This window comes from Stenotrophomonas sp. 107298_Sma, assembly GCF_056480345.1.
Genome location: NZ_CM151094.1, coordinates 1,113,462 through 1,167,404, shown reverse-complemented (window position 1 = coordinate 1,167,404; position 53,943 = coordinate 1,113,462). Strand labels below are relative to the sequence as shown.

62 protein-coding genes (2 of these 62 running past the window's edge) are annotated in these 53,943 nt (G+C 67.0%); 42 read left to right on the top strand and 20 right to left on the bottom strand.

Translation table 11 applies throughout. From position 1 onward, the window contains the following. From ACZK2G_RS05590 to ACZK2G_RS05535, 12 genes are all read left to right on the top strand, one after another. On the top strand, positions 1-263 hold the 3' portion of the coding sequence (locus ACZK2G_RS05590; RefSeq protein ID WP_010483575.1) for a non-heme iron oxygenase ferredoxin subunit. 70 nt of this gene lie to the left of the window's left edge; the window shows 263 of its 333 coding nt (coding positions 71-333); the start codon falls outside the window, past its left edge; its stop codon occupies positions 261-263. A gap of 201 nt (positions 264-464) precedes the next feature. Then, a complete protein-coding gene (locus tag ACZK2G_RS05585) occupies positions 465-869 on the top strand; it encodes a hypothetical protein (RefSeq protein WP_046987136.1) in 405 nt (134 codons plus the stop codon). Between the two features lie 165 nt (positions 870-1,034). Continuing rightward, a complete protein-coding gene (locus tag ACZK2G_RS05580; RefSeq protein ID WP_478474879.1) occupies positions 1,035-3,338 on the top strand; it encodes a TonB-dependent receptor in 2,304 nt (767 codons plus the stop codon). A 69-nt stretch (positions 3,339-3,407) separates the two neighbouring features. Further along, entirely contained in the window at positions 3,408-4,127 is a 720-nt protein-coding gene (locus ACZK2G_RS05575) for a tetratricopeptide repeat protein (protein ID WP_046987135.1), read from the top strand. Positions 4,128-4,137: 10 nt separating this feature from the next. Continuing rightward, positions 4,138-4,815, top strand: a complete 678-nt coding sequence (locus ACZK2G_RS05570; protein WP_046987134.1) for a Fe2+-dependent dioxygenase — start codon at positions 4,138-4,140, stop codon at positions 4,813-4,815. Positions 4,816-4,979: 164 nt separating this feature from the next. Then, on the top strand, positions 4,980-5,381 hold the full coding sequence (locus ACZK2G_RS05565) for a hypothetical protein (RefSeq protein WP_046987133.1): 402 nt from the start codon (positions 4,980-4,982) through the stop codon (positions 5,379-5,381). A 145-nt stretch (positions 5,382-5,526) separates the two neighbouring features. After that, positions 5,527-7,953, top strand: coding sequence for a TonB-dependent receptor domain-containing protein (locus tag ACZK2G_RS05560; protein WP_478474877.1), 2,427 nt, complete (start codon positions 5,527-5,529; stop codon positions 7,951-7,953). 173 nt (positions 7,954-8,126) lie between these two features. Further along, positions 8,127-8,765 (top strand): PepSY-associated TM helix domain-containing protein, encoded by a 639-nt coding sequence (locus ACZK2G_RS05555; RefSeq protein WP_478474875.1) that lies wholly within the window; start codon positions 8,127-8,129, stop codon positions 8,763-8,765. A gap of 41 nt (positions 8,766-8,806) precedes the next feature. After that, positions 8,807-9,325: a DUF2271 domain-containing protein gene (locus ACZK2G_RS05550; RefSeq protein ID WP_005408420.1), complete on the top strand. Its 519-nt coding sequence runs from the start codon at positions 8,807-8,809 to the stop codon at positions 9,323-9,325. Positions 9,326-9,450: 125 nt separating this feature from the next. Continuing rightward, positions 9,451-10,254: a DUF4198 domain-containing protein gene (locus tag ACZK2G_RS05545; protein WP_046987130.1), complete on the top strand. Its 804-nt coding sequence runs from the start codon at positions 9,451-9,453 to the stop codon at positions 10,252-10,254. A 54-nt stretch (positions 10,255-10,308) separates the two neighbouring features. After that, positions 10,309-11,280 (top strand): FAD:protein FMN transferase, encoded by a 972-nt coding sequence (locus ACZK2G_RS05540; protein ID WP_046987129.1) that lies wholly within the window; start codon positions 10,309-10,311, stop codon positions 11,278-11,280. Further along, complete coding sequence (locus tag ACZK2G_RS05535; protein ID WP_478474873.1) at positions 11,277-12,881, top strand: sulfite reductase subunit alpha; 1,605 nt, start codon at positions 11,277-11,279, stop codon at positions 12,879-12,881. Before ACZK2G_RS05540 ends, ACZK2G_RS05535 begins: the two co-directional genes overlap by 4 nt. An 89-nt stretch (positions 12,882-12,970) precedes the next feature. On the opposite strand, the gene ACZK2G_RS05530 is transcribed toward ACZK2G_RS05535, so the two are convergent. The 4 genes from ACZK2G_RS05530 to ACZK2G_RS05515 all read right to left on the bottom strand — a co-directional run bounded on the left by ACZK2G_RS05530 (position 12,971) and on the right by ACZK2G_RS05515 (position 16,125). Continuing rightward, the gene (locus ACZK2G_RS05530) at positions 12,971-13,582 is read right to left on the bottom strand and encodes a HutD/Ves family protein (RefSeq protein ID WP_046987127.1); all 612 of its coding nucleotides are present in this window, start codon (positions 13,580-13,582) and stop codon (positions 12,971-12,973) included. 34 nt (positions 13,583-13,616) lie between these two features. Continuing rightward, a complete protein-coding gene (locus ACZK2G_RS05525; protein WP_012510304.1) occupies positions 13,617-14,342 on the bottom strand; it encodes a murein L,D-transpeptidase catalytic domain family protein in 726 nt (241 codons plus the stop codon). An 18-nt stretch (positions 14,343-14,360) separates the two neighbouring features. Further along, positions 14,361-15,446, bottom strand: a complete 1,086-nt coding sequence (locus ACZK2G_RS05520; protein WP_136638370.1) for a L,D-transpeptidase — start codon at positions 15,444-15,446, stop codon at positions 14,361-14,363. Between the two features lie 352 nt (positions 15,447-15,798). Beyond that, positions 15,799-16,125, bottom strand: coding sequence for a ComEA family DNA-binding protein (locus tag ACZK2G_RS05515; RefSeq protein WP_253079414.1), 327 nt, complete (start codon positions 16,123-16,125; stop codon positions 15,799-15,801). A gap of 199 nt (positions 16,126-16,324) precedes the next feature. On the opposite strand from ACZK2G_RS05515, the gene ACZK2G_RS05510 reads away from it, so the two are divergent. The 4 genes from ACZK2G_RS05510 (at position 16,325) to murU (ending at position 19,955) form a co-directional block, all read left to right on the top strand. Beyond that, complete coding sequence (locus tag ACZK2G_RS05510) at positions 16,325-17,818, top strand: M20 family metallopeptidase (protein WP_136638432.1); 1,494 nt, start codon at positions 16,325-16,327, stop codon at positions 17,816-17,818. A gap of 70 nt (positions 17,819-17,888) precedes the next feature. Further along, a complete protein-coding gene (locus ACZK2G_RS05505) occupies positions 17,889-18,158 on the top strand; it encodes a GlsB/YeaQ/YmgE family stress response membrane protein (protein ID WP_088024918.1) in 270 nt (89 codons plus the stop codon). A gap of 64 nt (positions 18,159-18,222) precedes the next feature. Next, entirely contained in the window at positions 18,223-19,248 is a 1,026-nt protein-coding gene (locus ACZK2G_RS05500) for an aminoglycoside phosphotransferase family protein (protein WP_253079415.1), read from the top strand. Beyond that, on the top strand, positions 19,245-19,955 hold the full coding sequence (gene murU / locus ACZK2G_RS05495; RefSeq protein ID WP_136638368.1) for an N-acetylmuramate alpha-1-phosphate uridylyltransferase MurU: 711 nt from the start codon (positions 19,245-19,247) through the stop codon (positions 19,953-19,955). The genes ACZK2G_RS05500 and murU overlap by 4 nt, the downstream gene beginning before the upstream one ends. Before the next feature lie 522 nt (positions 19,956-20,477). Here murU and hda read toward each other — a convergent pair. From hda to ACZK2G_RS05480, 3 genes are read right to left on the bottom strand one after another with little or no spacing between them, the layout of a single operon-like run. Beyond that, a complete protein-coding gene (hda, locus tag ACZK2G_RS05490) occupies positions 20,478-21,185 on the bottom strand; it encodes a DnaA regulatory inactivator Hda (RefSeq protein WP_046982523.1) in 708 nt (235 codons plus the stop codon). Next, complete coding sequence (locus ACZK2G_RS05485) at positions 21,185-22,354, bottom strand: AI-2E family transporter (protein ID WP_046982522.1); 1,170 nt, start codon at positions 22,352-22,354, stop codon at positions 21,185-21,187. Before ACZK2G_RS05485 ends, hda begins: the two co-directional genes overlap by 1 nt. Beyond that, positions 22,351-23,490: a DUF2066 domain-containing protein gene (locus ACZK2G_RS05480; protein WP_046982521.1), complete on the bottom strand. Its 1,140-nt coding sequence runs from the start codon at positions 23,488-23,490 to the stop codon at positions 22,351-22,353. Before ACZK2G_RS05480 ends, ACZK2G_RS05485 begins: the two co-directional genes overlap by 4 nt. 99 nt (positions 23,491-23,589) lie before the next feature. Here ACZK2G_RS05480 and purM point away from each other — a divergent pair, with 99 nt between their 5' ends. The 7 genes from purM to ACZK2G_RS05445 all read left to right on the top strand — a co-directional run bounded on the left by purM (position 23,590) and on the right by ACZK2G_RS05445 (position 28,513). Further along, positions 23,590-24,648, top strand: coding sequence for a phosphoribosylformylglycinamidine cyclo-ligase (gene purM, locus ACZK2G_RS05475; protein WP_136640043.1), 1,059 nt, complete (start codon positions 23,590-23,592; stop codon positions 24,646-24,648). Positions 24,649-24,670: 22 nt separating this feature from the next. After that, positions 24,671-25,159, top strand: a complete 489-nt coding sequence (locus ACZK2G_RS05470) for a hypothetical protein (RefSeq protein WP_046982519.1) — start codon at positions 24,671-24,673, stop codon at positions 25,157-25,159. Continuing rightward, the gene (locus tag ACZK2G_RS05465; protein ID WP_337302100.1) at positions 25,156-25,578 is read left to right on the top strand and encodes a hypothetical protein; all 423 of its coding nucleotides are present in this window, start codon (positions 25,156-25,158) and stop codon (positions 25,576-25,578) included. The genes ACZK2G_RS05470 and ACZK2G_RS05465 overlap by 4 nt, the downstream gene beginning before the upstream one ends. 41 nt (positions 25,579-25,619) lie before the next feature. After that, positions 25,620-26,282, top strand: coding sequence for a DUF2238 domain-containing protein (locus tag ACZK2G_RS05460; protein WP_136640040.1), 663 nt, complete (start codon positions 25,620-25,622; stop codon positions 26,280-26,282). Beyond that, positions 26,279-26,938, top strand: coding sequence for a phosphoribosylglycinamide formyltransferase (gene purN, locus ACZK2G_RS05455; protein WP_136640039.1), 660 nt, complete (start codon positions 26,279-26,281; stop codon positions 26,936-26,938). Before ACZK2G_RS05460 ends, purN begins: the two co-directional genes overlap by 4 nt. 67 nt (positions 26,939-27,005) lie before the next feature. Next, entirely contained in the window at positions 27,006-27,827 is an 822-nt protein-coding gene (locus ACZK2G_RS05450; RefSeq protein ID WP_253079417.1) for a DUF3108 domain-containing protein, read from the top strand. Positions 27,828-27,829: 2 nt separating this feature from the next. Then, the gene (locus tag ACZK2G_RS05445) at positions 27,830-28,513 is read left to right on the top strand and encodes a DUF3108 domain-containing protein (protein WP_046982514.1); all 684 of its coding nucleotides are present in this window, start codon (positions 27,830-27,832) and stop codon (positions 28,511-28,513) included. Positions 28,514-28,634: 121 nt separating this feature from the next. Here the strand turns inward: ACZK2G_RS05445 and ACZK2G_RS05440 are convergent, their stop codons facing one another. The 3 genes from ACZK2G_RS05440 to ACZK2G_RS05430 are packed head-to-tail and all read right to left on the bottom strand — an operon-like array spanning position 28,635 to position 30,484. Further along, a complete protein-coding gene (locus ACZK2G_RS05440) occupies positions 28,635-28,964 on the bottom strand; it encodes a hypothetical protein (RefSeq protein WP_046982513.1) in 330 nt (109 codons plus the stop codon). Beyond that, positions 28,961-30,232 (bottom strand): UDP-N-acetylglucosamine 1-carboxyvinyltransferase, encoded by a 1,272-nt coding sequence (gene murA, locus ACZK2G_RS05435; RefSeq protein ID WP_253079798.1) that lies wholly within the window; start codon positions 30,230-30,232, stop codon positions 28,961-28,963. The genes ACZK2G_RS05440 and murA overlap by 4 nt, the downstream gene beginning before the upstream one ends. A 21-nt stretch (positions 30,233-30,253) precedes the next feature. Further along, the gene (locus tag ACZK2G_RS05430; RefSeq protein ID WP_012510288.1) at positions 30,254-30,484 is read right to left on the bottom strand and encodes a BolA family protein; all 231 of its coding nucleotides are present in this window, start codon (positions 30,482-30,484) and stop codon (positions 30,254-30,256) included. A gap of 54 nt (positions 30,485-30,538) precedes the next feature. Between ACZK2G_RS05430 and ACZK2G_RS05425 the strand changes: the two genes are divergently transcribed. From ACZK2G_RS05425 to ACZK2G_RS05350, 16 genes are all read left to right on the top strand, one after another. Beyond that, entirely contained in the window at positions 30,539-31,540 is a 1,002-nt protein-coding gene (locus ACZK2G_RS05425; RefSeq protein ID WP_136640036.1) for a KpsF/GutQ family sugar-phosphate isomerase, read from the top strand. Between the two features lie 66 nt (positions 31,541-31,606). Beyond that, entirely contained in the window at positions 31,607-32,155 is a 549-nt protein-coding gene (locus tag ACZK2G_RS05420) for a KdsC family phosphatase (protein ID WP_136640035.1), read from the top strand. Beyond that, the gene (gene lptC, locus ACZK2G_RS05415) at positions 32,152-32,727 is read left to right on the top strand and encodes an LPS export ABC transporter periplasmic protein LptC (protein ID WP_004147322.1); all 576 of its coding nucleotides are present in this window, start codon (positions 32,152-32,154) and stop codon (positions 32,725-32,727) included. Before ACZK2G_RS05420 ends, lptC begins: the two co-directional genes overlap by 4 nt. Before the next feature lie 104 nt (positions 32,728-32,831). After that, a complete protein-coding gene (gene lptA / locus ACZK2G_RS05410) occupies positions 32,832-33,383 on the top strand; it encodes a lipopolysaccharide transport periplasmic protein LptA (protein ID WP_004147320.1) in 552 nt (183 codons plus the stop codon). Further along, the gene (gene lptB, locus ACZK2G_RS05405; RefSeq protein ID WP_004147318.1) at positions 33,383-34,102 is read left to right on the top strand and encodes an LPS export ABC transporter ATP-binding protein; all 720 of its coding nucleotides are present in this window, start codon (positions 33,383-33,385) and stop codon (positions 34,100-34,102) included. The genes lptA and lptB overlap by 1 nt, the downstream gene beginning before the upstream one ends. Before the next feature lie 40 nt (positions 34,103-34,142). Then, entirely contained in the window at positions 34,143-35,567 is a 1,425-nt protein-coding gene (locus ACZK2G_RS05400; protein ID WP_478474870.1) for an RNA polymerase factor sigma-54, read from the top strand. Between the two features lie 58 nt (positions 35,568-35,625). Further along, positions 35,626-35,943: a ribosome hibernation-promoting factor, HPF/YfiA family gene (hpf, locus tag ACZK2G_RS05395; protein ID WP_004147311.1), complete on the top strand. Its 318-nt coding sequence runs from the start codon at positions 35,626-35,628 to the stop codon at positions 35,941-35,943. 21 nt (positions 35,944-35,964) lie between these two features. Next, a complete protein-coding gene (locus ACZK2G_RS05390) occupies positions 35,965-36,417 on the top strand; it encodes a PTS sugar transporter subunit IIA (RefSeq protein ID WP_136638886.1) in 453 nt (150 codons plus the stop codon). Further along, positions 36,414-37,364, top strand: coding sequence for an HPr(Ser) kinase/phosphatase (gene hprK / locus ACZK2G_RS05385; protein ID WP_004147299.1), 951 nt, complete (start codon positions 36,414-36,416; stop codon positions 37,362-37,364). Before ACZK2G_RS05390 ends, hprK begins: the two co-directional genes overlap by 4 nt. 27 nt (positions 37,365-37,391) lie before the next feature. Beyond that, a complete protein-coding gene (gene rapZ, locus ACZK2G_RS05380; RefSeq protein ID WP_136638887.1) occupies positions 37,392-38,276 on the top strand; it encodes an RNase adapter RapZ in 885 nt (294 codons plus the stop codon). A 408-nt stretch (positions 38,277-38,684) separates the two neighbouring features. Then, complete coding sequence (locus tag ACZK2G_RS05375) at positions 38,685-39,077, top strand: PTS sugar transporter subunit IIA (RefSeq protein ID WP_012510282.1); 393 nt, start codon at positions 38,685-38,687, stop codon at positions 39,075-39,077. Further along, entirely contained in the window at positions 39,070-39,339 is a 270-nt protein-coding gene (locus ACZK2G_RS05370; RefSeq protein ID WP_046983647.1) for an HPr family phosphocarrier protein, read from the top strand. The genes ACZK2G_RS05375 and ACZK2G_RS05370 overlap by 8 nt, the downstream gene beginning before the upstream one ends. Before the next feature lie 2 nt (positions 39,340-39,341). Beyond that, positions 39,342-41,111 carry a phosphoenolpyruvate--protein phosphotransferase gene (gene ptsP, locus ACZK2G_RS05365; RefSeq protein WP_478474869.1) on the top strand — a complete coding sequence of 590 codons (1,770 nt, stop codon included), beginning with the start codon at positions 39,342-39,344 and terminating at the stop codon, positions 41,109-41,111. A 187-nt stretch (positions 41,112-41,298) separates the two neighbouring features. Next, complete coding sequence (mgtE, locus tag ACZK2G_RS05360; protein WP_046983645.1) at positions 41,299-42,660, top strand: magnesium transporter; 1,362 nt, start codon at positions 41,299-41,301, stop codon at positions 42,658-42,660. 61 nt (positions 42,661-42,721) lie between these two features. Further along, a complete protein-coding gene (locus tag ACZK2G_RS05355; protein ID WP_046983644.1) occupies positions 42,722-42,988 on the top strand; it encodes a hypothetical protein in 267 nt (88 codons plus the stop codon). A gap of 70 nt (positions 42,989-43,058) precedes the next feature. Beyond that, positions 43,059-43,856, top strand: coding sequence for a carboxylesterase family protein (locus ACZK2G_RS05350; protein WP_046983643.1), 798 nt, complete (start codon positions 43,059-43,061; stop codon positions 43,854-43,856). A 102-nt stretch (positions 43,857-43,958) separates the two neighbouring features. Here the strand turns inward: ACZK2G_RS05350 and ACZK2G_RS05345 are convergent, their stop codons facing one another. The 4 genes from ACZK2G_RS05345 to ACZK2G_RS05330 all read right to left on the bottom strand — a co-directional run bounded on the left by ACZK2G_RS05345 (position 43,959) and on the right by ACZK2G_RS05330 (position 46,605). Continuing rightward, positions 43,959-44,450 carry an REP-associated tyrosine transposase gene (locus ACZK2G_RS05345; RefSeq protein WP_136638890.1) on the bottom strand — a complete coding sequence of 164 codons (492 nt, stop codon included), beginning with the start codon at positions 44,448-44,450 and terminating at the stop codon, positions 43,959-43,961. Between the two features lie 135 nt (positions 44,451-44,585). Beyond that, positions 44,586-45,536, bottom strand: coding sequence for an aspartate carbamoyltransferase catalytic subunit (locus ACZK2G_RS05340; RefSeq protein ID WP_478474866.1), 951 nt, complete (start codon positions 45,534-45,536; stop codon positions 44,586-44,588). Positions 45,537-45,551: 15 nt separating this feature from the next. Beyond that, a complete protein-coding gene (gene ruvX / locus ACZK2G_RS05335) occupies positions 45,552-46,046 on the bottom strand; it encodes a Holliday junction resolvase RuvX (RefSeq protein WP_478474865.1) in 495 nt (164 codons plus the stop codon). Then, a complete protein-coding gene (locus ACZK2G_RS05330) occupies positions 46,039-46,605 on the bottom strand; it encodes a YqgE/AlgH family protein (protein WP_046983640.1) in 567 nt (188 codons plus the stop codon). Before ACZK2G_RS05330 ends, ruvX begins: the two co-directional genes overlap by 8 nt. Before the next feature lie 91 nt (positions 46,606-46,696). Between ACZK2G_RS05330 and ACZK2G_RS05325 the strand changes: the two genes are divergently transcribed. After that, positions 46,697-48,484, top strand: a complete 1,788-nt coding sequence (locus ACZK2G_RS05325; RefSeq protein WP_478474864.1) for a DUF4153 domain-containing protein — start codon at positions 46,697-46,699, stop codon at positions 48,482-48,484. Further along, a complete protein-coding gene (locus ACZK2G_RS05320; RefSeq protein ID WP_046983638.1) occupies positions 48,481-49,023 on the top strand; it encodes a DNA-3-methyladenine glycosylase I in 543 nt (180 codons plus the stop codon). Before ACZK2G_RS05325 ends, ACZK2G_RS05320 begins: the two co-directional genes overlap by 4 nt. 74 nt (positions 49,024-49,097) lie before the next feature. Here ACZK2G_RS05320 and ACZK2G_RS05315 read toward each other — a convergent pair whose 3' ends face one another. The 3 genes from ACZK2G_RS05315 to ACZK2G_RS05305 form a co-directional block, all read right to left on the bottom strand. Next, positions 49,098-49,805 (bottom strand): YitT family protein, encoded by a 708-nt coding sequence (locus tag ACZK2G_RS05315; protein ID WP_012510275.1) that lies wholly within the window; start codon positions 49,803-49,805, stop codon positions 49,098-49,100. 93 nt (positions 49,806-49,898) lie between these two features. Next, the gene (locus ACZK2G_RS05310; protein WP_046987979.1) at positions 49,899-50,348 is read right to left on the bottom strand and encodes a GNAT family N-acetyltransferase; all 450 of its coding nucleotides are present in this window, start codon (positions 50,346-50,348) and stop codon (positions 49,899-49,901) included. 96 nt (positions 50,349-50,444) lie between these two features. Next, positions 50,445-50,654 carry a DUF4287 domain-containing protein gene (locus ACZK2G_RS05305; RefSeq protein WP_088481050.1) on the bottom strand — a complete coding sequence of 70 codons (210 nt, stop codon included), beginning with the start codon at positions 50,652-50,654 and terminating at the stop codon, positions 50,445-50,447. Between the two features lie 93 nt (positions 50,655-50,747). On the opposite strand from ACZK2G_RS05305, the gene ACZK2G_RS05300 reads away from it, so the two are divergent. Further along, positions 50,748-51,647, top strand: coding sequence for a LysR family transcriptional regulator (locus tag ACZK2G_RS05300; RefSeq protein ID WP_046987978.1), 900 nt, complete (start codon positions 50,748-50,750; stop codon positions 51,645-51,647). A 71-nt stretch (positions 51,648-51,718) separates the two neighbouring features. Here ACZK2G_RS05300 and ACZK2G_RS05295 read toward each other — a convergent pair whose 3' ends face one another. From ACZK2G_RS05295 to ACZK2G_RS05285, 3 genes are all read right to left on the bottom strand, one after another. Beyond that, positions 51,719-52,702 carry an aldo/keto reductase gene (locus ACZK2G_RS05295; RefSeq protein ID WP_478474862.1) on the bottom strand — a complete coding sequence of 328 codons (984 nt, stop codon included), beginning with the start codon at positions 52,700-52,702 and terminating at the stop codon, positions 51,719-51,721. A 110-nt stretch (positions 52,703-52,812) separates the two neighbouring features. Beyond that, on the bottom strand, positions 52,813-53,490 hold the full coding sequence (locus tag ACZK2G_RS05290; protein ID WP_169050812.1) for a hypothetical protein: 678 nt from the start codon (positions 53,488-53,490) through the stop codon (positions 52,813-52,815). A gap of 86 nt (positions 53,491-53,576) precedes the next feature. Then, positions 53,577-53,943, bottom strand: partial view of a PilT/PilU family type 4a pilus ATPase gene (locus tag ACZK2G_RS05285; protein ID WP_005408369.1) — the 3' portion only. 776 nt of this gene lie beyond the right edge of the window; the window shows 367 of its 1,143 coding nt (coding positions 777-1,143); the start codon falls outside the window, past its right edge; it ends in the stop codon at positions 53,577-53,579.

Sequence of the window (53,943 nt, the reverse complement as noted above, 5' to 3'; positions counted from 1 at the left end):
ACGAGGTGACCGGAACGCCGATCGTGGTGTTCAACCTCGACGGCGAGCTGTACGCCCTGGAAGACCAGTGCACGCATGAAGAGTTCGAGCTCTCCTCGGGCGAGTTCAACACCACCGAGGGCAGCGTGGAGTGCGTGCTGCACGGCGCGCGCTTCGACGTGCGCGATGGCCGTGCCCTGTGCGCCCCGGCCTACAGCCCGGTGCCGAAGTTCCCGGTAAAGCGCGAGCACGACGCGATCTGGACCCGCGACGACCGCGATTGAGGCGGTGCCGCCCGGCAGGGACCCGCCCATGCGCGCGCCTGCCGGGGAGCACACCCATGAGGTGGATCTACCGGATCGCCCTGAGCGGCCTTCCAGGGCCTTTCGGGGGCATCGAGATCGCACGCCCGATTGCGCACATGCGAATCATTATCGTTGATGTTATTCTACGTAACATCTTCGTAACGACTCCGCCTCCGCGCCATGGCTTCGCCCGCGCCCACCGCCACGCTGCGCCAGCTCGCCCGTCAAGGGTGGCCGCTGCTCGTGGCCGCGCTGCTGACGCTGTTGCTGGGCTGGTCGGCACTGCACGAAGGACGCGGCAACGGCCCTGCTGCCCACGGCTGGCAGGCACACGCTGACGATCTGCAGCAGGTCATGCCGATGCCGGCCCCGCCGGCGGACGAATGCCCGCACCATGCCGCGCCAGCACCGGAGCCGCCGCTGGATGGCGAGGGCACCACGCCCTGTACCGGACTGGCTCCCCCGCGCGCCGCCCTGGTCGCGCATGTTCCGCTGTGGCGTTCCGACGCCCTGCGCTGGCAGCTGCATGATCCCGCGCTGCGGTTGAACCCCGGCCACGCACCGCCCGCACCGCACGCCAGCTGAGGCGCCCTGCGGCCGTTGGCGTGTGCCTGAGGTCGTTCACCGCGTAGCCGAGCATCGGCTCAGCTCTATCGGCTCAGCTCTACAGAAACCGCTTTCTACGTGCCGTCGCGCTGTCTGCGCTTCGGCCCTCGCCCTTTCCTGATCCAAGCCACCGCCACCCAGACCATGACCCACATCACGTCCCGCAAGCACGCCCCGCGCGTTTCCCTGCTCGCTACCGCCACCCTGGCCGCCGGCTTCGCACCGCTGGTCGCACAGGCCGCCGACAACGCCGATGCCAGCTCCCGCAAGGCCACCGACCTGGACAAGGTGCAGGTGCGCGGCAGCTGGTTCAATCCGTCCTCGCCGAAGTTCACCGCTGAACTGCTGAACACTCCGAAGTCGGTGTCGATCGTGTCGGAGAAGCTGATTGCCGAAACCGGCGCGACCAACCTGCAGGATGCGCTGCGCATGGTCCCAGGCATCACCTTCGGTGCCGGCGAAGGCGGCAACCCGACCGGCGACCGCCCCTTCATCCGTGGCTTCGATTCGCAGAGCAACATGTTTGTCGATGGCTTGCGCGACGTCGGCTCGCAGACCCGCGAAATCTTCGACCTGGAGCAGGTGGAAGTGGTCAAGGGCCCGAGCTCGGCCTACGGCGGCCGTGACTCCGGTGGTGGCAGCCTGAACCTGGTGAGCAAGACGCCGAAGCTGAAGAACGAGACCAGCGCAAGCATGGGCATCGGCACCGACAGCTACGCGCGCGGCACCGTGGACGCCAACTACGTGCTGGGCGATGGCATCGCCGCCCGCCTGAACCTGATGAAGCACGAGTCGGACATTGCCGGCCGTGACGCTGCCAATGTCAGCCGTTGGGGTATCGCACCGTCGATCGCGTTTGGCCTGAACGGTCCGGCGCAGCTGATCGCCAGCCACTACCACATGCAGAGCGATGACCTGCCGGATGCAGGCGGTTTCCCGTACAACAATCCGTTCGCCAGCGGCCCGAACGTGGCCAAGAACGGCGATGGCCGCCCGATGGTGCCGGACCGCAACAACTACTACGGCCTGGTCGACCGCGACTTCCAGCGCACCCGCGCCGACATCAGCACCCTGGACGCCAGCTACGACTTCGGCGGCCACAAGCTGCGCAACATCGCGCGCCTGGGCAACACCAGCAACGACTACCTGTGGACCCAGCCGGACGACAGCAAGGGCAACCCGAACAATTACGGCACCTTGTGGCGCCGCACCAACAGCCGCGCCGTCGACGTCAAGAGCTTCGCCGACCAGCTCGGTCTGACCGGCGCCTTCCAGACCGGCGCGCTCAAGCACAGCTACAGCGCCGGCGTGGAATACAGCGACGAGAAGATGACTCGCGGCAGCTACCTGATGACGCCGGGCACCGCCAACCCGCTGGAAACCGCCGCCAACAGCTCCGTGTGCCGGGTGTCCGGCGCCGCCACCAACTACAACTGCACCGACTTCAACAACCCGAATCCGAACGATCTGTGGGCTGCCGGTCAGATCGTCTATCGCAGCAACAAGGCGCTGGACGTTGAACAGCGCACCAAGACCAAGTCCGCCTATCTGTTCGACACCATCGAGCTCAATGCACAGTGGAGCTTCAACGTCGGCCTGCGCTATGACGATTACAGCACCACGCTGACCACGCCGGTGCTCAACGCAGCGCCGACCCGCCTGCGCAACGACAACGACTTCGTGAACTACCAGGCCGGCGTAGTGTTCAAGCCGGCGGCCAACGGCAGCATTTACCTGTCGTGGGGCACCTCCTCGACCCCGCCGGGCATGGACGGTGGCGATGGCTCCGACGGCCTGACCGGGCTGGTGGCCGACCTCAAGCCGCAGGACACCAAGAACCTCGAATTGGGTACCAAGTGGGACCTGCTGGACAACCGCCTGAACCTGACCGCGGCGATCTTCCACACCGTGATGAACAATGCACGTGTGACCATCGACAACGGCACCAGTCAGAACGCCGGCAAGAAGGAGATCAACGGCTTCGAGCTGGGCTTCAACGGCCAGCTGACCGACGCCTGGAGCCTGTATGGCGGTTACACCTACCTGGACTCGGAACTGAAGGACAACGGCTTCGTCTGTGCCGTGTCCGGCCGCACCTGCCCGTCCAACGTCTACGTGCCGTCGCCGAACAACGGCAACGAGTTCCCGAACACCGCCAAGCACAGCGCCAACCTGTGGACCACCTACCGCTTCCCGATCGGCCTGACCGTCGGTGCCGGTGCGTTCTACTCGGACAAGCAGTACGGTGATGTGGCCAACACCAAGTGGATCGCCAGCTACACCCGCTTCGACGCGATGGCCAGCTACGCGATCCAGGACAACATCAGCCTGCAGCTCAACGTGCAGAACCTGACCGACAAGACCTACTTCACCAAGGCCTATGCCTCGCACTACGCGAGCATCGCCCCGGGTCGCTCGGCCACCCTGGCACTGAACGTGAAGTTCTGATGTAACTTGGCTCCACCACGGCGGCAGGCTCTCCTGCCGCCGTTTTTGTTTCCGGCGATACTCACCCCCATGGCAACCCTTACCCCCATCGACAGCGATGCTCTGGCCGAGCTGCTGCAGCACGACCCGCAGGCTGCCTTCGCGCGCGTGCGCGACGCCGCGCAGGCCGGACAGGTCGAGGCACAACTGCTGCTCGCGCAGATGCACATGGAAGGCAAAGGCACCGCACAGGACGCCCCGGCGGCACTGCTCTGGTACGAAACCGCCGCCAACAACGGCGCGCCGATGGCGATGAACATGCTTGGCCGCTGCCACGAACTGGGCCAGGGCACCGCCCCCGACCCGACACTCGCCGCAGTGTGGTACCGGCGCGCGGCCGACACCGGCCTGGACTGGGGCCTGTACAACCTGGCCAACCTGCTGGCCACCGGCCGCGGCGTGACCCAGGACCGCGCGCAGGCACTGGCCCTGTACACCCGTGCCGCACACCTGGGCCATGCCAAATCGATGAACCTGCTGGCCCGCCACCTCGAAGACGGACTGGATACCGCGCCCGATCCACAGGCAGCGCTGGCCTGGTACCAGCGCGCGGCCGAGGCCGGTGATTTCCGCGGCCAGGCCAACTACGCCTCGATCCTGCTGCAGGCCGGCCAGATCGAGCAGGCCGTGCACTGGCTGCGGCTTGCACTGGCCCACGGCAGCCCGGCGTTCATGGCGCACATCGTGCCGGAACTGGCCGCGTCGCCGCATCCGCAGGTGCGCGCACTGGTCGCACCGCCGTCCCTCTGAGGAGTCCCGCATGCTGCTGCACATCCCCGACATTCTCAGCGCCGACCAGGTCGCCGACTTCCGGCGCCGCCTCGACGCCGCCGACTGGACCGATGGCCGCGAAACCGTGGGGCATCTGGGCGCACAGGCCAAGCACAACCAGCAGCTGCCCGAGGCCTCGCCGCTGCGCCGCGAACTGGGCGAGATCATCCTCGTCGCGTTGGCCCGGCACCCGCTGTTCTTCAGCGCCGCGCTGCCGCTGAAGTACCTGCCGCCGCGCTTCAACCGCTACAGCGGGGGCGGCACCTATGGCTTCCACGTCGATGGTGCGGTGATGAACCTGGCCAACGGTGAGCAACTGCGCTCGGACATCTCCTGCACCCTGTTCCTGTCCGCGCCCGAGGAGTACGAGGGCGGCGAGCTGATCATCAGCGATACCTACGGCGAACACGAGGTAAAGCTGCCGGCCGGCGACCTGATCGTGTATCCGTCCAGCAGCCTGCACCAGGTGCGGCCGGTCACCGGCGGCGCGCGCATGGCCTCGTTCTTCTGGGTGCAGAGCATGATCCGCGACGACGTGCAGCGGCGCCTGCTGTGGGAAATGGATGGCTCGATCGAACGCCTGCGGCAGACCGGCGGCGACGCCGAGGCGGTGCTGCAGCTGACCGGCGTGTACCACAACCTGCTGCGGCGCTGGAGCGAAGTCTGAGCCCCGTCGGGGCGGCCTGCGACATTTTGGCAATCATTCTCATTTGCAACGGCTAACAGCTCTCATTACAATCACGCCCCGTTGATGCCGGCCGCTGCCGGCAGACCCTTGGGGACCCCCGCTTGCTGCGCCCGCTTCGCCCTCGTCCACTCATCCATCGCAAGATGGGCACCGCCATGCGCGGCCAGCGTCCCGCGCTGGCCAGCCTGCTGGCGTGGGTGGCGATGCTGGCCTTGCTGCTGGGCACCCTGCCGCTGCTGCCACACGACCAGGCCGGAATGGCCGTGCAGATGCCGCTGGAAGAGCGCGGTGGCGAAGCGCCGCTGCAGGAAGAGGCACCGGCCAAGCTGCGCCGCTGTGCTGCAGCTCCGGTGAAATCAGCCGAGAAGGCACGCCCGCCGTTGCTGCTGGCCAGCCACTGGCTGCGCACTGAGCTGGAACTCGTACCCGCCACGCCGGCCATGCCCGGCGTGCGCCTGGACTGGCCACTGGCCGCTCCGGACACGCCCTGGGCCGATGCGCCCGGGCGTCGCCAGCAACGCGGCCAGGCGCCGCCGCTCGCCTGATCCACGGCCCGACGTGACCGCCCGCGCGGTCGCACCTGCACGCCGCTGCCTGCTTCATCCCTGCCGCCCCTGACCGGGCCTTCCGTGCCTGCCGCGCCCTTCGCGCACGGCGTCGCACCACCCTGCATCCTTCGAGGTTACTGCCATGGCCCAGCGCCATCGTGTCCGTTCGTCCCTGTCCCGTACCCTGCTGACCAGCGCCGTGCTGGCGGCCATGGCCACCCCTGCCCTCGCCCACGGTGACGCTTCCGGCGCGCCACAGACGCTGGACAAGGTGGTGGTCACCGCCTCCGGCTTTGAGCAAAAAATTACTGACGCGCCGGCCAGCATTTCAGTCATCACCCAGGAAGAGCTGACCAAGCGCCCATACATGACCCTGTTGGATGCAGTCCGCGATCTGGAAGGCGTGGACGTTGGCGAGACCCGCGACAAGACGGGCCAAGGCACCATTTCCATGCGCGGCATGGGCTCGGACTACACGCTGATCCTGATCAATGGCCGCCGCCAGAACAATCACGGCGACATCTACCCGAACAACTTCGGCGGCAACCAGTTCAACCACATCCCACCGCTGGACGCGATCGAGCGCATCGAAGTCATCCGCGGCCCGGCTTCCACACTGTACGGCGCCGACGCCATGGGTGGCGTCATCAACATCATTACCAAGCGATCGCTGGACCGCTGGAGTGGCTCGGCCACCCTTGCAGGCACCTTCGAGACCGATGACGATTTCGGTGACGACCGCACTGCAGACCTGTATGTGACCGGCCCAATCGTTCCCGGTGTACTGAACCTCAGCGCACGCGCCAGTTGGTATGACCGCGATGCTTCCAATCCCGTCTACTCGCCGGCGATCGACCCCAACGGCACCCCCCATGCGCGCACGCTGGGCTTTGGCGGCGGTGGTAAAACAGTCGACAACACGAATAAAGCAGGTGGTCTGAGCCTTGAATGGAACATCAACGAAGATCAACGCCTGACGCTTGACTACGACACCTCGCGCCAGGAATACGACAACTCGATCAAGATCAATGATGCCGGTGTCGAGGAGTACCCGGTTGGTACGGTAGACAACATCAACAGCATCTGGCGCACGGCCAATTTCTGCCGCAACGGCAGCGGTGCCAATGCCAACGCGTGCCGGACCAGTGGCGGTACGTGGGCACGCCGGGCCGACCCGCGCGTGGGCTATGGACCGACCCAGGAATTCACCCGCGATGCATGGGCGTTGACCCACGAGGGCAAGTGGGGCTTTGGTAACAGCCTGGTGTCCCTCTCGCACGTATCAACCAACAACGATGGCCGGACGATGCCATTCACTGTCGCGGAACGCGAGTTGCTGCTGCAGATGATCGACGGCACCGGTGCCTATAGTGGCCGCTCAACGGCTGAACGCCGCGCGCTGGCTGAATCGACCTTCCTGCCACGGCCTCGACGCACGCTCGAAAGCGCCCAGTACACCTTCGATGCAAAGTTGGACATTCCCTTCCAGGCCGCAGGCCAGCATGTCGCTGTTGTCGGTGCGCAGGTCATCCGTGGTGAACTGACCGACGGCGTGTTCGGCACCGAGCGCGGAATGCCCGGCCAGAAGCAGGAGCACAACATGTACTCGCTGTTCGCTGAGGACACCTGGACCGTCATCGCGCCGCTGGGAATCACCTATGGCCTGCGCTACGACGACCACGAGGTATTCGGCGACCACTTGAGCCCGCGCCTGTACGGTGTGTACACCGTCAATGAACAGTGGACGGTGAAGGGTGGTGTCAGCACGGGCTTCAAGACACCCAAGACCACTCAGCTGTACGACGGCGTCACCGGCTTCGGCGCGCAAGGCACGCTACCGATGTTCGGCAATCCGAACCTGAAGCCCGAAACCAGCACCAGCACCGAACTGGCGGTCTACTGGCAGCATCCAGACGGGCACAACTTCAATGCCACGGTGTTCCACAACCGCTTCGACGACAAGATCGCCTCACAACCCTGCGGCGGCCGCTTCGCTCTGGCCTGCACCTCAACGGGCGACTACGCCGAGCTGGGCTACGCCAACAGCAGCAAAACGGTGAACATCGATGAAGTGATCATTCAGGGCGCCGAAGTAGCTGGTCGATGGAACATCGGCGAGCGTTTCGGCCTGCGTGCGAACTACACCTACACGGACAGTGAGCAGAAGAGCGGCGCGGAGAGGGGCCTCCCGCTGGGCAACAGCGCGCGGCACATGGCCAATGCGACCTTCGACTGGCAGGTCAGCGAGCGCTTCAATATGTTTCTGACTGCAGAGGCGCGCTCCAAGCGCTTCCGTGGGCTCAACGCCACTACGCGCGAGAAGCTCTACTACAAGGACTACACCACTCTGCATCTGGGTGCTTCGTTCGAAGCGACGCAGTGGCTGACGGTCAATGCACGTATCAACAACCTGCTGGACCGCGATTTCACCACTTACCAAGCCAGCTTCACCGACCTGGACGGCAGTGGGGTATATGGCGATTCGAGCAATGAAGTGCTGTTCGAAGACGACTACAACAACAAGGACAAGGCCCGCAGCGTCTGGGTGAGCCTGAACTTCAAGTTCTGATCGTTAGCGCTCCATCCACGCATGGCGTGGATCTACTGATCTGCGGGATTGCCGGCCAGTCGGTAGTGCCGGCCGCTGGCCGGCAATCCCCCAGGGATACAGAACGATACGCAATTGCGAGCTATTCTCATCAATGATGTAATGGGCAGTCCCCGTCAGCCCCGAACCGTGCCGTGAGCCGTCCTGCCTTCTCCTCCGTGCAGCAGCAACAGAACCGTGGCTTCTGGCTGCGGACGCTGCACCAGTGGCACTGGATCAGTTCGGCGGTGTGCCTGATCGGCATGCTGCTGTTCGCGGTGACCGGCCTGACCCTCAACCATGCGGCGAAGATCGAGGCCAAGCCCCAGGTGCAGAACCAGCATCTGGAACTGCCCGCCGAACTGCTGGGCCAACTGGGCACGCGCGAAGACGGCAACGCGCCGATTCCGCGCCCGGCACGGCAATGGCTGGACACGCAGCTGGGCATCGCCATCGGCGGGCGCCCGGCCGAGTGGTCGGCCGAAGAGATCTACCTGTCGCTGCCGCGCCCCGGCGGCGACGCCTGGCTGAGCATCGATCGCGAGACCGGCGCGGTGGAGTACGAATCAACCTCGCGCGGCGCGGTGTCCTACCTCAACGACCTGCACAAGGGCCGCAACGCAGGCCCGGCGTGGGGCTGGTTCCTGGACCTGTTCGCCGTGGCCTGCCTGGTGTTCTGCATCACCGGCCTGTTCCTGCTGCACCTGCATGCACGGCAGCGCCGCATGACCTGGCCGCTGGTCGGCCTCGGCCTGATGATCCCGCTGCTGATCGCCCTGCTGCTGATCCACTGACTTCCCCCCATGAATTCCATCCGTTTCCCCGGAGCCGCCCCATGCGCGTCACCCTGACCATCGCCCTCAGCGGCCTGCTGGCCACCTCGCCGGCCTACGCCACCACCCTCGACATCAACGTCGAAGTGCCCAAGCTCAACGTGGCCGAGTACCACCGCCCGTACGTGGCGGTGTGGCTGGAAGGCGCCGACCAGAAGGTCGCGGCCAACCTGTCGGTCTGGTACCAGCAGACCAGCAACAGCGAAGGCCACGGCACCAAGTGGCTGCCCGACCTGCGCCAGTGGTGGCGCAAGAGCGGCCGCACCCTGCAGGTGCCGGTGGACGGCGTGACCGGCCCGACCCGCCCGGCCGGCAAGCACGCGCTCTCGTTCAACGACAGGCAGCCGGCGCTGAAGCAGCTGGCCCCCGGCAACTACACCCTGGTGGTGGAAGCGGTGCGCGAAGTCGGCGGCCGTGAACTGCTGAAGATCCCCTTCACCTGGCCGGCCACCGCCGCACAGAACGGCAAGGCGCAGGGCGCCACCGAACTGGGCCAGGTCACCCTCGCCGTCAAACCGTAATTGCCTGAGCCGGGGTCAGAGCCCTTTCCGCTGGAAAGGGATCCGACCCCATCGCAGCACCCTTGGGGTCGGATCCCTTCCGCAGGAAGGGCTCTGACCCCACCACCACCCCTGGAGTCTTCCGCATGAAGCGCACGCTCGTCCTCGCCGCCGCTCTGGCCGCTGCCCTTCCGTTCTCGGCCCTGGCCCACAAGGCATGGCTGCTGCCCTCGCAGACCGTGATCGCCGGCAACGCGCCGTGGATCACCGTCGACGGTGCGGTCTCCAATGACCTGTTCTATTTCAATCACGTGCCGCTGCGCCTGGAGTCGGTGGTGATCACCGCGCCGGATGGCAGCACCGTGCAGGCGCAGAACGCCGCCACCGGCAAGTACCGCAGCGTGTTCGATGTCGAGCTGAAGCAGCAGGGCACTTACCGCATCGCGTCGGTCAATGACGGCCTGTTTGCCACCTACGAGCAGAACGGCGAGCGCAAGCGCTGGCGTGGTACCGCCGCCACCTTCGGCGAACTTCCCAAGGATGCGAAGAAGCTGGAAGTGAGCCAGTCGGTGGGCCGCGTGGAAACCTTCGTCACCAACGGCGCGCCGAACGACACCGCGCTGAAGCCGACCAATCGTGGCATCGAGCTGGTCGCCGTCGGCCACCCGAATGATCTGTTCGCCGGCGAGGAAGCCACCTTCCGGGTACTGGTCGACGGCAAGCCGGCCGCCGGCCTGGAGTTCGAGATCGTGCGTGGTGCCACCCGCTACCGCAACGCGCAGGACGAGCTGAAGGTCACCAGCGATGCCAAGGGCGAGATCAAGGTGACCTGGCCGGAAGCCGGCATGTACTGGCTGGAAACCGGCACCGAGGACAACAAGACGTCGGTGAAGCAGGCCGCCAAGCGCCGCCTCAGCTACGTCGCCACGCTGGAAGTGCTGCCGCAGTAATGACGTGGACCGCGATGCCGGGCAGACCCGGCATCGCATCTACAGCACACCACCATGACCGATCTCCTGCTCGACATCGCCCGCCTCGGTGGCACCACCATGGGCACCACCTGGAGCGTGTCGCTGGTCGCGCCGCCCCAGCGCGACCTGCATCCGCTGCATGCCGGCATCCAAGCGCGGCTGGATGAGGTGGTCGCGCAGATGAGCACCTGGGAACACGGTTCGGATCTGAGCCGCTACAACCGCGCCGACGCTGGCCAATGGTGCGTGCTGCCGGCCGAGACCCGCCACGTTCTGGCCTGCGCACAGGCTATCGCTTCCGCCAGTGGCGGCGCCTTCGATCCCACCATCGGCCCGCTGGTGGCGCTGTGGGGTTTCGGCGCACACGCCGGTGAACGCACTCAGCCCGATCCCGCACGCCTGCAGGCCACGCGCGATCGCTGCGGTTGGCAGCGCTTGCAGTGGCAGGACGATGCGCTGCTGCAACCGGGCGGGCTGGAACTGGATCTCTCTGCTATCGCCAAGGGCTTCGGCGTCGATCACGTCGCTGCCTGGCTGCGTGGACAGGGTATCTCTGCTGCGCTGATCGAAGTCGGCGGCGAACTGGCCGGCTACGGCCGCAAGCCGGACGGCCAGCCGTGGCGGGTGCTGGTGGAGTCCGCACCCGAAGAAGACGCGCACACTGATACCCCGCCACGGGTGCTGGCGCTGGACGGCAAGGCGGTGGCCACCTCCGGCGATCGCTGGCATCAGTACCAGGCCGATGGCGAGGCCTACAGCCACAGTCTCGACCCACGTACCGGCATACCGGTGCGCCAGGTTGCGGCTGCGGTAACCGTGGTGGCCGACGATGCGATGCACGCCGATGCCTGGGCCACGGCACTGACCGTGCTCGGCCGTGACGCGGGCATGGCACTGGCCGAGCGCGAAGGACTGGCTGCGCGCTACCTGCAACGCGCAGCGGATGGTCCACGCGAATTCCTCAGCAGCGCCTTCCAGCACCTGCTCGACGAGCAGGGCGCATGAGCACCCGTCCGTCGCGCGCGTGGCTCGGCAACGCTCTGGTGCTGTTCCTGCTGGCAGTGATCGGCTGGGTGCTGTTGCGCCTGCACCTGGGCGAGGCCTGGTGGCAGGGCGCGCCGCCGGCGCGGCAATCGCAGATCGCAGTGCTCGCCACGGCGCTGTATGCGCTGGCCTGCGCGGCCCTGTGGTGGCGCGGGCGCGCGCGCGACGATGCCGCAACCGGAGACACCCCACCGATCTTGCTGGTCTGGTCCAGCCAGACCGGCTTCGCGCGTGAGCTGGCCGAGCGAAGCGCCGAGGCCCTGCGCGCTGCCGGCCTGCCGGTACGCGTGCGCGGCCTGCACGAAGTGGACACGGCGCTGCTGGCCAGCAGCCAGCGCGCGCTGTTCATCGCCAGTACCACCGGCGAAGGGGACCCGCCCGACCATGCCCTGCCCTTCCTGCGCGGGGTGATGACCATACCGCCGCCGCTGCAGCACCTGCACTACGGCGTGCTGGCTCTGGGTGATCGCAGCTATGGCCACTTCTGCGGATTCGGCCACCAGCTCGACCAGTGGCTGCGCCAGCACGGTGCGCATCCGCTGTTCGATGCGATCGAAGTCGACAACGCCGATCCGGCGGCGCTGCGTCATTGGCAGCAGTTGCTGGGTCAACTCGGCGGTGGCGCCAGTGAACTACCCGACTGGAGTCCGGCCGAATATCAGCCGTGGTCGCTGCTGCAGCGCCAGCATCTGAACCCGGGCAGCCCTGGCGGCCCGGTGTACTGGTTGCGTCTGCAGCCACCCGTTGGTGTTGATGTGCAATGGCAGGCCGGCGACATCGCCGAGATTGGTCCGCAGCATGCATCGCACACCGTGCGTGCCTGGCTGGACGCACAACGATTCGATGCGGACACCATGCTGGATGACGGGCAGACACTGCTGGCCCGTGTCGCACGCTCGCACCTGCCTTCGCTGGTTCCACCGGGCGACCTGCCTGCGTTGCTGGCGACCCTGCAGCCATTGCCGCATCGCGAGTACTCGATCGCCTCGGTGATGACCGACGGTGCGGTCGAGCTGCTGCTGCGCCGTCAGCTGCGCGCCGATGGCACGCCCGGCATCGGCAGCGGCTGGCTGTGCGACTACGCAGCCATCGGAGAAGCGGTGCAGCTGCGCCTGCGCCGCAACGACAATTTCCACGGCGTGGCCGCCGACGTGCCGCTGCTGCTGATCGGCAATGGCACCGGCATCGCCGGCCTGCGCGCGCACCTGCACGAACGCACGCGCAATGGTGCACGGCGCACCTGGCTGCTGTTCGGTGAGCGCACCGCCGCGCACGACTTCCACTTCGGTGAAGAACTGCAGGCGATGCTGGCCGACGGCAGGCTGGCGCGGCTGGATGCGGTGTTCAGCCGCGATGGCGACGCGCACCGCTATGTACAGGACCGGCTGCTGGCCGAAGCGGCAACGCTTCGCCAGTGGGTCGATGAAGGCGCGACGATCCTGGTCTGCGGCAGCCTGCAGGGCATGGCCCCGGCGGTGGATGCAGTGATCGAGCAGGTGCTGGGTGCCCCGGGCAAGGAAGCGCTGCTGCTGGCCAGTCGTTACCGGCGCGATGTGTATTGAGGTCGCCGCCTTCTGGTGGGTGCGAACCTTGGTTCGCACCGTGACGCGGTGTCGGTGGCCGCATTCACGCACGGCTCGGCTCTACACGGTCATGCCGCCATTGCCGCGCTGACCCGTATCGCCAACAACTCGCCGCCTCCCTGCAGCGCATGCCGTTGCCGCTCACCGGCCGCCAACCACGCGGTATCGCCCGCTTGCAGCGCCGGCAGGCCACTGTCGGCACCAAACTCCGCCTGACCTGCCAGCAGATGCAGCGCCCAGGCCACACCCGGTTCGCAGAAGAAGAACATGGCGCCCACCAGCGGCCGGTGCAGCAGCTCGGCCTGCAGCAGCTCGCGCTTCCACATCAGGTTGAAGTCGTGGGTGGTGCCATCGACCAGTTCGCCGTGCAGCGCTTCCTCACCGGCAAAACGCACGCGCCCGTGCGGTGGCAGCACCTCGGCCACACGGCCAGCGTCGAAGCGCAGGCGCACACCATTGCCCTGCAGCAGCACCAGCTCACGCTCCACGCCGGGGAAGGCAGAGAACGCGGCATCCTGCTCGATCTCGGCCACCGACAGGCGCAGCGCCCAGTCATCGCCCTGCGCCGGCAGGCGCAGGATCTCGCGGGTCCAGCCAAGTCCATTCCGCCAACGTTCGCGGCGGTAGTCCAGGCTGGAGATCACCTGGCTCGGAGTGTGCAGCAGGGAGTCGATGTTCATCCGCGCATTGCATCATGCCGCGCGCCGTCGTGCATCACCGCGTGGCGAGCGTGCCCTGGCCACCGCACTCGCCGGCCAGCAGCTGCGAGTGCTTCAACCAATCCTGGTCGGGGTAGTAAGCAAACACCATCGTGCCGCCACGCAACGCATCGATCAGCGGCTTGGCCACCGACAGCCGCACCGCCGGGCAACCCAGGCTGCGGCCCAGCCGCCCCTGCAGCTGCGCGGTAGCCGGGTTCACGTACGGCGCACCATGGATGACGATGGCTCGGTCACGCGCGCGGTCGTTGAAGCCCGGTTCCAGCCCGGCCAGGCGCAGCGAATAGCCGTTGCCGCCCATGTAGGTCTCCTGCGCGGTGAACGCGCCGAGGCTGGACATGAAACTGCCATCGCGGTTCGAGAAGTGCTCAGTGCGGTTCTCGCCGCTGTTGCGGCCATGCGCCACCCATTCCTCGAACAGCAGGCGCTGGTGGGCCAGGTCGAACACCCACAGGCGCGGCTCGGTGGACGGCCGCGAATAGTCGATCACGCTGAGGCGATCGCCATTGATGCCCAGCTCCGGCCGCTGCAGCGCGCAGCGCATGGCGTGCGCCGCCAACTGCAACACGTGGCGGTCGGCCTTGGGCGCACTGCGCGACAGCAAGGCAGCCAGATCATCGGCGCTGGTGGCAAGGGCGGGCGTCTGTGCCAGCGCCGGGGCGCTGGCCGAGGTCGCCAGCAGGCCGAACGCGGCCAGCCGGCACAGGCGGGATGCAGTCATGGGCACAACAGGGGGGACTCAGTTGCCCTTGAGGGTGGACCCTGGCGGCTCGGATTCCAAGACCGGCTGCATTCCGGATTCAGCCGGGCTTGGGCGGACCGCCGGCAGCGAGGTCACCAGCAGGGTCGTGCCCGGCACCAGCACCTGGTACAGCTGGCGGGCGAAATCGGCCGGCAGCGCCATCGGCAGCGAGGGCGTGGCCAGCAGGTCCGGGGTGGCCTGGGCACGGTCCTGGCCCAGCAGCGGATAGGCCGTCCACTGGTGCAGGCGCTGGTTCACGTCCAGCGGGCTGGGTGTGTCGCTGTAACCCTGCCCCATCACGAACAGCGTGGTGCCCTGGAAGGCCGGCAGGGCGTCGGCCTTCAGTGGCGACTCGCCGATCATCACGCCATCGCGCAGCACGTACAGGCGCTGGTCGTGCAGGCTGACCAGGATGCCGACCTGCCCCGCCGGCGCCGCGCTGTCGTTCCACCAGGCCTGCACCGGCGCCCCACCCTCGGTCTCCGGCAGGGCCTGGCCGCGCGCGTTGACCGGCGCCAGCACCGACGGATAGGCCAGGGTCATCGGCGAGCTCTTGGCATCGGCCACGACCACGGTGTCGCCGCGCTGGGTTTCACTGAACAGCTTCTGCGCGAAAGCCTGCGGCAGCCGCACGCAGCCGTGCGAGGCCGGATGCCCGGGCAGGCTGCCGCCATGCAGGGCGATGCCGTCCCAGGTCAGCCGCTGCATGTACGGCATCGGCGCGCTGTTGTAGAGGTTGGACTTGTGGTCCTTGTCCTTCTGCAGGATGGTGAACACACCCGTTGGCGTCTCGTGCCCGGCCTTGCCCGAGCTGATCGTGGTCAGGCCGATGGCAATGCCGTTGCGGTACACGTAGGCGCGCTGTTCATCGAGGCTGACCACCAGCACGATCGGTCCGGTCGGCGAGATTTCCGGATGCCACAGGTACTCGCCCGGCTTCAGGTCGGTCGGTCCGCGCACTTCGGCGGTGCTGGCTGCGGCAGCTGCAGGTTTGGCAGCCGACGCCGGCGCAGCGGCATGGGCCAGCAGCGGCAACGCCAGTGCAAGGGCGAGCATCAGGGTGGTGGGGCGGTGCAGAAGCATCCAGCGGGTGTCCTTTCCATGCGGAGCGGCCACCGTACACCATCGGCCTGTGGTGGCCGCGGCAAAACCAGGCGCCGGAAATGAAACTGCCCGGCGACACAGCCATGTGTCGTACCGGGCAATCGTTACGTCCTTGTCGGCCTGCTGCCGCCCCCTCGCATCCTGCGCTGTGGGGGTAGCGTTGCATCCTGCACGCGGCCGCGTCTGTCCTGCTTGTATCTCAGCCCCTTCCACAGGTCTGTGATGCCACCATCCTGGTGATTGGTGCCGCGTCCTGCGGCGGTCGGTGGTCACGGCCTTCCTGTCCGCGACCGGTGAACCAGCTTCCTGCCGGTTCCGACGATTCCTGCTGTCAACGCCTGGGTACGGTTCGCACCGGTACCGATCCGGGTACCGGATCCGCCGGCAACAACCTGTTGCCTACGGTGATCCGCTGTCGATTCCGTTCGACGATTGCTTTCCCTATCCCCTTCACCTGCGTCAGGTCCTCGACGCGATGAAACGGGCCGTGTCTGCGCCGGTGCTCGACGATCGCCTCGGCCTTGGCGGCTCCGACCATCGTCAATCCCTGCTGCAGCGCCTGGACATCGGCGCGGTTGATGTCGATCGGTTCGGCGGCATGCGCCCCAGCGATCCACATGACCAGCACCAGTGCCCTCAACACGACACTCCAAGGCACGACGTGTATCTCCTTGTGATTCTGGCCGTCCCGACCGGCAATCCCGTCGGTAGGAACAGTGTCCGTCACCACATGCACACAGCCTATCGGTTTCCTGGATTTCTAAAAGCCAGCCAAATACCCGACGTGATGTAGGAAAAACCCTACCCGGGCCACAGGCGTAGAATGGCCGGATCAGCCCATGCAACCGGAGTTTCAGATGGACAGCGCCAAGCTCGGCCAATTCGTCAATGACAAGTGGGACAGCGAAATCGTCCCGCAGTTGGTCGACTACATCCGCATTCCCAACAAGTCGCCGATGTTCGACGCCAATTGGGTGCAGAACGGCTACATGGAACAGGCGGTCACGCTGATGGAGAACTGGGCCAAGGCCCAGCAGCTGCCCGGCCTGAAGGTTGAAGTGGTCCGCCTGGAAGGCCGTACCCCGCTGATCTTCCTGGAAATCCCGGCTACCGGCGCCGAAACCGGCGACGACACCATCCTGCTCTACGGCCACCTGGACAAGCAGCCGGAAATGACCGGCTGGGACGACGACCTTGGCCCGTGGACCCCGGTCCTGCGCGGCGACAAGCTGTATGGCCGCGGCGGTGCGGACGACGGCTACGCAATCTTCGGCTCGCTGGCCGCCGTGCTGGCGCTGCAGGCCCAGGGCCTGCCGCACGCCCGCTGCGTGGTGCTGATCGAAGCCTGTGAAGAGTCGGGCAGCTACGACCTGCCGGCCTACGTCGACCACCTGGCCGACCGCATCGGCAAGCCGTCGCTGGTGGTGTGCCTGGATTCGGGCTGCGCCAACTACGACCAGCTGTGGTGCACCACCTCGCTGCGCGGCCTGACCGGCGGCAATTTCACCGTGAAGGTGCTCAACGAAGGCGTGCATTCCGGCGATGCCTCCGGCGTGGTGCCGTCCAGCTTCCGCCTGCTGCGCCAGCTGCTGTCGCGCATCGAGGACCAGGACACCGGCCGCATCCTGATCGACGGCATGAACGTTGAAATTCCGGCCGAGCGCCAGGCGCAGGCCAAGCGCGCCGCCGAAGTGGTCGATACCGAGATCTTCGAGAAATTCCCGATGGTCGACGGCCTGCGTCCGATGAACGAGGACCTGACCGAGCTGGTGCTCAACCGCACCTGGCGCCCGGCGCTGTCGGTCACCGGCGTGGGTGGCATGCCGGCACTGGAATCGGCCGGCAACGTGCTGCGCCCGCAGACCTCGGTGAAGCTGTCGCTGCGCCTGCCGCCAACCGCCGACGGCAAGACCTGCGGCGAACTGCTGAAGGAAGCCCTGCTGCGCGATCCGCCGAACGGCGCCCAGGTCACCCTGGACCTGGAAAAGGCCTCCACCGGCTGGAACGCCCCGGCCATGGCACCGTGGCTGACCCAGGCCATCGACGACGCCAGCCAGGCCTTCTTCGGCAAGCCGGCGATGTACATGGGCGAAGGCGGCTCGATCCCGTTCATGGGCATGCTGGGTGAGAAATTCCCGGGCGCCCAGTTCATGATCACCGGCGTGCTCGGCCCGCACTCCAATGCGCACGGCCCGAACGAGTTCCTGCACATCCCGATGGGCAAGAAGGTCACGTCCTGCGTGTCCAAGGTGATCAGCGAGCACTATGCCGCCAGCCTGCGTGGCGAGACCAGCGGTTCGCCGGTGGCTGCCGACAGCGGCACCCGCCACGGCGACCACGGCTGCTGCTGAATCCGGCACACCGTGACGGACGCAGCCTGGCCTTGCTAGGCTGCGTCCACTCTTGGTGGAAATCGCACGCATGAATGGTCTGTTCGGCAGCAGCAGCTGGCTCTACATCATCCTGGTCGGCTTCTTCGTCGGCCTGCTCGGGCGTTTCTTCATGCCCGGCAACAACCGCATGGGCTGCCTGCTGACCATCGTACTGGGCATCCTCGGTGCGCTGCTGGCCGGCTGGTTCGGCCAGTACATGGGCTGGTACGCCGCCGGTGAGCCGGCCGGTTTCTTCGGTGCGGTGGTGGGCGCCGTCGTCGTGCTGGCGATCCTGCGCCTGTTCAGCGGTCGCCGCTGACCCTGCCCCTCCTTCCTTTCCTGTTGCCGACGTTGGCGCGCCCGGCGCGCCCGGATATGCCTGCATGACCGAACCCGCCTCCGATCCCCAGCGCAGCGCGCAGCGCCTGCAGTGGGCCCGTACCCAGCTCGATGATTCCAGTGCGGTGGTCGAACGCGCTTCGGTCGATGCCGGCATGCGCAGCTACTGGCGCACCACCAGCACGCGCGGCAGCCACATCGTGATGGACGCCCCGCCGGGGCTGGAAGATCCGCGCCCGTGGCTACGCATGCGCGGCCTGCTGCACGACAACGGCCTGCGCGTGCCCGCGCTGCTGGCACAGGATCTGGATGCCGGCTTCCTGCTGCTGGAAGATCTCGGCGGCCCGACCCTGGCGAAGATCCTCGACGAGCGCAACGCTGACGAATGGTTCGGCCGTTCGATCGAACAGCTGCTGCGCCTGCAGGCGATCCCGGTGCCGGCTGACTTCGGCCAGTTCGGTGAAGCGCTGCTGCAACGCGATGCCGGCCTGTTCGACGAATGGTTCCTGCAGCGCCACCTCCACCTGGAGCTGGACTGCGGCGAGATCGAAGGCCTGCAGCTGGTACACCGCCGGTTGATGGATAACGCCCTGGGCCAGGCGCAGCTGCTGACCCATCGCGATTACATGCCGCGCAACCTGATGCCGGTCGACGACGGTCCGGCGGTGCTGGATTTCCAGGACCTGGTGCGTGGTCCGATCGCCTACGACGCGGTGAGCCTGTTCAAGGACGCATTCCTGAGCTGGCCACTGCAGCGCGTGGACGAGTGGCTGGCGCAGTACCACGAGCGTGCGCGCAGCGCTGGCCTGCCGGTGCCCGACCGCGCCACCTTCCTGCGCGATGCAGACTGGATGGGCATCCAGCGCCACGTGAAGATCCTCGGCCTGTTCTGCCGCCTGCGCTATCGCGACAACAAGGGCCATTACCTCGACGACGCGCCGCGCTTCATCACCTATCTGGATGAAGTGCTGCCGCGCTACCGCGAACTGGCGCCGCTGCAGCTGCTGCTCGAAGACCGCATCAAGCCGGCGCTGGCCGAGCTGGCGGCACCGATGCGCGTGGCCCGATGAAAGCACTGGTCTTTGCCGCCGGCCTGGGCGAGCGCATGCGCCCGCTGACCCTGCACACGCCCAAGCCGCTGCTGGAAGTGGCCGGCAAGCCGCTGATCGTCTGGCACCTGGAGCGCCTCGCGGCATTGGGTGTGCGCGAGGTGGTGGTCAACACCGCATGGCTGGCCGAGCAGTTCCCCGCGACGCTGGGGGATGGCAGCCAATGGGGCCTGCAACTGCATTTCCTGTACGAAGGGCCGACCCCGCTGGAAACCGGCGGCGGCATCCTCAACGCATTGCCGGTGCTGGGCGACGCCCCGTTCCTGGTCGTGAACGGCGACATCTGGACCGATTTCGATTTCGCCACGCTGCCGCGCGAGCCGCAGGGCCAGGCGCACCTGGTGCTGGTCGACAATCCGGTTCAGCACCCCGAAGGTGACTACCGCCTCGATGCGCAGGGGCTGCTGCACCACGACCGCGAAGGACCGTGCCTGACCTATGCCGGCATCGGCGTGTATCGCCCTTCCGTCGTGGCCGACTGGCGCACGGTGATCGGCGATGCGCCGGGCAGCGAGCGGATGCCGCCGAAGTTCTCGGTGGTGCCGCTGCAGAAGCATTTCATGGCGCAGGGGTTGATGAGCGGTCAGCACCATCGCGGGCGCTGGACCGATGTCGGCACCGTTGATCGCCTGCGTGCGTTGGATGTTGAGTTGGCAGCGAACGGCTGAGCCCCTCGTGGTTGGACGCTCAGATCAAAAGCCGTGCTTGGCCGGGCGGGTGGGCCATGCAGGGGACGCTGCAAGTACGTCCCTGTAAGCTCGATGGCGCCATCCATGGCGCCAACGCCCCTGCATGGCCCACCCGCCCGGCCTCTGACAGTTTCCGTGGGCGTCCAGCCACGAAAAAGAAAAAGTAAAAGCAAAAGCGGGTCGCTTCGCTGCGCTTGCTCTGGTGACGACCAACGGTCGTCACCCACCACAAGCAAGACACGTGTCGACCAAGGTCGACACCCACCAGCAGCAGTGCAATACGCAGTTCCGGCAGATCGCGGGAACCTGTCGAAGGCGGGGTGGCTCAGGTTGCGGGGGCGTGAGCGCCATGGATGGCGCGACCGAGGCTACATGGACGTACTTGCGCCGTCCCCCGCAACCTGAGCCACCCCGCCTCCCCTCAGAAAGCCAGCTTCTGACGTTGACGTTGCTTCGGCTTCGGCGGGTGCAGGGCGCAGCCCTGCAAAGCAAACCCCAACCTCAGTAACGAGGCCGGCCTTCTTCCAGCACCTGGCGCAGGAACGGCACGGTGATCCGCCGCTTCGCCGCCAGCGACTCGCGGTCCAGCCAGTCCAGCAGCGTGATCAACCCACCCAGCTCGCGCCCGGTGTGCGACAGCAGCCACTCGATGGACGCTTCGTCGATGGCCAGGCCACGCCGCAGCGCACGCTCGCGCAGCACCGCTGCCCGCCCTTCCTCGTCCAGCGGCTGCAGCAGCACACGCACGCACTGGCCCAGCCGCGAACGCAGGTCGGGCAGTACCAGGCCCAGTTCTTCCGGCGCCTTCTGCGCGGTGTACAGCACGGTCACGCCCGCAGCGCGCGCGCGGTTGTGGAAATCGAACAGCGCGATCTCGTCCTCGCGGTTGCCGGCGACCTCGTCCAGGCCGTCCAGCGCCACCAGCTCGCGCGCCTCAAGCCCATCCAACGCCGCGCGTACGCGGCCGGCGGCGCTGGCCAGCGGTACGTAGGTCGGCAGTCGCCCGGCCTGCTCGGCGCTGGAGCACATCGCCAGCGCCTGGTGGGTCTTGCCCGTGCCCGCCGCGCCTTCCAGGTAGATCCAATCGTGGCTGGCGCCGACCGCGATCGCACGCAGCTGCGCCAGCGCGCCATCCGGCGCGCCGATGAATGTCTCCAGGCGCTGGTCCCTCGGGTAATGCAGGGCCAGCGGCAGTTGCGGCACACCCATCACTTCAGGTCGGGGCCCTTGTCGTTCGGAATGATGATATGGGGGGCATCGACCACGCCATCAAGCACGATCGCCGGCTTCTCACCCACGTACAGCTCGCTCTGGCGATAACGCTGGTGCGCGTAGCGCAGCAGCACGTTGGTCACCGCTGCCACCGGCAGCGCCAGCAGCATGCCAAGGAAGCCGAACAGCTGGCCACCGGCCATCACTGCGAAGATCACCGCTACCGGGTGCAGGCCGATCTTGTCGCCGACGATGCGCGGGGTCAGCACGTAGCTTTCCAGCAACTGGCCCACGGTGAACACCACGCCGACCAGGATCAGCAGCTTCAGGTCGAAGCCCTGCGCCTGCACCAGCGCGGCGACGATGGCCATCAGGATGCCGGTAGTCGCGCCCAGGTAGGGAATGAAACTGATCAGGCCGGCAATCAGTCCGATCAACAGGCCCAGCTTGAGGCCGACCAGCGACAGGCCACCGGCATAGATCACGCCCAGTGCCAGCATCACCAGGAACTGCCCGCGGATGAACGCACCGAGCACTTCGTTGGATTCGCGTGCCAGTGCGGAGATGGTGCCGATCTGGTTGCGCGGGATCACCGACGCGACCCGCTCGACCAGCTTGTCCCAGTCACGCAGGAAGTAGAACGCCAGGATCGGCAGCAGCAGGATGTTGACCACCCAGGTCACCATCGCAAAGCCCGAGCGCGAGACGTAACCCATGAACGTGGTGGCAAAGCCGCCCGCCTGCTGCCAGTGGCTGCGCACCCATTCGATCAGGCGGTCCGGATCCATCCACTGCATCACTTCCAGACCGGTCTTCTGCTCGAACCAGGGAATGCCCTTTTCCATCAGCCACGCCTGCGCCTGCGGCGCAACCGCGATCAGGGTGGTGATCTGGCGCTCGATCATCGGCACCAGCACCAGCAGCAGCGCCACGATCACCAGCACCATCGCCGCGAACACCAGCACCACGCCGGTCATGCGCGAGCGGCCGGTGGCCTCGATGCGGTCCACCAGCGGGTCGCCCAGCCAGGCCAGTGCCAACGCCAGCACGAACGGAGTCAGGATCGGGGCCAGCAGCCAGACGATCCAGCCGATCAGGCCAGCGAACAGGATGTACTTCAACCGGCGCAGGAACTGCGCGATTTCCGCTTCCGGGGTCAGGGTCATCGCAGGCGGTACTCGTTGCTGACAGGCGGGGCCACCGGGGTACCGGTGGTGTCATCGATGGGCGTCGGCAGCGCCGGCAGCGGTGCGCTCGGCACCAGCACGCCACCGTCGCCGAGCATGCGGTTGAAGCCGGCCAGGCCGGTGGTCATCTCCAGGCTCAGCTCCAGCTGGCCGGCCGAGGCATGCAGCGGGGTGACGTTGCGCACCACCGGCACCTCGCGCAGGCCAGCGGCCAGGCGCAGGTAGTCGTCGGCGCTGTTGATGCCGGTCACCACCACGCGGTAGGTCCCGGCCTGGCCGGTGGCCACGCCGGCCTTGGCATAGCGCTTGACCAGCGCATCGGCGGCGCCGTCGGCACCAGCGGCCATCGCGCGCATGGCGTTGGCGTCCTTGCTGGTCCACTTGTTCAGTTCACGGCCGTTGTCGACGAACACCCAGTCCGCCTGCCAACCGCCATTGGCGCGGTACAGCTTGCCGATCAGCTGCATCGGCGGCGAGTAGCGCGAGGAGGCGCGGGCCACCGCGGCGCTGTCCTGGCGCCAGATGGCACCGGCCAGGGCCTGCTCGGCGGCACCGCCGCTGGGCAGGCCCAGCTTGTAGCCGCGTTCTATGGCGCGGTTCAGCAGCGGGCGCGCGGCGTTGGCCTGCTGCACGCTGACCAGGCGCGGGCCGCTGCCGTCGTCGACGGCCAGCCACAGCACCGGCTTCGGCCGCGGCTGCGGCCACAGCGGCAGGCCCAGCGCCGACACCAGCGAATCAACATCATCCTCGCGGAAGCGGGCGACCAGCAGCGTCCGGAAGCTTGGGGCGCCGCCGGCGCCCACGCTCTGGTCCTGCTTGTAGTCGTAGCTGGCCACGTAATCCTTGGCATTGCGCAGCGCCTGCACCACGCCGGGGCGGGACATGGCGTTGCGGTCGCCGGACAACTTGCCCAGCACCACGCTCAGGGCGCGGGCCAGGGCGCCGTTGCGATCGGCCTCGGCTTGGCTGTTGACGGGCACTTCGGCCTCGTACGCGCCACTGGCGGTGGCGACATCACCCTCGGTGCGAAGGCCGCTCTGGGCCATCGTGGCCACCGGCAGGCTCAGCGCAAGGAGCAGGGTCAAAATCAGGCTGCGGCGCATCAGGACATCCATTGGCTCGACGTATCCGGGGGAATTGTTGCCCGAATACGGCCTTTGCGCCAATGCGGCCTGTTAAAATCGCCCGTTCAACCCCTGCCAGCGCCGACGCCCGTGACCAACACCCCGTCTTCCGCCCCTTCCCCCCTCACCTACCGTGATGCGGGTGTCGACATCGACGCCGGCAACGAGCTGGTCGAGCGGATCAAGCCCCTGGTCAAGCGCAGCTTCCGCCCGGAAGTGATGGGCGGCCTGGGTGGCTTCGGCGCCCTGTTCGACCTTTCCAACAAGTACCGCGAGCCGGTACTGGTGTCGGGAACCGACGGCGTGGGCACCAAGCTGAAGCTGGCCCACCAGCTGAACCGCCACGATACGATCGGCATCGATCTGGTCGCCATGTGCGTGAACGACGTGCTGGTGCAGGGCGCCGAGCCGCTGTTCTTCCTGGACTACTTCGCCACCGGCAAGCTGGACATCGACACCGCCGCGGCGGTCGTGGGCGGCATCGCCAACGGCTGCACCGAGGCCGGTTGCGCGCTGATCGGCGGCGAAACCGCTGAAATGCCCGACATGTATGCCCCGGGCGAGTACGACCTGGCCGGCTTCACGGTGGCCGCGGTCGAGAAGAGCGAGCTGAAGGACGGCGCCAGCGTCGCCGCCGGTGACGTGCTGATCGGTATCGCCTCCTCCGGCCCGCACTCCAACGGCTACTCGCTGGTCCGCCGCATCTATGACCGCGCCGGCCGCCCGGCCGAGCTGGAGCTGGAAGGCGGCGTGAAGCTGGTCGACGCGCTGATGGCGCCGACCCGCCTGTACGTCAAGCCGATCCTGTCGCTGCTGAAGTCGCACGGCGCGGCTATCCACGGCATGGCCCACATCACCGGTGGCGGCCTGACCGAGAACATCATCCGCGTGGTACCTGAAGGCCTCGGCCTGGACATCCAGGCCTCGTCCTGGACCCTGCCGCCGGTGTTCCAGTGGCTGCAGAAGGAAGGCGCGGTGGCCGACAGCGAGATGTGGCGGACCTTCAACTGCGGCATCGGCTTCGTGCTGATCGTCGCAGCGGACCAGGTCGATGCCGTATCCGAGGCTGTCCAGGCCCAGGGCCTGGACCACTGGACCATCGGCCAAGTGGTCACCGCTGACGGCGCCGAGCGCGTCCACATCGGCTGATCCCGGCAACCCAGGAGCCCGCATGGACGCAACGCCCCCCTTGTCGCCCGCTCCGGTGCCGCCGCCGCTGGCGACGGTACCGGTGTTCAGTGCGCAGGATGCCGACCACCTGCGCATGCTGGCCATCGCGCACTATGTGGTCGGCGGCCTGATCGCGCTGTTCTCGCTGATCTTCATCATCCACATCGTGCTGGGCATCGCCGCGCTCACCGGCAACCTGCCGATGAATTCCAGCGGCCAGCCGTCGTCGCCTGCGGAGCAACGCCTGTTCGGCTGGATGTTCACCATCATCGGCTGCGTCATCGTGTTCGGTGGCGTCACCCTGGGCGCGTTCGTGGCCTATGCCGGCCGCTGCCTGACCCGTCGCCGCCGCTACCTGCTGTGCCTGATCGTGGCCGGCCTGGCCTGCCTGTTCGCGCCAGTCGGCACCGTGCTGGGGGTGTTCAGCCTGATCACCCTGCTGCGCCCGCAGGTCAAGGCCGCCTTCGACCTGCCTGCCGCGGCCGCATGACCGCCTCCGGCAATCCGCCGCCGCTGCCGCGGCAGACCCTGGCGCAGCTGCAGCTGACCAGCCATCTGCAGACGCTGAAAGTGCTGTTCTACGCGCTGGCCGGCTTCCATTGGGTCGCCACAGTGGCCTTCCTCGGCCTCAGCGGCTGGGTGGCCCACTCGCGCGGGCTGGACGATGCCTGGATGCTGACCACGGTCTATGCCTCGATGGCCGTGCTGGCCATCGTGCTCGGCTTCGTGCAGCTGCATACCGCGCGTCTGTTGACGGCCCGCACCGGGCTGGTCTGGTGCCGGCGCGCGGCGTGGCTGGCGGTGCTGGCCGGTCCGCTGGGCATAGCGCTGGCCGCCTATGCATGGGTGTTCCTCGGCAAGCCGGAAATGGCTGCGCTGTTCGACCGCGGCGACCACCTCAGCGTCTGAGCCGGCAGGCAGACGAACCATCCCCCTTCGATCGACCCGACATGTCCTCGCCTGCCATCGCTACCACCGCCGCTGCAAGCGCCTACCGTTTCTCCGGCCCCAAGAAGCTGGCCTTCGCCGCCGTACTGGCGGTGTTCGCGATCAGCTGGATCCATCCACTGTGGCCGATCGAGCAAGCCCTGCACAGCACGCTGACCGTGATCGGCCTGGCCGCACTGCTGTGGGTCGACCGTCGTGGCGGTTGGCTGGGCAATGGCGCCTTTATCGCGATCTGCGGCTTCATCGCCCTGCACTGCGTGGCAGCGCGCTGGCTGTATTCCAACGTACCCTATGACGCGTGGTCGCAGGCGTTGTTCGGCTGGTCGCCCAACGCGGCGTTCGGCTGGCAGCGCAATCACTTCGACCGCCTCATCCACTTCCTGTTCGGCGTCTGCTTCACCCCCGCCCTGCTGCAGCTGGCCCGCCACGCCTGGCCGGCGCTGCGGGTGGGCCAGGCCTTCACCCTGGCGGTGATGACGGTGATGTGTGCCAGCCTGGTCTACGAGTGGTTCGAGTGGGCCATCGCGCTGGCCCTGTCGCCGGATGCCGCCGAGGCCTACAACGGCCAGCAGGGCGACATGTGGGACGCGCATGCCGACATGCTGATGGCCACTGTGGGCAGCCTGCTGACCTGGCCGCTGATCCGCCGGAGTTCGCTGCAATGACCACCCCTACCCGTATCGCCGTGCTCGCCTCTGGCCGCGGCAGCAACCTGCAGGCCATCCTCGATGCCATCGGCAGCGGGCGCCTGCCGGCTGAAGTGGTCGGCGTGTTCTCCGATCGCCCCACCGCGGAGGCGCTGCAACGCGTGGCACCGGCACTGCGCTGGGCGCATGCACCAAAGGAATTCAGCGACCGCGACGCCTACGAGCAGGCACTGAGTGATGCGCTGGCCGCGGTCGCACCGGACTGGATCATCTGTGCCGGCTACATGCGCATTCTCGGCGCTGGCTTCGTGCAGCGCTTCGATGGCCGCCTGGTCAACATCCACCCGTCGCTGCTGCCGCTGCACAAGGGCCTGGACACGCATGCACGGGCCCTGCAGGCCGGCGATGCCGAGCACGGTGCCAGCGTGCACCTGGTGGTGCCAGAGCTGGACGCCGGCGCCGTGCTGGCCCAGGTGCGTGTCCCGGTGCAGCCGGGCGATGACGCGGACAGCCTGGCCGCGCGCGTGCTGGCGGTGGAGCATCCGCTGCTGATCGCCACGCTGCAGCTGCTGTGCGGCGGCCGCCTGGCTGAACGGGAGGGACAACCCTGGCTCGACGGTCACCCCCTGTTTAGTCCATTGGCCCTAGATTCCGCCGGTAACCTGAACCGGTAAACCCTTTGCACACGCCCCGCTGACTGCGGGGCTGGCATCCTGCCTCCTCCTGCGGTCCCTGTCCTCCATGAAGACCACGACCCTGTTGTCCACTTCACTGCTGTTGTCGCTTGCCGTGCTTCCCGCCGTGGGCTGGAGCCAGGCGCAGGCGCCTGCCGCTACGCCAGCACCAGTGCCCGTGGTGCAGCCGCCCGCCGAACCGGCCGTACCGATGCCGGCGGAGCTGGCCTGGGAGCCGCCGCCGCTGCAGCCGTTCAGCGCCACTTACCAGGCCTTCTACAAGGGCAAGGAGGCCGGCGATGCCAGCATGCAGGTCACCCATACCGGCGGCAGCCAGTGGCGGGTGGACATGCAGGTGGTCGGTCGCCGCGGCTTCGCCAGCGTGCTCGGCCTGAACATCGAACAAAGCACGGTGTTCGAGGAGCGCGGTGGCATCTATGCACCGCTCAGCCAGAGCACCGTGCGCAAGGGCCTGTTCCTCGGCAAGAAGGCCGTGGGCACCTACAACTGGCAGGCCGGCACCGCACAGTGGACCGGTGACGTGAAGAAGGAACGCGCGCAACCGATCCCGCTGCAGGCCGGTGACCAGAGTGCGCTGCTGATCAATCTGGCGATCATGCGCGATGCCCGCCCGGGTGCCGCCATGCACTACCGCTACGTGGACATGGGCAAGGTCCGCCAGCACGACTACCAGGCCGCAGCGCAGACCGAGAACGTCGAGGTCGGCGACCTGTCCTACAACGCGCTGCGGGTCTACCGGACCAACGGCGGCAACAACGAAACCATTCTCTGGATCGCCAACGGTGTCCCCACCCCGGTGCGCATCCTGCAACGCGAAGACGGCGAAGATCGCGTCGATCTGCGCCTGATCGAATACCAAGGAGTCTGAGCATGAACACCCTGACCCGCCCCCTCACCTGGATCGCAGCGGCCGCACTTACCGTGGCCAGCCTGCCGGCCATGGCGCTGGAACCGTTCAAGGCCGATTACCTGGCCAGCTACATGGGCATGCAGGCCAACGGCACCATGACCCTGGCCAGCGAAGGTGCCAACAAGTGGCGCTACAGCCTGCAGGTGAAGAACCAGCTGGCCGATCTCAGCCAGAGCACGGTGTTCGAGGAAGTGCGTGGCCAGCTGCGCCCGCTCAGCAGCCAGGACCGTTCTGCGCTGCTGGTGAAGAAGCGCAACGTGCAGGCCAACTACAACTGGAGCAGCAACCAGGCCACCTGGACCGGCGACATCAAGCCGGACCGCGCCGGACCGATCGCATTGAAGGCCGGTGACATGGACGCGTTGCTGATCAACCTGGCGATCGCCCGTGACCTGGCTGCTGGCAAGCCGCTGACCTATCGCATGGTCGACGAAGGCCGCATCAAGAACATGACCTACCGCGTGATCGGCAAGGAGTCGATCACCGTGGGCGGCAAGAGCTATGAAGCCACCAAGGTCTCGCGTGCCGACGGCAACAAGGAACTGATCGCCTGGATCGTGCCCGAGTTCCCGGTGCCGGCGCGCATGCTGCAGCGTGAAAGCGGCCGCGATGCGCTGGACCTGACCATCAGGGCGATGAACTGACCAGCAATCCGGTAGTGCCGGCCGCTGGCCGGCATTTTCGCGATGCTCCGCGAGGTTCATGGGGTTGCCAGCCAGCGGCCGGCACTACCGAAAAGAAACGCCCGCTTTCGCGGGCGTTTTCTTATTTCTTCGCTTCAGCCGGCTTCTGTTCCTCGGCCGGCTTGAACTCGGTCCGGCAATCCACCCGGATCTGCTCGCCGGTGCTGCGCCAGACGAAGGTCCGGCAATGGCGGCTGCCGTCCTGGTTGTCATTGACCGACACCGCATAGAACGACTGGATGATCTCGTCACGCGAGACCGTGCCGTCGCCGTTCCAGTCCATATCTTTCTGCTCGATGCCCTGGGTGATGGCCAGGTTGGCGTACCAGGCATAGCCCAGCCACGCCAGCACGATCAGCACCAGCACCAGCAGCGCCTTGCGACGCGGGCTGAACCTGCCGCGCAGGATCATGGCACGCGCCGGATGGTGGCACCGAGCGAAGACAGCTTCTCTTCGATGTTCTCGTAGCCACGATCAAGGTGGTAGATGCGGTCGATGGTGGTCTCGCCGCTGGCCATCAGCCCGGCCAGGATCAGCGAGGCCGACGCACGCAGGTCGGTGGCCATCACCGGCGCGCCGCTCAGGTGTTCGTTGCCACGCACGATGGCGGTATGCCCTTCGACCTGGATGTCCGCGCCCAGCCGCAGCAGTTCGTTGACGTGCATGAAACGGTTCTCGAAGATCGTTTCGTTGATCACGCCGACGCCGTCGGCCACGCAGTTGAGCGCCATGAACTGCGCCTGCATGTCGGTCGGGAACGCAGGGTACGGCGCGGTGGTGAGGTTGACCGCCTTCGGTCGCTTGCCCTGCATGTCCAGGGTGATGGTGTCTTCGGTGGTCTCGATCTTCGCGCCCGCCTCGACAAGCTTGGACAGCACTGCGTCCATGGTGTTCGGGCGCGCACGGTTGACCGTGACTTTGCCACCGGTCATCGCCGCGGCCACCAGGAAGGTGCCGGTCTCGATGCGGTCGGGCAGCACTTCGTGGCGGCCACCGGACAGGCGCTCGACGCCTTCGATGACCAGGCGGGCGGTGCCCAGGCCTTCGATCTTCGCGCCCAGCGCGATCAGGCAGTGCGCCAGATCGGTCACTTCCGGTTCCATCGCGCAGTTGTCGAGGATGGTGGTGCCTTCAGCCAGCACCGCGCCCATCAGCACGTTCTCGGTGCCGGTGACGCTGACCATGTCGAAGGTGAAGTGCCCACCCTTCAGGCGCTTGGCGGTGGCCTTGATGAAGCCGTTCTCGACCACGATCTCGGCACCCAGGGCCTGCAGGCCCTTGATGTGCTGGTCGACCGGACGCGAACCGATCGCGCAGCCGCCCGGCAGCGATACTTCCGCCGCGCCGAAGCGGGCCAGCAGCGGGCCCAGCACCAGGATCGAGGCGCGCATGGTCTTGACCAGCTCATACGGTGCCACGTGCTGGTTGACCGAACGCGGGTCGACCACGATCGCGCTGCCGCGCGACAGGGTGCCCTGGTCGATGGTCACTTTCGCGCCCAGTTCGCCCAGCAGCTTCACGGTGGTGACCACGTCGTGCAGGTGCGGCACGTTGGTGATCTCCACCGGCTCGTCGGCCAGCAGGGTCGCGCAGAGAATGGGGAGGACGGCGTTCTTGGCGCCGGAGATGCTCACTTCACCGTGCAGCGCAGCGCCGCCGGTCACAACGATCTTGGCCATGTATTCGGGATCTTCTGCGGTTCAGCCGGCTTCGGCCGGGGTCACGGTTTTCAGTGCCAGCGCGTGGATCGCGCCGCCCATCAGGTCGCCCAGAGTGGCATACACCATGCGGTGGCGTGCCAGCGGCATCTTGCCGGCGAAGGCGTCACAGACCACGGTCGCTTCGAAATGCACGCCATCGTCGCCCTGCACGTCGGCGCGGGCGCCGGGCAGGCCGGTTTCGATCAGATTGCGGATGGTGTCGGCGTCCAACGGGCTTTCCTAATAAAATGTACGTCCATTCTACTTCCGCTGCGTGGCGTCCGCATGGCCGAATCCCTGTTGCCCCCCCGTTCCGTCGACCCTGCCGGCCTGGTCGCCAGTGGCCGCCGCGTGTTCGAGATCGAGCGGCAGGCGCTGGATGCCGTGGCCGACCGCCTCGGCGAGGCCTTCCAGCAGGCCTGCCAGGCGATCCTGGGCAGCCGCGGCCGAGTGGTCGCCACCGGCATGGGCAAGTCCGGGCATATCGCCCGCAAGATCGCCGCCACCCTGGCCTCCACCGGGACCCCGGCCTTCTACGTGCACCCTGGCGAGGCCGGTCATGGCGACCTCGGCATGATCACCGAGGACGACGTAGTGCTGGCGCTGTCCTATTCGGGTGAGTCGGACGAGGTGCTGATGCTGCTGCCGGTGCTCAAGCGCCAGGGCAACGTGCTGATTTCCATGACCGGGCGCCCGCAGTCCAGCCTGGGCACCGCCGCTGACATCCATCTGGACGTCAGCGTGCCGGCCGAGGCCTGCCCGCTGGCGCTGGCCCCGACCTCCAGCACCACCGCCTCGCTGGCGATGGGTGATGCGCTGGCTGTGGCCCTGCTCGACGCGCGCGGCTTCACCGCCGATGACTTCGCCCGCTCGCACCCGGCCGGCAGCCTCGGCCGCCGCCTGCTGCTGCACATCACCGACGTCATGCACACCGGCGAAGACCTGCCCAGCGTCGGCGCCGACGCCAGCCTCAGCGAAGCCCTGATGGAGATGAGCCGCAAACGGCTCGGCATGACCGCCGTGGTCGACGCGGACGGCGTGCTGATCGGCCTGTTCACCGATGGTGACCTGCGCCGTGCGCTGGACAGTGCACTGGATGTGCGCACGGCGAAGATCGCCGATGTGATGACCCGCAACCCGCGCACCATCGGTGCCGACCAGCTGGCAGTCGAGGCCGCGCGCCTGATGGAGACCCACAAGATCACCGGCCTGATCGTGGTCGATGGCCAGGGCCGGGCGGTCGGTGCCCTGAACATTCATGACCTGTTGCGGGCCCGGGTGGTTTAACCGACAGTCCGTAGACCCCATTCAGTCTGTAACGCCGCACCCGCCCCCACCGAGCCTGTCGCCCTGATGCCCTGGTCCCCCCTGCCCGCCTTCCCTGCCCACCTGCATGCCGCTGCGGCCCGTATCCGCCTGGCCTGCTTCGACGTGGACGGCACCCTCACCGACGGTCAGCTGTACTACGACAAGGACGGCAACGAGAGCAAGGCGTACTTCGTGCAGGACGGCCTGGGCCTGAAACTGCTTCAGCAGCACGGCATCCACCCCGTGCTGATCACCGCGCGCAACAGCCAGTCCGCGCTCAGGCGCGGCGCCGACCTCGGCATCGATACCCAGATCGCCGTGGGCGACAAACTGGCCAGCGTGCAGGCCCTGTGTGCCCAGCACGGCATCGGCCTGGAACAGGTGGCGTTCATGGGCGATGACCTGCCCGACCTGGCACCGCTGGGCGCAGTCGGGCTGGCGGTGGCGCCGGCCAACGCGCACCCGTGGATCGCCGAGCGCGTGCACTGGCAGACCCGCGCCGACGGTGGCCGTGGCGCTGCACGCGAACTGTGCGACGTCCTGCTGGCCGCTCAGGGCCATGTCGATGCGGTGCTGGCGAGGTTCGGCGCATGAATGCTCCTTCGCTCAACTGGCGCACCCTCCTCGGTATCGGCCTGCTGCTGGCGGCCCTGCTCAGCAGCTGGGCGGCGCTGCGCAACCGGGACAAGGGACCGGCCAATGACGGCAAGGAAGTCGGCGTGGACTACATCCTGCACGACTTCCAGATCGTCGCCCTGGATGAGCACGGCAAGGAGTCCACCACCCTGCGTGCGCCGCTGCTGGAGCGCCAGCGCGGCGACCAGACCATCAATATCGCCACCCCGCTGTTCGAGATGCCGGACAAGGATGGCAAGCACTGGACCCTGCGCGCCGAGACCGGCTGGCTCAGCGCCAAGGGCGACGAGATGAAGCTGCGCGGCAACGTGGCCGGCGACAGCCCGGCCGCACCGGGCACGGTGCCGACCACCTTCCGCACCGATCACCTGGACGTGTTCCCCAAGGAGAACCGCGCCCGTACCGACGCTCTGGTGACCATGACCCGCCCCGGCATGGAACAGTCCGGCGTGGGCTTCGAGGTGGATTCGAAGAACAACACGTATCATTTCCTCAGCCAGTCCAAGGGCCGCTACACGCCCAAGCACTGATTCCGCCGCCAGCCTGCGACGTCTCCGGACAGGCGCAGGGCCGGCAGCCCCACCTGCACGCCCCCGGTCCACCCGGGAGGCCCCCACCGGTAGAACGGACCCCGATGAAGATTCCCTTTGCAGCCGTACTCGCGCTTGGTCTTCTTGTCCCCAGCGCCGCCTTCGCCAAGTCCACCGATCGCAACGAAGACATGCACATCGATTCCGGCGCGCAGTCGGGCATGCTCACCGGCGACGGCAAGACCGTGCTGTCGCAGGGCGTGGTCATCACCCAGGGCACGCTGGACCTGCGCTCGTCCGAGGCCGAGATCTACCTCAAGGACGGTGAAGCGGTGCGCGTGGTATTCACCGGCAAGCAGGCCAAGATGAAGCAGCAGCTCGACGATGGCACCTGGATGGACGCCCTGGCCGACCGCATCGACTACGACATCAAGACCGAGATCATCACCCTGACCGGCAACTACAAGGTCACCAGCGCGCGCGGCACCAATGCCGGCCAGCGCATGGTCTACAACACCCGCAGCGGTGAAATGAATTCCGGCGGCGACGGCAGCCGCGTGCGCACCGTCATTCCACCGAAGAACAAGACGCCGGCGGCGCCGGCGGCACAGCCCAAGGCCAGCACGCCGGCGGCACCGGCCGGGAGCAAGAAGTAATGCTCGTCGCCAAGGGCCTGCGCAAGCGCTACAAGCAACGCGAAGTCGTCAAGGATTTCGGGTTGACCCTCGACGCCGGTGAAGTGGTCGGCCTGCTCGGCCCGAACGGCGCCGGCAAGACCACCTGCTTCTACATGATCGTCGGCCTGGTCGCCGCCGATGCCGGCAGCATCGTGCTTGACGGCAAGGACATCACCGGCGACCCGATGTACACCCGCGCCAAGCAGGGCGTGGGCTACCTGCCGCAGGAACCGTCGGTGTTCCGCAAGCTGAGCGTGGCCGACAACATCCGCCTGGTGCTGGAACTGCGCGAGGACCTTGATTCGAAGGGCCGCGAGCGCGAATTGAACAGCCTGCTCGACGAACTGCAGCTGGGCCACGTGGCCGACCAGCTCGGTGCCAGCCTGTCCGGCGGCGAGCGCCGCCGTTGCGAGATCGCCCGTGCACTGGCGGCACAACCGCGCCTGATCCTGCTCGATGAGCCCTTTGCCGGCGTGGACCCGATCTCGGTCGGGGAGATCCAGCGCATCGTCACCCACCTCAAGCAGCGTGGCATCGGCGTGCTGATCACCGACCACAACGTGCGCGAGACCTTGGGAATCTGCGACCGCGCGTATATCCTCGCCGAGGGCAGCGTGCTCGCCCAGGGCTCGCCGGAAGCGATTCTGGACAACGCCGACGTGCGTCGCGTCTACCTTGGGGATTCCTTCAAGCTGTGACGGCAAGCGCCGGGTCCCTCTCCTTCCTTTCGGCACAGGCATGAAGACTCGGCTGCAGACATCGTTGGGACAGCAGCTGGTGCTCACGCCCCAGCTGCAACAGGCGATCAAGCTGCTGCAGATGTCCAGCACCGAGCTGGAACTGGAAATCGCGCAGGCAGTGGAAAGCAATCCACTGCTGGACTGGGCCGACAGCAGTGACAGCAGCAGCGCCGCCAACGAAACCAGTGACAACCCCGACGGCGATGCAGCGGCCGAACGTGCCGACAACGGCGACGACTGGGCGCCGGCCGAACTGGACTGGAGCGCGACCGGCAGCGGCGGCAGCTTCGACGATGACGACGATACCGGCAGCGCCGCCGAACGCGTGGCCGAAACCGAAACCCTGGCCGATCATCTACTGTGGCAGCTGCACCTGTCGCACCTGTCCGCACGTGATCGCAGCATCGGTGCCGCACTGATCGATGCACTGGACGACGATGGCTACCTGCGCGAACCGCTGGCAGGCATCGCCGAAACCCTGCTGCCGGCCATCCATGCCGACCAGGACGAGATTCTTGCCGTGCTGCACCGGATCCAGCGTTTCGATCCGGTCGGCGCGGCCGCGCGCACCCTCGGCGAATGCCTGCAGCTGCAGCTGGAGGTGCTGGACGACACCACACCGGGCCTGGCATTGGCGCGACAGATTGCCGCGGGCCCGCTGGAACGGTTGCCGCGCAGCGGCGTGGCCGGGCTGGCCCACGAGTTGAAACTGCCGCTGGCCGAGGTCGAGACTGCAGTGACCCTGCTGCGTTCGCTGGATCCACGGCCGGGCACGCAGATCGCCCCCCTGTCGCAGGACACCTACGTGGTACCCGATGTCGTGGTGTGGCGGCAGAACGGCGTGTGGCGCGCTGCACTGGCCGCGCATGCCGGGCCAAAGGTGGTGATCCACCGCGGCTACGAACAGCTGATCCGCCGCTGTGGCGAGGCCGATGCCGGCTACCTGCGTGCACAGCTGCAGGAAGCGCGCTGGCTGCTGAAGGGCCTGCAGCAGCGCGGCGAAACCCTGCTGCGGGTGGTACGCAGCCTGATCCTGCAACAGGCTGGCTTCCTTGAATTCGGCGAACAGGCGCTGCGGCCGCTGACCCTGCGCGAGATCGCCGCCGAGCTCGGCCTGCACGAATCGACGGTGTCGCGCGCGATTGCCCGCAAGCACGTGCGTACGCCACGCGGCACCCTGCCCCTGCGCGCCTTCTTCGCCTCGGGCATCGATACCGAAGGCGGCGGCGAGGCATCCAGCACGGCCATCCAAGCGATGATCCGGCGCCTGATCGACGAAGAGAATCCACGCAAGCCGCTTTCTGACGCCAAGCTGGCTGACCTGCTCAAATCGTCGGGAATTCCAGTAGCGCGGCGCACCGTGGCGAAGTATCGTGAAGCCATGAACATCTCCGCCTCGCACGAAAGGGTCAGAATCGCTTGACGCGCCGCCGCGCCCGGCGGAGAGGTTCATTGGCACATCCGAACACAGGAGAAACCCGATGCGCATCGAAACGTTTGGCAAAGATGTCGAAGTCACCCCGGCCCTGCAGTCCTATGTAGAGGAGAAGCTGGCCCGGATCGGCAAACACTTCGACCAGCACTGCGAAGCGCGGGTGACCCTCAAGCTGCAGAAGACCGAACACCACGTCGACGCCAGCCTCAACATTCCCGGCCAGACCCTGCACGCTGAGGCCAATGCCCAGACCATGTATGCCGCGATCGACCTGCTTGCGGACAAGCTTGACCGTCTGGTGATCAAGCACAAGGAGAAAAAACAGCAGCACGCGCCACTGCCGGTGGGCGACAATGGTGGCTGATCGCCACCGTTCCCCGCAGACATGCCCCTGACTGACCTCCTGGCGGCCGTGCAGACCCAGCTCTGCACGGCCACCGACCGCGACAGCGTCCTGAAGGCCGCCGCCGGGTTGCTGGCCTGCCGCCAGGCCAACGCTGAACAGATCTACCTGAACCTGTGCCAGCGCGAAGCGCTGGGCAGCACTGCGATCGGCCACGGTATCGCCATCCCCCACGGCCGCGCGCCGACCCTGGACCGCCCCCGTGGCGCGCTGCTGCGGCTGGCCACCCCGGTCGACTTCGGTGGCGATGAGCCGGTGGACCTGGTGTTCGCGATGGCCGTCCCTTCCCACTACACCCACCAGCACCTGATGCTGCTGTCCGAGCTGGCCGAGCTGTTCTCGACGCCCGCCATCCGCGATGCCCTGCGCGCGGCCGGCGATGCGCGGGCCCTGCGCCAGGCCCTGGAGCTGACCCCACCTGCGAGCGCCGCATGAATACCAGCATCACCGCCCGTGAACTGTTCGAACAGCAGCGCGAGCGGTTGGGGTTGCGCTGGGCCGCAGGCAAGTCCGGCGAGAAGCGTGAGCTGGAGGCTGGCAACACGGTGTCGCGTCGCCCTTCGCTGGCCGGATACCTCAATGCGATCTATCCCAACAAGGTGCAGATCCTCGGTACCGAGGAACTGTCCTGGCTGGACGCGCTGGAACCACGCCAGCGCTGGGAAACCATCGAAAAGATCATGCAGTCGCATCCGCTGGCGCTGGTGCTGACCCGCAACCAGCCGTGCCCGGAAGACCTGCGCGCGGCCGCCGATGAATCCGGCACGCCGCTGTGGTTGTCACCCAAGCGCGGCCACGAACTGCTCAACCATCTGTCCTACCACCTGGCCCGGACGCTGGCGCCGCGGGTGATCCTGCATGGCGTGTTCATGGAGATCTACTCCATCGGCGTGCTGATCACCGGTGAAGCGGGATCAGGCAAGAGCGAGCTGGCCCTGGAACTGCTCAGCCGCGGTCACCGCCTGGTGGCCGACGACGCCCCCGAGTTCACTCAGATCGCCCCCGACGTGCTCGATGGCACCTGCCCGGAACTGCTGCAGGACCTGCTGGAAGTGCGCGGGCTGGGCGTGCTGAACGTGCGCGAGATGTTCGGCGACACGGCTGTAAAGAAGAACAAGTACCTTCGGCTGATCGTCCACCTGACCAAGCCGATGACCGAACCCACCCCACATGGCTACGAGCGCCTGACCGGCGATTCGGGCACCCGCCATGTGCTGGACCTGGATGTTCCGCTGATCACCCTGCCGGTGATGCCCGGCCGCAACCTGGCCGTGCTGACCGAGGCGGCCACCCGCCTGCACATCCTTCGCACCAAGGGGATCGACCCGGCGGCCATGTTCATCGCCCGCCACAGCAACCTGCTGGAACGGCGAACACCCTGATTCCCCCGTCCCTCGAAGAGCCTGTCCATGAGCACCGCAATCCCCTCCGCCCCGACCCTGATCATCGTCAGCGGCCTGTCCGGCTCGGGTAAATCCGTCGCCCTGAAGACCTTCGAGGACCAGGACTACTACTGCTCGGACAATCTGCCGATCAACCTGCTGCCCGATTTCGTGCGCAGCCTGCTGGCCAACCATGACGGCAGTGCTCCGCGCCGCCTGGCGGTGGGCATCGACGTGCGCGGCCAGTCCGACCTGAGCCAGCTGGACAACTGGCGGCAGCTGGCCACCGATGCCGGCGTGGAAGTGAAGGTGCTGTTCTTCGAAGCCAGCGACGAAGCGGTGCTCAAGCGCTATGCCGACACCCGCCGTCGCCACCCGTTGAGCCAGTTGGGCCTGTCCCTGCCCGAAGCGATTGCCCGCGAGCGCGAGCTGACCGCGCCGTTGCGCCGCGAAGCCGATGCGGTGATCGACACCAGCGCGCTCAACGTGCACCAATTGCGGCGGCGGATCATCACCGAGTTCGCACTGGACCACGCCACGCGCCTGTCGCTGCTGTTCGAATCGTTCGCCTACAAGCGCGGCGTGCCGGCCGAGGCGGACTTCGTGTTCGACGCGCGCGTGCTGCCCAATCCGCACTGGGATCCGGACCTGCGCGCACTGAGTGGCCGCGAACCGGGCGTACGTGATTACCTGGAAGCGCAACCGGACGTGCAGCGCTACCTGGCCCAGCTGATGGACTTCCTCGATACCTGGCTGCCGAAGCTGGGGGATGGCACGCGCAGCTACGTGACCGTGGCGTTTGGCTGCACCGGCGGCAAGCACCGCTCGGTGTTCCTGGCCGAGCGCATGGCCCGGCATGCCCGCGAGATGGGCTGGGAAGACGTGGCGACCTACCACCGCGAACAGGATTGAGGGGGGTCGGCCGGGCTGCGCCCGGCACCCGCAGAAGCCACGGCAACGTCAACGGCAAGAGCCGGATTACGTGGGATGGCGGGGTGGGTCCGGTTGCGGGGGACGCCGTAAACCCATCCATGGGGGCTTGGCCGCGGCATCCATGCCGCGGACACCCCCGCAACCGGACCCGCCCCGCCCCGCCCCGCCTCTGACAGATTCCGGGTGCTGTTGGTGGGTGTCGACCTTGGTCGACACGGTAGATCCACGCCATGCGTGGATGAATCTCTGTCAGGCATCGAAAAAACGGATGGAGTCGGATCCCTTTTCAACGGAAAAGGGCTCTGACCCGAGCAACACTGAATACGGGACACTGTGCCCCTCTCCTGCTGCTATCGCCAATTCACCTTGACCTGTTAACGTGCAGTAATGACCTGTGGCATTCTCCTCGTAACACATCCCGGGGTCGGGACCGCCCTGCTTGACGTGGCGACCCGGCTCCTGCGGCAGTTGCCGCTGAAAACAGAAGCTTTCGAAGTACCGTTCGACGCAGACCTGGACGCCCTGCTTCCGCTCGCCTCGGCCGCCCTGCGGCGGGTCGATGGGGGAAATGGCGTGCTGATCCTGACCGACCTGTACGGTGCCAGCCCCGCCAACCTTGCCGGGCAGCTGGCCCGGCTGGGGACCCCGGTTCGCCGGGTGTCGGCGCTGAGCCTGCCGATGTTGCTGCGGGTGATGAATTATCCGGAACAGGGACTGGATCAACTGCCCGCCACAGCCGCGGCGGGTACCCGTAATGGAGCGATAGTCGACGATGCTTGAACGAGAACTCACCGTCAGCAACCGCCTGGGCCTGCATGCCCGGGCCACCGCCAAGCTGGTGCAGACCCTGGCGCCGTTCCGCTGCAACGTGACCATGGCCGCCAAGGGCCGTGAGATCAACGCCAAGAGCATCATGGGCGTGATGCTGCTGGCCGCCGGCCAGGGCACCCCAGTCACCGTGCGGATCAACGGCGAGGACGAAGCCGCCGCGATGGAGGCGGTGGTAGGCCTGTTCGAGCGCCGCTTCGACGAGGACAACTGAGCGTGCCACGCGCACGCGCCGGTCAGGTCAGTTCCGGCCAACGGCCGGTACAGCTGCTGGCCGGCCATGGTGCGGCCCGTGGCACCGCGATGGGCCGCGCCCGGGTGCGCCTGCCGCATGCACTGGAGGTTGCCGAGCAACGGGTCGCCGTCCACCAGGTCGAGGCCGAACTGGCCCGCCTGCACCGTGCCGTGGATGCCGCACGCACGGAAATGCACGAGCTGCGACAGCGCCTGCAGGGTGCACTGAACCAGGAAGTGGGTGAGTTCCTCGACCTGCATGCACTGCTGCTGGACGACCCCGAGCTGCTGTTCGGGCTGGACGAGCTGATCCGCAGCGGCCCCTACAGCGCCGGCTATGCGCTGCGCCTGCAGCGTGACCGCCTGGCCAAGGTCTTCGATGGCATGGACGATGCCTATCTGAAGAGCCGCATGGACGACCTCGACCATGTGATCGGCCGCATCCACGCCTTCCTGCAGCCCGAGCGGCCGCCAGCGATGAAAGGCCTGGCCGGTGAAATCCTGGTCTGCGACAACATCGCGCCCTCCGAGCTTGCCCAGTTGCAGGCGCAGGGCGTGGTCGGCATCGTCACCGCCGCCGGCAGCGCGCTGTCGCACAGTGCGATCCTGGCGCGCAGCCTGCACCTGCCCTTGATCGTCAACGTGCCGCAGCTGCTCAGCCGCATCGCCGATGGCGACGTGCTGATCATCGACGGCGCCGACGGCAGCATCACCGCCAACCCGCAGGCCGACAACCTGCGCGATTACCGTGCACGGCTGAAAGAGCACGCACGCGAGCAGCGCGAACTTGGCCGCCTGCGCAGCAAGCCCAGCCGCACCCGCGACCAGGTCGACATTGCTCTGCTGGCAAATGCCGAATCGCTGGAGGACGTGACCCAGGCGCATGCGCTGGGCGCACACGGGCTGGGCCTGTACCGCACCGAATTCCTGTTCCTGCAGCGCAACGAGCTGCCGGACGAAGAAGAACAGTTCCAGACCTACCGTGATGCCGCACTGGGCATGAGCGGGCGACCGGTGACCATCCGCACCCTCGACCTCGGTGCGGACAAGGCCGATCGCACCGGCCTGACCCTGAGCAACGAGGAAAACCCGGCACTGGGCCTGCGCGGCGTGCGCCTGTCGTTGGCGCGGCCGAAGGTGGCCGATACCCAGCTGCGCGCGATCCTGCGCGCCTCGGCCTACGGCAAGCTGCGCGTGCTGGTGCCGATGGTCAGTACCCGCGAGGAACTGCTGGCGGTGCGCCGGCGCATGCTCAAGCTGACCGAACAGCTGCGCGGCGAAGGCCACATGGTGTCCGACCATGTGCCGTTGGGGGCAATGATCGAGGTACCGGCCGCTGCGCTGGCGCTGGAGAGCTTCATCGATCTGGCCGACTTCCTGTCGATCGGCACCAACGACCTGGTGCAGTACCTGCTGGCGGCCGATCGCAACAACGAAGCGTTGGGCGAACTGTACTCGCCGCTGCATCCGGCGGTGCTGCGGCTGCTGCAGATGGTGATCGAGACCGGCGTGCGCCATCGCATCCCGGTGGCGGTGTGTGGCGAGATCGCCGGCGATGCACGGATGACCCCACTGCTGCTGGCGCTGGGCCTGACCGAATTCAGCCTGCACCCCGGCACCCTGCTGGAAGTACGCCGCGCGATCCGCGACGCCGACCTGGGCGCACTGCGCGCACGAGCTCCCAAGCTGCTTGCCGCCCGCGACCGCCGTGCCATCGAGCGCTGGCTGGCGCTGGTGGCGGATACGGCCTGATACCACCCGCTCGCCGGGCATGCACGCTTGGGGTCAGATCCCATTTCCGCGGGAAAAGGGATCTGACCCCGTCTCGTCGCCGCCGGGGTATCCGGTGAAACATCCCCTTGCGATAATGACGCGCTGAACACCCCTGTTGCCGCATCCTTGCCGGGATCGCGGCTTTTCTTATCCCGCGGGAGCTGCGATGGCTGAGGCTGTACGCCACGACAAGACTGCGCGCCAGTTGCGGATGCTGTCCGATGCGCTGGACAGCGGCCGACTGGGCCCGGTGCGCCGCCTGGTCAATACCCTGGCGCCGGCCGAGATCGGCAACCTGCTCGAATCGCTGCCGCCCGGCAAACGCGAGATCGTCTGGGGCCTGGTCGATCCGGAAGATGACGGCGAGGTGCTGGTCCACGTCGGCGACGACGTGCGCGAAAGCCTGCTCGCCGACATGGACCCGGACGAGATCATCGCCGCGGTCGAAGACCTGGACATCGACGATCTGGCCGATCTGGTCGAGGATCTGCCGGACACGGTCATCGACGAAGTCCTCAAGTCGATGGACCGCGAGAACCGCGAGCGCCTGGAGCAGGTGCTGTCCTACCCCGAGGACAGCGCCGGCCGCCTGATGAACCCGGACGTGGTGACCGTGCGCGCCGACGTCAACGTCGACGTGGTGCTGCGCTACCTGCGCCTGCGCGGCGAACTGCCCGACCACACCGATCACCTGTTCGTGGTCAGCCGTCGCCACCAGTACCTGGGCCGGGTTTCACTGGCCTCGCTGGTGACCCATGAGGACACCACGCCGATCAACCGCCTGATCGACGATGAGCAACCGGCGATCGATGTCGGCGAGAGCGACCAGGAAGTGGCGCGGCAGTTCTCCGACCATGACTGGATCTCCGCGCCGGTGGTGGATGACAACAACATCCTGATCGGCCGCATCACCATCGATGACGTGGTCGACATCATCCGTGGCCAGGCCGAGCACCAGGCGCTGGGCGCCGCCGGCCTGGACGAGGACGAGGATCTGTTCAGCCCGGTCTGGCGCGCGATGCGCCGACGCCTGATGTGGCTGTCGGTGAACCTGTGCACCGCCTTCCTCGCCTCCAGCGTGGTCGGCCATTTCGAAGGCACCATCGACAAGCTGGTGGCGCTGGCGGTACTGATGCCGATCGTTGCCGGCCTCGGCGGCAACGCCGGCACCCAGGTACTGGCGCTGATGGTGCGTGGCCTGGCGTTGGGCCAGGTCGGCAGTTCCAACGCACGCACGCTGTTGTGGAAGGAAGTACGGGTGGCCCTGCTCAACGGCGTGGTGCTCGGCTCGATACTGGGCCTGATCGTACTCGCCTGGTTCCATTCGCCTGGCCTGTCGGCGGTGATCGCCATCGCGCTGACCTGCAACCTGCTGTTCGCCGCGTTGGCCGGCGTGCTGGTGCCACTGACGCTGAAACGCTTCGGCTTCGACCCGGCGCTGGCCAGCGGCATCTTCCTGACCGCCGTGACCGACTCGATGGGCTTCTTCACCTTCCTCGGCCTGGCCACCCTGGTGCTGCTGCACTGACCGTATCAAGGGTCGGATCCCCGCCGCGCGGGGCGCTGACCCGATCCCCACTGGAACACCCATGGCAACGACGATCGAAAATTACTTCCAGCCCGGCTGGCGCGACCAGCAGTACACCTGCACGGCCTGCGAATGGAAGGGCAGCTCGCGCGCCATGGTGATGGAGTTGGACGAAGACGCCACCGAGTACGACTGCCCGGTCTGCGAGAACCCGCTGCTGGTGGTGCTGCATCCGGACATGGCGCAGGTGCAGGCAGCCGCCGCCGAAGGCAATACCGAAGCACAGGAGCAGCTGGACATCATCGCCAGCTTCCCGCGCCCGGAGTGACGCAGCGCACGATGCCAGGCTGATCGCGGCGGACTACGATGCAGACGATCCTGCCGCTACGGGAAAGCCCATGGTCCGTTCGCTGTCGCGCTGGCTGCCACTGCTGGCCATTCTGACGATGACCGCTTGCACATCGCTTCCAGACAGCGCGCGCGGGCGCTTCGAAGCCCGCGCGGTGAAGGTGGATGGCGAGACCGCCTACTACCAGGTGTTCATTCCGGCCGGCGTGCAGGCCGCCGCTCCCACCAACCTTCCGGTCATCCTGTTCCTGCACGGCTCCGGCGAACGCGGCAGCGATGGTGTCAAACAGACCTACTCGGGACTGGGCCCCTATCTGCGCGAGCACCCCGACTTCCCTGCGCTGGTGGTGTTCCCGCAGGTGCCAGGACACGAGGAATGGAGCAGCCACAACAACCGTGTCGCGCTGGCGGCACTCGATGCAGCGATCGCCGAATTCGGCGCCGACCCGGCACGGCAATACCTGACCGGCATGTCGATGGGCGGCTACGGCAGCTGGAACATCGCCCTGGACGACCCACGCCGTTTTGCTGCGATCGTGCCGGTGTGCGGTGCCGTGCTGGCACCGCGTGCGAAGCGGCCGACCCTGTTCGTCGAGCAGGTCGCGCAGGAAACCGATCCGTATGCCGTGATCGCGCAGCGCTTGCAGCACACGCCGATCTGGATCTTCCACGGCGCGCTGGACGACGTGGTGCCACCGGACGACGACCGCAGGCTGCACGTCGCATTCCAAAGCGCCAACGCACGCGATGTGCGCTACACCGAATACCCCGAAGGCAACCACAACGCCTGGGACGCCACGTATGCGGATCCCACGATGTGGGCATGGTTGTTCGCGCAGAAGCGCTGAACCCCAACTCATGGTAGCTGCCAACCTTGGTTGGAGCCTGGTTTTGGTAGGTACCCACTAAGGTTGGAACCTGCTTTCGGTGGGTGCCAACCTTGGTTGGCACTATCTGTCCGCCCCCATAAACTCCGCCTTGGCACAGGAACCTTCGAGTTCCCACCCACACCACGCATGCGGGTACTCGCCAAGCTGCGTTGCCAGCCCCGCCCTGATCGGATTCGCCATCAAATACATTGCATGCCGGAACAGCGATTCATCAGAGCGGATCGCGTGATCGTGATAGCAGGACTGCCAGAAGCGCCCCACCCTGCCCAGTACCCTGTTTGCGTGCACGGCCGTACGCGACTTGAAGCGCCTCATGACAACGTCGAGCGATGCCGCGCGCAGCTGCATCAACCAGTGGACGTGATCCGGCATGACAACGTAGGCGATCGAATGGGTCAGACCTTCCAGATCCAGACGCTGGAACTCCTGCATGGCGGTAACCGCAACGGCGTCATTGGCGAACAGAGCCGCCCGGCCATCCACGTTCGTGGTGAGGATGTAGCTCTGGCCGATACGGGAATGACGGCCTAGCAGGAGGCGGGTGCTGTTCATGCAGAAGAGCATGGGCGGGCGCATGTTCCTTGAACATCGGGAAATCACCTTCGCCCGGGTAGGCCAATGCCAACCAAGGTTGGCACCCACCACACCAGCAGTACCAACCAAGGTTGACACCTACCAGAGCGGGGGTCAGCCCAGCAGGGTTTCCAGCACCGCCATGCGCACGGCGACGCCGTTGGCGACCTGGCGCAGCACCCACGACTGCGGGCCGTCGGCCACCTCGTCGGTGACTTCCACGCCGCGGTTGATCGGGCCCGGGTGCAGCACCGCTGCGTCCTTACCGGCGCGGGCCAGGCGTTCGTTGGTCAGGCCGTACTGCGCGTGGTATTGCTCCAGCGACGGCACCAGGCCTTCTTCCATGCGCTCGCGCTGCAGGCGCAGCATCATCAGCGCGTCGACGCCTTCCAGCATCGCGTCGAAATCATCACCGACCACGCAGCCCTTCAGGGTCTCGTCATCCGGCAGCAGCGACTGCGGGCCGCACACGCGGATCTCGCCCACGCCCAGCGTACGCAGCGCATGCAGGTCGGTGCGGGCCACGCGCGAATGCTTCACGTCGCCGACGATCACCACCTTCATCTTCGAGAAATCCGGGCCCTTGGCCTGGCGCAGGGTCAGCATGTCGAGCAGGCCCTGGGTCGGGTGCGCGCTGCGCCCGTCACCGGCGTTGATCAGTGCAGTGCCCTCGCCCGCCGCTTCGGCCAGTGCGGCCACGGCGCCGTCATCCGGGTGGCGCACCACGAAGCCGCGCACGCCCATCGCTTCCAGGTTGCGCAGCGTGTCGCAGGCGGTTTCGCCCTTGCGCGTGGACGAGGTCGAGGCATCGAAGTTGAGCACATCGGCGCCCAGTCGCTGCGCCGCCAGCTGGAACGAACTGCGGGTGCGCGTGGACGGCTCGAAAAACAGCGTGCATACCGCCGAACCGGCCAGCACCTGGCGCTTGTTGCCGACGCGGCCGACTGCGGCATCGCGGATCTGACCTGCACGGTCAAGCAGCTGCAGCAGGGTCTCGCGCGGCAGGCCCTCCAGGGTCAACAGGTGGCGCAGGCGTCCGGAGGCATCGATTTGCTGGGCGGTCATGGCGGTGTCGGGCAGTCAGGGAATGGGAGTGGCGTCGTCCGGCGACGACAGCCAGCGGTCGATGATCACCGCCGCGGCCACCGCATCGAGGGCGGCCGCATCACGGCGGCGCTTGCGCCCTTCGGCGCGCTCGACAGCGAAGCGGCGTGCGGCCTCGACCGAGCTGGAACGCTCGTCGATCATCACCACCGGCAGCTTGAAACGTTCCCGCAGCTGGCGGGCAAAGCCCCGCGCCCGCTTGCGGTTGGGCTGGTCCTGGCCGTCCAGCGTGAGCGGATCGCCCACTACAAGGCCATCGGGCTTCCATTCCTTGATCAGGCGTTCGATCGCGGTCCAGTCCGGGCCGTTGCCGTGCACATCGACCACGGCCACCGCGCGCGCATGCGCAGCGAAGGCACTGCCGATGGCTACGCCGATACGCCGCGAGCCGACATCGAAACCCAGAACGGTGCCGTCACGGCGGATGGCCGGAGCAGAAGAAACCGGTGCGGGCGCCGCCGGCTCAGACATGGCCGCTGTAGTCGGTCAGGCGGAACAGGTCCACGCCGATGCGCGAGGCCGCGCCCTGCCAGCGCTGCTCCAGCGGCAGCTGGAACACCAGCTCGGCGTCGGCCGGTACGGTCAGCCAGCTGTTCTCGGACAGTTCGCTTTCCAGCTGCCCTGCGCCCCAACCGGCACAGCCGAGGGTGACCACAGCATTGGCCGGGCCTTCGCCACGTGCCATCGCTTCGAGGATGTCGCGCGAGGTGGTCAGGTACAGGCCTTCACCCACGATCAGGCTGGAATCCCATGCCCGCGCATCGTCATGGATGACGAAGCCACGTTCGGGATGCACCGGGCCGCCGTTAAGCACCATGCGCGCCTGCAGGTCGCCATCAACGGTGGTGATGTCCATCTGTGCCAGCACTTCGCCCAGCGTGTACTCGGAAGGCTGGTTGACCAGCACGCCCATCGCACCGTTCTCGTCGTGCTGGCAGATCAGCGCGACGCTGCGGGCGAAGGTCGCGTCGAGCAGCGAGGGCAGCGCGACGAGCAGGTGATCGGCAAGGGAAGTCGGCGTAACAGGCATGCCCCCATTCTACCTGCTGGGGGCGGGATGGTCGCGCGATGGACGCGTGCGGCGATCGGCTAGGATGGTGCTTTGCCATGGAAGGTCGTCGATGCAGTCTTCATCGCCCCTGACCCTGCCGGCACGCAGCGCCATCGTTCTGATCGCGCTGCTGCAGGGCCTGATGCTGTATGCCGCGCAGGAGCTGTCCGATGCGTGGCCGTTCCGCGATATCGGCTGGCGCTACTGCTGGTACGCCTGGGTGCTGGCCATTCCCAGCGCGGTGGCGCTGAGCCTGGTCGAGCTGGGCCAGCGCCGCCTGTGGCTGCAGGCCGCGCTCGGCTCGGCGGTGGTGCTGGCGCTGGCCGCCTGGATCGGCTGGAACCTCAACGGCGAGACCGCGCTGGATTCGGGCGCGCTGCAGTTCCCGCTGACCCTGGGCATGGCCGTGGCGGTGTTCGTGGCTCTGCCCTGGTGGCAGTTCCAGCTGCAGCACGGGCATTGGCGCGCCAGCTATCCGGAGCTGTTCGAGCGTGCCTGGCAGAACGGCCTGACCCTGGCCCTGGCGGCGCTGTTCACCGGGCTGACCTGGCTGCTGCTGTGGCTGTGGGCGGCCCTGTTCCAGCTGCTGGACGTGACCTTCTTCCGCGACCTGTTCCGGCAGGACGCGTTCATCGCGCTGGCCACCGGCAGCCTGGCCGGGTTCGGTGTGCTGATCGGGCGCACCCAGCACCGCGCGATCCAGATCACCCGCCAGGTGCTGTTCGCGATCTGTCGCGGGCTGCTGCCGCTGCTCTCGTTCATCGCCGTGCTGTTCGTGCTGAGCCTGCCGCTGACCGGGCTGGAACCGCTGTGGAAGACCCGTTCGGCCGCCAGCCTGCTGCTGGTGCTGTCGCTGCTGCTGGTGTCGTTCACCAATGCGGTCTACCAGCAGGGAGACGACACCGCGCCCTACCCCGTCGTGCTGCGCCGGCTGGTCGAGGCCAGCCTGCTGGCGCTGCCGGTCTATGCGGTGCTGGCGCTGTATGCACTGGGCCTGCGCGTGGTGCAGTACGGCTGGACCCTGGACCGCTTCTGGGCGGTGCTGATCGCGTTGGCCGTGGCCGGCTATGCGCTGGGCTACGCGCTGGCGGTAGTGCGCCGGCAGGGCCGCTGGCTGCAGACGCTGGAGCCGATCAACCGTTGGATGTGCTGGGCCGTGCTGGCACTGGCATTGCTGGGCAACTCGCCGCTGCTGGACCCGGTGCGGCTGACCCTGTCCAGCCAGTTGGCACGGCTGCGTGCAGACCCGCCGGCGATCACCAGCAGCGACGTCAACGTACTGCGCTTCGACCTCGGCCGCCGCGGCGTGCAGGCGCTGCGCGGACTGCAGGACGATCCGGCGATCCGCGCCGATGCCAACGCGCCGCAGGTGATCGCCGATGCGCTGGCACGCACCTCACGCTGGGACAGCGGCACCCGCCTGGACAAGGGCCCGCAGGATGTCGCCGCCCTGCAGCGCGCGCTGAAGCTGGCCAAGGGATCCACCTCGCCGCCCGCCGACTGGTGGCAGGCGCTGGCCACGCGCGCGATCAACGGCGAATCCTGTGCCGAGAGCGAGCGTGACTGCCTGATCGTGCATCGCGACCTGGATGGCGACGGCAGCACCGAGGTGCTGCTGTGCGAGCTGTACACCCACCGTGGGCCGGACTGCGTGCTGTACGCACGTGGCAGGGATGCCCAGTGGTACCGGGCCGGTTCGCTGTTCGGCACCGTCAGCGGCCAAGCCGAGACGATCAACCAGGCCCTGCGTGACGGCAAACTCACGCTTGTGCCACCGCGCTGGCCGATGCTGTCCATCGGCGGGCGCCCCGCGCTGGCCATCGATCCCGAACCCGAATCCAACGAGTCTTCCCCATGAGCGGCTACTGCCTCATCGCCCCGGGTCATCCGGTGCACGACTACTACCACGCCAACGAGTACGGCTTTCCGCAGCGTGAGGAGCGCGAGCTGTTCGAGCGGCTGGTGCTGGAAATCAACCAGGCCGGGCTGAGCTGGGAGACGATCCTGAAGAAGCGCGAGGGCTTCCGCTCGGCCTATGACGGCTTCGATGTGGATCGGGTTGCAGCCTACGCCGAGCAGGACATCGAGCGGCTGCTGTCGGACGGGGGCATCATCCGCAACCGGCTGAAGGTGCTGGCGGCGATCCACAACGCGCAGGTGATCCAGCAGCTGCGGGCCAGCCACGGCAGCTTCGCGGGCTGGCTGGACGCGCACCATCCGCGCAGCAAGGCCGACTGGGTGAAGCTGTTCAAGAAGACGTTCCGCTTCACCGGCGGTGAGATCACCGGCGAGTTCCTGATGAGCCTGGGCTACCTGCCCGGTGCGCACGCCGAGGACTGCCCGGTGCACGCGCGGCTGCTGAAGCTGTCGCCGCCGTGGTTGCAGGCCTCCCGGTAGTGCCGGCCGCTGGCCGGCAGCCTCCGGAATGCTGCAGGTGTTGCCGGCCAGCGGCCGGCACTACCGTCGAATCGTCACACGCCCATGTAACGGCCCGGGCGGTGGTTGAACATCAGCACCAGGCTGAGCACCACCGCGCCGATGGCCGAGTACAACACCTTCGACGGCGACAGCACGAAGAACGCAGCCACCATCAGGCAGGCGTCGTAGGACATCTGCACCTTGCCGGCGCTCCAGCCACGGGTGCGCTGCAGGTACACGGCAAGAATGCCGATGCCGCCGAGGCTGGCGCGGTGGCGGATGAAGAACAGGATGCCCAGGCCAGACAACGCACCACCGACGATCGCCGAATACAGCGGGTTGATGTGCGAGAAATCGATCCAGCGCGGCAGCAGGTCGGTCAGCACGCCACAGGCGGTGACCGCGGCGAAGGTCTTCAGGGTGAATTCCCAGCCCATGCGCCGCAGCGCCACCCAGTAGAACGGCAGGTTGACCAGCACGAACACCAGGCCGAAGTTCCAGCCCATCGAGTAGTGCAGCAGGAAGGCCATGCCGGCCATGCCGCCGATCATCAGCCCACCTTTGGCGAAGATGGCCAGGCCCAGCGAGGCCACCATCGTGGCCAGCACCATGCCCTGCACGTCCTCGGCAATCGAGTGGCGCAGCGCTTTTTCGTCGGCGGTGGTGCCGGCGCTGTCGGGCGGTGGGGTCAGCGGACCAGCGGTGACCAGGTGGCCGTCAGCGTCGTCGCACGGCGCGGAGCCATGGGCGGGAAGGGACATACGGGCGGGGGAACAGCAGGTGGGGAGCGATATTAGACACGATCTGCATGACAGTTGCAGATGAAATCGTTCAGCTGCGCTCGTCCATTCAGGTTATTTCGGAGGCGTCACCGGCAGCACGGCCAGCATGTCCTCGCCATCATCGTCCATGCCGGTCTCTACGAAACCGAAGCTGCCATAGAAGGCTCCCGCCACCGGATTGTGCGGGTTGTAGCAGATCTCGATCTCGACCAGGCCGGGCGTATCCCGGATCTGCTCCAGCGCCAGTTCCAGCGCGCGGCGCCCGATGCCACGCCCCTGCCAGCGCTGATCGACCATGAAGCGCCATATCGAGATGCGCTGCGGCGTCTCCGGCACCCACATGAAGAATCCGACCAGCTCGCCGTCGGCCTGGATGGCACGGGTCTGGAAGCCGGGATGGAACGCGGCCTGCACCAGCGACCAGGTGTTGCCGGCGACGAAATCCTGCTGCGCCTCACTGACGTCGAGATCGCACACGGCTTCGTAGTTGTCGACGGTGATCGCGTCCAGCGTGACCTGCATATGGGCGTCCTGCCTCGGGATGAACGCCCAGTCTGCCTGACTCTGGATGCCGTGTGGCCTGACCCCACACGACCGTTCAGCGCAGCGTTGCCTGCCTCATCCCTTCCCGGCCAGATGGTGCGCCACCAGCGCGTTGGCGTGGCCATGGCCCAGCCCATGCTCGCTTTTCAGGAAACTGACCAGCTCCATGTGTTTCAGGCCAGGCTGCTTCGCCAGCAGCCCGAACCAGTGCGCCACCGGCTGCCCGTAGGTCTTCTCGATGGAGGGAAAGTACGAGGCCGGGCCCTTGGGCTTTTCAGTGCTCATGCGGAAGCTCCTTGCGATGGATGTACCGGTACGACGAACCGGGGAGCAGGAAATCGACAGATCCGTTCAATCCGGGAGCCGTATCATCCCGTCATGCCCCGTGAAAACCTCAATGACCTGCAGGCCTTCGTCCACGTCGCCCGCGAGGGCAGCTTCACCAGGGCCGCCGCCCAGCTGGGCGTTTCACAGTCCGCACTCAGCCATGCCATGCGCGGCCTGGAAGAGCGACTCGGCGTGCGCCTGCTGACCCGTACCACCCGCAGCGTGTCCACCACCGAGGCTGGAGCCCGCCTGCTCGAGACCCTCGCTCCGCGCCTGGCCGAGATCGAGGACGAACTGGCCGCGTTGGCCGAGTACCGCGACCGACCAGCCGGCACCATCCGCATCAATGCCACCGGCCATGCCGCCGAGTACATCGCCTGGCCGCGGCTGGCGCCATTGCTGCAGCAGTATCCGGACCTGAAGGTGGAACTGGCTGCCGACTACGGGTTGGCCGACATCGTCGCCGAGCGCTACGACATCGGCATCCGCCTCGGCGAACGGCTGGCGCGCGACATGGTCGCCGTGCCGGTCAGCCCGCCACTGCGCATGCGCGTGGTCGGTGCACCCAGCTACTTCCGCCAGCACGTGGTGCCACGGCATCCGGACGAGCTGGCAGATCACAACTGCGTCACCCTGCGCCTGCCCACGCATGGCGGGCTGATGCCGTGGGATTTCGGCCAGGACGGCAACGAACTGAGCGTGCGCGTGAGCGGACAGTGGATCTTCAACAGCATGGGCATGACCCGTGCTGCCGCATTGGCCGGCAGCGGCCTGGCCTGGCTGCCGGAAGACCAGGTGCAGCCGATGCTGGACGATGGCCGCCTGCAGTCGGTGCTGGACGACTGGTGCCCGCACTTCGATGGCTATTACGCGTACTACCCGTCGCGCCGCCATGTCACCGTGGCGATGCGGACGGTGCTTGACGCACTGCGTGGGCCGATGGCTGGATGAGCTGAGGAGTGCGGACCAACGGCCCGCACCCACTTCCGTCCGCACCCACCAGAGGCAAGATGGCCCGGCGGTCAGCCCTTGGCCTGCGCGGCGCGCTGCGCGTTGTAGCGCTCGCCGACGATGGAGATTTCCTCCAACGTCTGCGCGATGCGCTGCAGCTCTTCCGGTGCCAGCTGCAGGTCGGCCGCACCCAGGTTCTCTTCCAGGCGATGGATCTTGGTGGTGCCCGGAATCGGCACGATCCACGGCGCCTGCGCCAGCAGCCAGGCCAGCGCCACCTGCGCCGGACTCGCGCCACGTGCTGCAGCAATCGTACTGATACGGTCGACCAGCGCCTGGTTGGCACGACGCGCCTCCACTTCGAAACGCGGCACGGTGTTGCGGAAGTCGTTGGCGTCGAAGGTCGTAGCGGCGTTGATCGCGCCGGTCAGGAAGCCACGCCCCAGCGGGCTGAACGGCACGAAGCCGATGCCCAGTTCCTGCAGCGTCGGCAGCAGCTCGCGCTCCGGCTCACGCCACCACAGCGAGTACTCGCTCTGCACGGCGGCGACCGGCTGCACCGCATGCGCACGGCGCACTGTGGCGGCACTGGCCTCGGACAGGCCGAAGTGGCCGACCTTGCCTTCGGCGATCAGGTCGCGCACGGTGCCAGCGACATCTTCGATCGGCACGTTGGGATCGACGCGGTGCTGGTAGAACAGGTCGATATGGTCGGTGCGCAGGCGCTTGAGGCTGGCTTCGGCCACCGCACGGATGTTCTCGGGACGGCTGTCCAGCCCGGTATCGACGCGCGCATCCTTGAAGCCGAACTTGGTGGCGATCACCAGCCTGTCGCGGTATGGCGCCAGCGCCTCGCCGAGCAGATCTTCGTTGGTGTAGGGGCCGTACACTTCGGCGGTGTCGAAGAAGGTCACGCCGCGCTCGACGGCGGCGTGCAGCAGAGCGATGCCCTGGCTGCGCTCCACCGGTTGGCCGTAGCCATGGCTCAGGCCCATGCAGCCCAGGCCGAGGGCGGAAACCTTCAGGCCACTGCGGCCGAGTTCACGTGTCTGCATCGTCGTGCTCCAGAGGGGGAGCGCTGACGATACGCCTGCAGCAGGTGAGGATTGAACCGACTGGATGGCAGTCGGTCATGACTGGAATTCATCAATCGGCAGCACGCCGGTCATTCCATGGCCTGCAGCGTGTCAGTGCAACCCGCCAGTTCCACCATCATCCTGCCAGTGTTGCGGAACGCCGGATCCCGCGGCACCCATCGCGCGAACCAGCGTTGTTGGCCGTCCACCACGGACTCGAAAATCCACGATGAGCCATCAAGCCCAGCGCTCGAGTCTTCGCCCTGCAACAGCGCAAACGCGGCGGCGATGGCCTTCCATTCCTCCGCACTCAGCGCGCGCGGTGGAGAGCACGTACCGCCCTTGATGACGGTGGATGGACGCCCGGGTGACGATCCGGGAATCTCGAAATCGCGCACACTGCGCCCGACGATCCACGCCTGGCCCGCTGCATTGCGCTGGGCGCGTACTACCACGCCCGGGAAGAATGGGGTATGCCAGACGAAGCGATACGCCTGGACCGGTACGCTGCCACAGCGGAACGACGGCTCCGGCAAGCCATCGAGATCCCGCAACGCGTCTCTGTAGGATGCCCTCGCAAACCCGGTGAAATCGAGGAACGGAAGCGGGTCCCTGCTACGCCTCTGTGCAGGCGGTGGCAGCAGATACCAGGCATGCGCCTGCGGATCGTCGCAGTCCTCGGCCGGGGCAGCCGGTTCGGGGGTACGGGCACAGCCGGCCTGCAGCAGCACGGCGATGGCCAGTATCACGCTCACAGTCGCACGCATGCAGGCCTCCCTGGCAGGTTCACGCCGGCGTGCATCCGGCGCTGTAGTCATCCCGGAGCAGAGGGCGCCCGCAGGCGCCCGTCCGGTCATCGGATCTCGGAAATCTCCACGCCATCCAGCCCCTGCGACAGGGTGCGGGCATCGCCGCCCTGGCTGAGCTTGATGCGCAGGCGCACTTCGTTCTGCGAATCGGCGTAGCGCAGCGCGTCCTCGTAGCTGATCTCGCCAGCCTGGTAAAGCTCGAACAGGCTCTGGTCGAAGGTCTTCATGCCCAGCTGGACCGAATCCTTCATCACTTCCTTCAGCTTGTGGATCTCGCCGTCGCGGATGTAGTCCTGCACCAGCGGCGTGCCCAGCAGGATCTCCATCGCCACCTTGCGCGAACGGCCATCGGGCGACGGCACCAGCTGCTGCGCAACCACACCCTTGAGGTTCAACGACAGGTCCATCAGC

Coding starts and splice junctions, on each gene's coding strand:
- ACZK2G_RS05585 (WP_046987136.1), top strand. CDS start 465: ATGGCTTCGCCCGCGCCCACCGCCACGCTGCGCCAGCTCGCCCGTCAA.
- ACZK2G_RS05580 (WP_478474879.1), top strand. CDS start 1,035: ATGACCCACATCACGTCCCGCAAGCACGCCCCGCGCGTTTCCCTGCTC.
- ACZK2G_RS05575 (WP_046987135.1), top strand. CDS start 3,408: ATGGCAACCCTTACCCCCATCGACAGCGATGCTCTGGCCGAGCTGCTG.
- ACZK2G_RS05570 (WP_046987134.1), top strand. CDS start 4,138: ATGCTGCTGCACATCCCCGACATTCTCAGCGCCGACCAGGTCGCCGAC.
- ACZK2G_RS05565 (WP_046987133.1), top strand. CDS start 4,980: ATGGGCACCGCCATGCGCGGCCAGCGTCCCGCGCTGGCCAGCCTGCTG.
- ACZK2G_RS05560 (WP_478474877.1), top strand. CDS start 5,527: ATGGCCCAGCGCCATCGTGTCCGTTCGTCCCTGTCCCGTACCCTGCTG.
- ACZK2G_RS05550 (WP_005408420.1), top strand. CDS start 8,807: ATGCGCGTCACCCTGACCATCGCCCTCAGCGGCCTGCTGGCCACCTCG.
- ACZK2G_RS05545 (WP_046987130.1), top strand. CDS start 9,451: ATGAAGCGCACGCTCGTCCTCGCCGCCGCTCTGGCCGCTGCCCTTCCG.
- ACZK2G_RS05540 (WP_046987129.1), top strand. CDS start 10,309: ATGACCGATCTCCTGCTCGACATCGCCCGCCTCGGTGGCACCACCATG.
- ACZK2G_RS05535 (WP_478474873.1), top strand. CDS start 11,277: ATGAGCACCCGTCCGTCGCGCGCGTGGCTCGGCAACGCTCTGGTGCTG.
- ACZK2G_RS05530 (WP_046987127.1), bottom strand. CDS start 13,582: ATGAACATCGACTCCCTGCTGCACACTCCGAGCCAGGTGATCTCCAGC.
- ACZK2G_RS05525 (WP_012510304.1), bottom strand. CDS start 14,342: ATGACTGCATCCCGCCTGTGCCGGCTGGCCGCGTTCGGCCTGCTGGCG.
- ACZK2G_RS05520 (WP_136638370.1), bottom strand. CDS start 15,446: ATGCTTCTGCACCGCCCCACCACCCTGATGCTCGCCCTTGCACTGGCG.
- ACZK2G_RS05510 (WP_136638432.1), top strand. CDS start 16,325: ATGGACAGCGCCAAGCTCGGCCAATTCGTCAATGACAAGTGGGACAGC.
- ACZK2G_RS05505 (WP_088024918.1), top strand. CDS start 17,889: ATGAATGGTCTGTTCGGCAGCAGCAGCTGGCTCTACATCATCCTGGTC.
- ACZK2G_RS05500 (WP_253079415.1), top strand. CDS start 18,223: ATGACCGAACCCGCCTCCGATCCCCAGCGCAGCGCGCAGCGCCTGCAG.
- murU (WP_136638368.1), top strand. CDS start 19,245: ATGAAAGCACTGGTCTTTGCCGCCGGCCTGGGCGAGCGCATGCGCCCG.
- hda (WP_046982523.1), bottom strand. CDS start 21,185: ATGGGTGTGCCGCAACTGCCGCTGGCCCTGCATTACCCGAGGGACCAG.
- ACZK2G_RS05485 (WP_046982522.1), bottom strand. CDS start 22,354: ATGACCCTGACCCCGGAAGCGGAAATCGCGCAGTTCCTGCGCCGGTTG.
- ACZK2G_RS05480 (WP_046982521.1), bottom strand. CDS start 23,490: ATGGATGTCCTGATGCGCCGCAGCCTGATTTTGACCCTGCTCCTTGCG.
- ACZK2G_RS05470 (WP_046982519.1), top strand. CDS start 24,671: ATGGACGCAACGCCCCCCTTGTCGCCCGCTCCGGTGCCGCCGCCGCTG.
- ACZK2G_RS05465 (WP_337302100.1), top strand. CDS start 25,156: ATGACCGCCTCCGGCAATCCGCCGCCGCTGCCGCGGCAGACCCTGGCG.
- ACZK2G_RS05460 (WP_136640040.1), top strand. CDS start 25,620: ATGTCCTCGCCTGCCATCGCTACCACCGCCGCTGCAAGCGCCTACCGT.
- purN (WP_136640039.1), top strand. CDS start 26,279: ATGACCACCCCTACCCGTATCGCCGTGCTCGCCTCTGGCCGCGGCAGC.
- ACZK2G_RS05450 (WP_253079417.1), top strand. CDS start 27,006: ATGAAGACCACGACCCTGTTGTCCACTTCACTGCTGTTGTCGCTTGCC.
- ACZK2G_RS05445 (WP_046982514.1), top strand. CDS start 27,830: ATGAACACCCTGACCCGCCCCCTCACCTGGATCGCAGCGGCCGCACTT.
- ACZK2G_RS05440 (WP_046982513.1), bottom strand. CDS start 28,964: ATGATCCTGCGCGGCAGGTTCAGCCCGCGTCGCAAGGCGCTGCTGGTG.
- murA (WP_253079798.1), bottom strand. CDS start 30,232: ATGGCCAAGATCGTTGTGACCGGCGGCGCTGCGCTGCACGGTGAAGTG.
- ACZK2G_RS05425 (WP_136640036.1), top strand. CDS start 30,539: ATGGCCGAATCCCTGTTGCCCCCCCGTTCCGTCGACCCTGCCGGCCTG.
- ACZK2G_RS05420 (WP_136640035.1), top strand. CDS start 31,607: ATGCCCTGGTCCCCCCTGCCCGCCTTCCCTGCCCACCTGCATGCCGCT.
- lptC (WP_004147322.1), top strand. CDS start 32,152: ATGAATGCTCCTTCGCTCAACTGGCGCACCCTCCTCGGTATCGGCCTG.
- lptA (WP_004147320.1), top strand. CDS start 32,832: ATGAAGATTCCCTTTGCAGCCGTACTCGCGCTTGGTCTTCTTGTCCCC.
- lptB (WP_004147318.1), top strand. CDS start 33,383: ATGCTCGTCGCCAAGGGCCTGCGCAAGCGCTACAAGCAACGCGAAGTC.
- ACZK2G_RS05400 (WP_478474870.1), top strand. CDS start 34,143: ATGAAGACTCGGCTGCAGACATCGTTGGGACAGCAGCTGGTGCTCACG.
- hpf (WP_004147311.1), top strand. CDS start 35,626: ATGCGCATCGAAACGTTTGGCAAAGATGTCGAAGTCACCCCGGCCCTG.
- ACZK2G_RS05390 (WP_136638886.1), top strand. CDS start 35,965: ATGCCCCTGACTGACCTCCTGGCGGCCGTGCAGACCCAGCTCTGCACG.
- hprK (WP_004147299.1), top strand. CDS start 36,414: ATGAATACCAGCATCACCGCCCGTGAACTGTTCGAACAGCAGCGCGAG.
- rapZ (WP_136638887.1), top strand. CDS start 37,392: ATGAGCACCGCAATCCCCTCCGCCCCGACCCTGATCATCGTCAGCGGC.
- ACZK2G_RS05375 (WP_012510282.1), top strand. CDS start 38,685: ATGACCTGTGGCATTCTCCTCGTAACACATCCCGGGGTCGGGACCGCC.
- ACZK2G_RS05370 (WP_046983647.1), top strand. CDS start 39,070: ATGCTTGAACGAGAACTCACCGTCAGCAACCGCCTGGGCCTGCATGCC.
- mgtE (WP_046983645.1), top strand. CDS start 41,299: ATGGCTGAGGCTGTACGCCACGACAAGACTGCGCGCCAGTTGCGGATG.
- ACZK2G_RS05355 (WP_046983644.1), top strand. CDS start 42,722: ATGGCAACGACGATCGAAAATTACTTCCAGCCCGGCTGGCGCGACCAG.
- ACZK2G_RS05350 (WP_046983643.1), top strand. CDS start 43,059: ATGGTCCGTTCGCTGTCGCGCTGGCTGCCACTGCTGGCCATTCTGACG.
- ACZK2G_RS05345 (WP_136638890.1), bottom strand. CDS start 44,450: ATGAACAGCACCCGCCTCCTGCTAGGCCGTCATTCCCGTATCGGCCAG.
- ACZK2G_RS05340 (WP_478474866.1), bottom strand. CDS start 45,536: ATGACCGCCCAGCAAATCGATGCCTCCGGACGCCTGCGCCACCTGTTG.
- ruvX (WP_478474865.1), bottom strand. CDS start 46,046: ATGTCTGAGCCGGCGGCGCCCGCACCGGTTTCTTCTGCTCCGGCCATC.
- ACZK2G_RS05330 (WP_046983640.1), bottom strand. CDS start 46,605: ATGCCTGTTACGCCGACTTCCCTTGCCGATCACCTGCTCGTCGCGCTG.
- ACZK2G_RS05325 (WP_478474864.1), top strand. CDS start 46,697: ATGCAGTCTTCATCGCCCCTGACCCTGCCGGCACGCAGCGCCATCGTT.
- ACZK2G_RS05320 (WP_046983638.1), top strand. CDS start 48,481: ATGAGCGGCTACTGCCTCATCGCCCCGGGTCATCCGGTGCACGACTAC.
- ACZK2G_RS05315 (WP_012510275.1), bottom strand. CDS start 49,805: ATGTCCCTTCCCGCCCATGGCTCCGCGCCGTGCGACGACGCTGACGGC.
- ACZK2G_RS05310 (WP_046987979.1), bottom strand. CDS start 50,348: ATGCAGGTCACGCTGGACGCGATCACCGTCGACAACTACGAAGCCGTG.
- ACZK2G_RS05305 (WP_088481050.1), bottom strand. CDS start 50,654: ATGAGCACTGAAAAGCCCAAGGGCCCGGCCTCGTACTTTCCCTCCATC.
- ACZK2G_RS05300 (WP_046987978.1), top strand. CDS start 50,748: ATGCCCCGTGAAAACCTCAATGACCTGCAGGCCTTCGTCCACGTCGCC.
- ACZK2G_RS05295 (WP_478474862.1), bottom strand. CDS start 52,702: ATGCAGACACGTGAACTCGGCCGCAGTGGCCTGAAGGTTTCCGCCCTC.
- ACZK2G_RS05290 (WP_169050812.1), bottom strand. CDS start 53,490: ATGCGTGCGACTGTGAGCGTGATACTGGCCATCGCCGTGCTGCTGCAG.